Source organism: Methanoregula sp. (genome assembly GCF_041645475.1).
In the GTDB taxonomy this organism is placed as follows: Archaea; Halobacteriota; Methanomicrobia; order Methanomicrobiales; family Methanospirillaceae; genus Methanoregula.
This window is the reverse complement of record NZ_JBAZQA010000006.1, coordinates 57,672-113,080: the sequence shown is the minus strand read 5'-3', so window position 1 is coordinate 113,080 and position 55,409 is coordinate 57,672. Positions and strand designations below refer to the sequence as shown.

Sequence of the window (55,409 nt, the reverse complement as noted above, 5' to 3'; positions counted from 1 at the left end):
TTTTGCCGCACCGGAGTTCCTGCCGGAGCTGCGGGTCCTTGCCCGCCGCCACGAGGTCATCGCGATCCGGGTTGCGGACATACGGGAACAGGAGATTCCGGATGCGGGTCTCATTATGCTCGAAGATCCAGAAACCGGGGAACAAATCCTTGCGGACACTTCGGACACAGCATTCCGTGACCGGTATGCAGCACTGGCAGCAGAGGAGGCCCGTGCCCTTGCCTCAGGTCTCTCCCGGGCTGGCGTTGGAAACGTTTTCCTCCAGACCACAGATTCCTGTGATATCCCCCTCATAACTTTTTTCCGCGCGATGAAGTGGAGGAGGAGATATGGCCGGGTTCTCTGATCCCATCTGGCTTATGGGGCTGTTCCTCATCCCCGTTCTCGCCGCGCTTTACTGGCTCGTGCTCAGGAAGAAGAAGCAGGAAGCACTGGAATTCTCCAATGTTGCCCTCATAAAGTCCGCGCTTGGCACCAGATCTAAATCCGGGCGTGCCCATCTGCTTGTTGCCCTTTCACTTGCGGCCCTGGCCCTGCTCTTCATCGGCCTTGCAGGCCCCCATATCCCGCTCATGCAGGCAAAGGAAGGCGTGAACGTGGTCCTTGCCATAGATGATTCCGGAAGTATGCAGGCAACGGATTACCAGCCCACCCGGCTCGAAGCGGCAAAGCATGCTGCCGACCTGCTGATCAACAGCCTTGAACCGGCCGACAATGCCGGGGTTGTGATCTTCGAGTCCGGTGCAACCACGGCAGCCTACCTGAGCCCCGACAAGGACCGGGTCCGACAGAAACTGGCTGCGGTGATACCAAAGCCCGGGCAGACCTCAATAGGTGATGGCCTGACACTCGCGGTTGACATGGCCCGCTCCATCCCGAACAGGAAGAGTGTGGTCATTCTGCTCTCGGACGGCGTGAACAATGCCGGTACTGTCACCCCGGACGACGCGGTTGCCGCCGCGCAGGCCGCCCATATCCAGGTCTTTACGGTGGGACTGGGATCTGCGCAACCGGTGGTGATCGGGTATGACTGGACGGGTAATCCGCAGTATGCGGATCTCGATGAGGCTGCCCTCCGCTCGCTTGCGGAGAAAGGCGGGGGCCGGTATTTCCGGTCCGTGGATCAGACAACTCTTGCTGAAATCTACCGTGGGCTGAATAAAGAGATCGCCCGGGAAGAGGAGGAGACCCCAGTCGGGGCGTGGTTCATTGCCGGCGCACTGTTCCTTCTTCTCATCGAGTTCTGGGCCCGGTACGGGCGGGGGCGGATCATCCCGTGAGATGGCAGATTGCGGGCATACTTCTGCTCCTCTGTTTCCTTCTCCCGGCAGTCACGGCAGCGGAGATTACCCTCATCTCCGGCCAGCAGGACTACTGGTTCCCAACCAATGCCACCATGGAGATTCCGCTCGCGGTAGAGAACGGGTTTTTGGAGGAGGTACCCGGCACGGTCCTCTTCTCAACCGATGCACGTCTCCAGAAGACCGGTGTCGTCATGATCAATACCCAGAACCGGGTCTTCCCCCATACCCTTCCCGTCGGCCGTTCGTTCCTGAACCTCACGATGACCCCCTCTCCGACCCCTCGGGAATACAAGGTGCATATCTCGTACTATTATACGCTCCCGGCGCCGGTCAATGTGAGCGTGCCGGAGCTCAGGGTCCATATCGTTGCGGACCCGTGCTGTGCAGGAAATATCCCCTCACCGGTATCCAGTACCAGCAGGCCGGAAACCGGGACGATCCCGTCCGCGAGCTCGGTTACGTTTGCGGAACAGGTGGTCGGCACCCGGGAACAGATGGGGGCGGACGGATCGGCCAACACATCCTCATCAAGTGGCCAGCCTCAGGCGGAAACGGAAGCAGCCCGGCAGCAAAACCAGCAGGTGAAGGCCCGGCAGGAGCACGAACAGGCGGACTTTGACCAGCGGCTTGAAAACGACCCGCTCTTCCGTTCCATGAATTCGAGTCTCTCTGCCGACGGATTCACGCTCATTTCCCGTGACACGCAGCCGGCATCCAGTACAAACGGGACGTTCTCGCTGTTATACCGGAGGGGAGCTGAAGATCAGGTGGTAGTACGGGGCGCCATGGAGGGGGGGATGATTCCTTTTGTACAGGAAGTGGCAAATGCCCCGATCACCTCCGATCCTGCACTCTCCACTAACACGAGTTATCAGTCATTCCAGCAGACGCTCGCTGACGGAGGGTACCGGCACAAAGAGACGATTTTCAACCGAACGCCTGACAGCAGTTCGGTAACAGCCGTATCCACCGGCACCGGGGGAGAGATCGCGTATGTGAATGCAACAACGAGAGAGGGATCGGTTACCCGGGTGACAATGGAACACAATGTCAGGTCGTGGCCATTTCCCGTTTATCTCATCCTGGTACTTGTGCTGGGAGTTGCCGGGATCTGGCTTTTCTACCGGAGATACCTGCGTCAGGCGGCTGGTGGACCGGCCATATCATCCACTCCGGAACCTGTTAGTCACCAGGGGGATGTGGAGGGGATCCTAGTGGCCGCAGAGCGGGCTTTTGGATTGCAGCACTATCCAGAGGCATATGGGCTTGCAGCCCGTGCCCTTCGGGTCCACCTGTCGCACGAGTTCGGCGATGGCCGGGAAGCAACGGCAACCGAAATTATTACATTCCTCTCACTCGGGGGTCATGAAACCCGTGCAATTATCCCATTACTCGACCGGTGCAGCGATGTGGCTTATGCAAAGGGTGAGCCTGGGGAAGAGGAATTCTTTTCCCTGGTTTGCAGGATCCGGGAAGTTATCAGATCATAAATGGCTTTTTACTACCAAAGCGCTCTCGCTCATCTCACGATTCACTCAACCGGATCGATCCTCGAACGGTCTTATTCCCGGGATGATGACTTCAGGACGATGCTCGTGGAGATTGAATCGTGGCAACCGGCCATCAATTGTTCCGGATGAGAACGCCGGATTGTCCAGCCGGTGACGTAATGAAACGGGCAATCCCCGCCCGGATCCGCGGTTCAGCGGGAAGAGCGGGTGAATTACCGGACCCCGCAGGAATTAAGGGATGCACATCCACTCCCAAACCCTTTATCCCGCCGACGCCAATCTACCGTTTACCACATGGATTGACCCCCCCATGGATCTACAGCTTCCCCACCACGGCATATCATGGAAGATCACGGATATGGGCAGGTCCAGTCGGCATATGGCAGCGTTATGCCGTTATATTTCCTGGAGACAGGGGCGCCTGTTCCGGATCGCTCTTCTCTGTGGTATCGCAATCCTGCTTCTTGCGGCCATGACACACGGGGTTACTGCCAACCAAACCACCCCCAGGACCGCGGCAGAAGATCCCTGTCAGGTCACTCCAGGCGTTTCCTCCACCTCGATCTCGCTGCCTTCTATCGCCCCAAATGACACACCGGGATTTCTCACCCGCCAGTATGTGTTCCCGTTCCAGGATACCACCATCTCAATTCAGGCCAACGTAAGCAACGGTTTATATTTCGGTGCAAAAAACGGGAATAAATTTGCGCTGATACCGGAGGATGTGGCTCCGGAGACCGTAGTACCCGATTATTACCGGGCATTTGTCAATGATCCGGCCCAGGAGACGCTCAACGCGGACCTCACCGGGCAGTTCCGGAAGATAAGAAAGGAACACGAATATTCCGAGGATGAATATCTGGAACTTCTCACCGTATTTGTCCAGAGCTTTCCCTACGACACATCGTCTGGTGCACGTGTGGGTACCCTCTCGCGCTTTCCGGTCGAAACAATCGTTGAACGCACCGGCGACTGCGATGACAAGAGTGTCCTGCTCGCCGGTCTCCTGTCGAGGGAAGGTTACAATGTCTCGCTTCTCCTTTTCATTCCCGAACACCACATGGCAGTTGGTGTGGCAGGGGACGACCTGCAGTACGGGGATACCGGGTATATCTGGATTGAGACCACAGATCTTTCATTCGTAGGAGAGATGCCACAAAAGCTGAACCAGGCGGTAAAATATGTTCCGGCGGGACAGGTGCCAGAAGCAGAGCCGGTAACCAGTGCCCCGGTCGTCATCCGGGTTAATTCGGGCTCAAAGAGATTCACCCATACAAATGAAACCCTGTACATCCTGGCCCAAAAGAGGTTCATCGATACCCGGATCGCATTGCTGAAGGAAGAGATCAATACCCATTCCCGGGATGATCCATCACGATTCAGGAGGCTTCTTGAAGAGTACAGGATCTATGGTGAGATCCATAATACCCTCGTGAAACACCGCTATGACCGGGTCGGGATGTACCACTACCTTCTCTCGCTGCAGCAACCTGCCTGCACCCGGAGTCCGGTGCCCTCTTTGGCCCTATCCAGCAGAGAGATCCCGACCGGCTCCGGTGCCGGCACTTCCTCCCCGAATACCCGGATCGTAGACCCTTCGGAGGATTACCTGCCCGGCCCGATCGGGATCCGGGTGCCCGACAATGTCTGTGGTAAGTATCCGGCAGGAGTTCTTCCCCCGCGTGTTAGCAGGGCACCTGACCCGTGACGGGAAATATCGCGTAGAATTCCCATTGGGTGTTGCTTTAAAGTTTTTGCCGATTATCTACAAGGTTTTGAAACACCGGAAAATTTACTATTCCATCAATTCCTGTTGATTCAATACTTAATTCCCCGTTGCAATAATACATCCCACATTCGTGATAATTTCCCGAATGATCGGAAAAACATTCGGGCTTTGGCCAATAACCACAAAAAAGATGCAATCCGGCAATCCCTGTCGCGGGTAATTACGGCATGCAATCAGGCACAGGAGTGCTGCTCCGGCAGGAGAGGTATTTCCTCACAATATTTTTTGAGGTATACCAGTGTTCTTTCTGAAAGAGCGTACCGTGCAAAACGACCTTCCTTATGGTGGCTCATGAGGCCGGCATCGATAAGCCGCTTCATATGCCAGGTGACGGTTGGGCCGGATACCCCAAGTATCTGTTCGAAATCCCGACGGGACATAAGCGGATTCCTCGCCAGGGTGAGAAGGATCCGCCGCTCCGTTTCCTGCCGCAGGTATTTGAGAACTTCTCTCTCTCCTGGGGTGTACCGGTCGGAATTCTCAAAGTAACTGGTAATTCCAGGGGACTCTAGCAGGACAATCTTCCCCGAGATCCGCATGAGCGTAATATGATAGGTGAGCGCCCCCCGGGAGAGACCGATTTCCTGAAGGAGCTCGACAAAACTTATCCCCGGCTGTAACAGAATAGTAGTGTACAGGGTATTCCTGATTGAACTTGCAAGGATATTCCTTCTCCCAATCCTCCTGAAGCCCAAACAGGCGAGAAGTTTTAACGTAAAGAAGATTTCTACCGGAAAGACAAAGGAGGGTGAGAGGGCAAGAGCCCCTATGATCACCATCTCGCGGAGGTTGAGGTCCAAGAAATTAATGGGGACTACATCCGGAGCGGCGGTACCTACAGATCCAAACGCCGGTTCAACGATGTACTCGTGGGAAAATGCGGCTGCCGGTGTTCCAAGTGCTACGAGGATAAACACAAAAAGTGCACAGGAAGCAGGGACGCTTTTCATTATACCGGCATTATTTTTTATTCTTTATTCATCAGTCTTGTGGTTCAGAGTGTTCGCCCGGATCCACGAAAGGTTCTCGAGATTGCCATAAGAAATTTCTTTCCTGCTGTGAACCTGAAATTTCCAGAGGCCGGGTATCAGGGTCTCCGGGTCGGTGATTTTCAGATCAATCCTGCCATCGATCATTCCGTCCGATGCATCATAGAAGGGACCGAGGCTCTTATCCGGAGTAATAATCGTAACGGAGAGCGGGTCGGCCGGGTCCCCACTGTAAAGCGAGACTATGATAAATGGTGTGCCAAGGGCGACATATTTTGAGAACAGAGCGTTTTTTTCCTCCGGCCCGGTCCCGTCCCCTACCGGAAACGCGGCGGTCAGGTTCACTGGGTGATACTCAGGAAGATTTCCCACGACCGGTGCAACAGGATACCGGTCTGTGATATGGATACCACCGAAAACCCCGAAAGCCACACCAAGAATTACACAGGTACAAAGCAGCAGGGCGATCCACAGCACCTTCATACCATCAGCTGCTCCCGGGCATCATATCAGGGTTGCCTTTTATCTCCACCCGACCGGAAGCGTCTTTGATGCGGGGAGATGTTGTTCTGAATGCAAGTCTGATTTCACCCATTACAAGTACCTGACACGGTAACAATCTGGGCTGAAGAAGTGCAGTGTTCCGGCTCGCGTGGTTCTGGAAACAATAACGTCCGGGCTGTGATACAGTCCCGGTCTCTTCCTGTTTTTAATACCGGTTAAAAAAAATGCTGACAGGGATCCGGGATTCGGGGGTTATCCCTCTTTGCGCAGGTAATCGGCGGGGAGGCTTATCTCGAACCGTGCACCGTGCCCGGGTTCTCCGGTCTCCCGGATACTCATGCCGGAGAAGAGCAGGATCTCCCGCGCCAGGAAGAGCCCCCAGCCGGTCCCTTTGCCAAAACCGCGTTCAAAGATCTTAGTCTTGTCGCCAGCCGGGATACCTGCTCCATTATCCTCGAAGATTAAACGGGATCCCTCATGACCATCCTCGAAGAAGATCCGGATAAGGGTTGCCTTAACCCCGTGGCGTCGGGAATTTTCAAAGATATTCGTTATCACTTTGATAAACTGGGGGTCGGCAAAGAGCGTGGCCTTGCCGGTCTCATCCTCGATTTTGATGGCTTCCAGGTTGATCTCGTCGCTTGCCTGGCGGATGAGCTGCCGGAGCGAGAGCCAGGTCTTTGAGGCGGCCCCGATATTCTGGTAATCCTTGGCGAAATGGAACTGCCGACGGATCTTGTCGACAGCCTGCCGTTCCCGTTCGAGATAGGTCCGAAGCTTGGGGTCTTCAATCATCATCCCGAGCAGCTCGTTGTACCCGACAATTGCCGTGAGCTGGTTGAGGACATCGTGCCGCGTGATGCTGCCCACCAGCTGGAGTTTCTTCTCTGCAAATGCAAGCGCTGCCCGGAGCTCGTCCGGCGTCATATCCGGATAGAGCACCGGCTCCCCTTCAGGGGCGCCACCCTTGTCAGATTCCGCATCCGGTTCCTTTTCCCGAAATAACATCAGAACTCCCTAACGGCCTTGGCAATGAGCCACTCGTAAAGCACTTTGAACTATGTCCGGCCCGGCACATTATTGTTGCCGTTGCCACCTGCACCAGTCGCGGCCTGAACCGCGGGATGAACAGCAGATTTCAATAGGAGCGCAGTAAACCTCATCTCATGCAGGCCCGGACCCTGACCTTCTCAAAAAACGTCTTTCTCCCGCTCACCACCGTCTGCCACAACCGCTGCGGTTACTGCTGCTTCCGTACGCCCGTGCAGGATGGCTGTCTCATGGCGCAGGAAGAGGTTGAACGAACGCTTCGGCAGGGTGCGGCACTCGGATGTACCGAGGCGCTCTTCACGTTCGGCGAGCGGCCGGAGAACGAAGCCGGTTTTCCGGACCTTATCAGGTCAATGGGATATGCCACTATCCTCGATTACTGCGAGGCCATGTGCAGGAAGAGCATCGCGTTCGGCATCCTCCCCCACACCAACGCCGGCATCCTGACCTACGACGAGATGGACCGGCTCCGGCACGTGAACGCGAGCATGGGGCTGATGCTCGAAACCACCGCGGAGATTCCGGCCCATGCCACCTCCACAGGAAAAGCTCCTGACGTCCGCCTCGCCATGATGGAGGATGCAGGGAAACTGAAGATTCCGTTCACCACGGGTCTTCTTCTCGGGATTGGCGAGACCATGGCGGACCGGGAGGACTCGCTCTTTGCCATCCGGGATCTTCACAAACGCTACGGGCACATCCAGGAAGTGATCATCCAGAACTTCTGCCCGAAGCCCGGCACCCCGCTTGCCGGAAGCCCGGTGCCGACAACCGACGAGATCTGCGCTACCATCGGCATGGCGCGGGACATTCTTCCAAAGGAGGTAGCAATCCAGATCCCCCCGAACCTGATCGATGCGTCCCTCCTGATACCCTGCGGGGTCGACGACCTCGGGGGGATATCGCCCCTCACGATCGATTACGTGAACCCGGAACACCCGTGGCCCGCGCTCGAGGAACTCCATGGGATAGCCGGCAATGCCGTGCTCCGCGAACGGCTCTGCATCTATCCAAGGTACATAGAGCGGGGCTGGTACCCTCCGGCCTTGCAACCTCTAATAAACCGGCTCGAACAAAGACTTAGTGAAGGGAGCAGATCGTGAAGCAGAAAAAACTTCTCTATGCCGGTAAAGCCAAGTCGGTATACCGGACGGACGAAAAGGGAAAACTGATCGTTGAATTCCGGGACGACATCACCGCATTCGACGGCGGCAAGAAGGATACCCTCAAGAACAAGGGCAGTTATAATGCAGAGGTTTCAGCGTTCTTCTTTGAGTACCTGGCAAAGAACGGGGTCAAGACCCATTTCCTCGGGATGATCGATGAGCGCCATATGGCAGTCCGCGAACTGGAGATGATCCCGCTCGAAGTGATTGTCCGGAACATAGCGGCCGGTTCCATTGTCCGGAATTACCCGTTCAAAGAGGGCATGAAACTCGACCCGCCGGTCATTGTGATCGATTACAAGGACGATTCACGGCACGACCCGATGCTCAACGATGACCTGATCATTGCCCTCAAGCTTGCAACCCCGCAGGATCTGAAAAAGATCAAGAAAGTTGCGCTTCTCGTGAACGCGCTTCTCGTAAAAATCCTTGCAAGGCAGGGAATTACCCTTGTGGACTTCAAGATCGAGTTCGGTAAACAGGGAAAGACCATTTATCTCGGCGATGAGGTCAGCATGGACTCAATGCGCCTCTGGGATAAGAAGACAGGTGAGTCGCTCGACAAGGACGTGTACCGGTTTGAGAAGGGCGACGTCATGGAAACGTACAACCGGGTTGTTCAGCGTATCACGAAGAAGGCCAAGAAGCCGTGAGGCGGGCAAGCAAAAAGACTAATGTCTCATATCGTGATAGTATCTGACAACACCAAACCGGCGGGGTACCATGACTGAAGATATTCAAGCGGAAGAAGATATGCTCAAGTGGGCGAAGGCCTATGCACACAAGCACAGCTGGTCGCTCAATACCGATGAGAAACAACTCCGGACCGTAATCAAGGGACTTGTGCGCAACAAAATAAAATTCGGGCATCCCTACTGCCCCTGCCGGATCCGGAGCGGCGATGAGGAGAAGGACATGGCAATTGAATGCCCCTGTATCTACCATAAGGAAGAGGTAGCAAAGATGGGACACTGCCACTGCAACCTCTATTACAAGGAATAAACCTCTTTTTTCCGTGCGAAAAGTAAGCCGCTGATACTCCTGACCGTATGAAACGCGACTGCACCACATCCTGCCCAGGCCCGGATTTATTGCAGGGTCTCCCACCGGTGTGCGGAGACAATCCCCGGGTGCTGATCCTTGGGAGCTTCCCGAGTGTCCTCTCCCTGACAGGTACAATGTATTACGGGAACCCGCAGAACCAGTTCTGGCGGATCATGGATAGCCTCTTCTCGATAGACCCGACGCTCCCGTACCCGCAGCGCATCGACCGGATCACACGGCACCGTATCGCGCTCTGGGACGTGATCGGCTCCTGCTCGCGCCCGGGAAGTGCGGACTCGCAAATCCGGAATCCCGTCTTCAATGACATCAAAGGTTTCCTTGCCACCCGTCCCGGCATAACGCTCGTGGCACTCAACGGGAGTACCGCAGCCCGGTACTTCCGTCAGGGTTACAGGCACCTGGAGATAGATACGATTGTCCTGCCGTCAACGAGTCCGGCACATGCACGGGCCAGTTTTGAAGAAAAACGGGAAAAATGGAAGATCGTAAAAGAGTGCGTGCGATAAGCCCGCACAATACGGTTTTACCGGTCCATCCGGAACCGGAGGAAGATGACGTGGTAGATCGCATAGAACCCGACGAGCACAGCGGCCGTATAACCTGCTATTGCAATCCATATGATCTGTTCGGGCAGTTGATTGGGCTGGGCGCTGATAACCATGGACGATCCCACGACAAGGGCCGCAACAACAAGGGCCATCATGAGCTTGTCGCTCGCTTTGTCAAGCGCCATCTGGAGTTTCTGGATATCGTTCTCAACGATCTCGAGCTTGAAGGTCCCGGTCGAGAGCCGCCGCAGCATCAGGTTGAGGTTGCGGGGCATGTCGAAGAGGGCATCCGCAGCTTCCAGGAGTGTCATCGAGGCCCGTTTGAGATAGGCTGCGGAAAAGTTGTTGGTATCGGCCAGTTTTGAGAGGTAGGGGGTGACTTCCTTGCCAAAATTGAACTTGGGATCGAGCCTTACACCGACATCCAGGACCATCATGAAGACCTTTAACAGGAGCATCAGGTTCATCGGCACCTTGAGCCGGTAACGGCGCATTGTTTCGGTGAGTTCGCTGACAACCACGCCGAAATTGAGATGGGATACACCATCGTCATCGCCCCCGCCTCCGGAAAAGTCGTGCATCATGAGGTAAAGGTCATCCCGCATGGGTTCCCGGTCTTCTTCGGCAATCACGATCCCAAAGCCCTCAAGCGACCGGAGCATCAGTTCGATATCGTCATTGACGAGTGCGAAGAGGAGATTGATGAAGAGCTGCCGCTTCTCCGGGCGCAGGATCCCGACAATCCCGAAGTCCAGGAAAACGATGTCGCCGGCCTTGGAAACGAACAGGTTGCCCGGATGCGGATCGCCGTGGAAGAACCCGTCCTCGAAGATCATCTTCAGGTAGGCATGGAATCCCCGGACCCCGATATCGTGGGGAACGTACCCCATCTCGGCGATAGCCTCCGCGTTGTCGATCCGGACACCCTCGATAAACTCCATCACGATGACGTGCGGGGTGGTGAACTCCCAGTAAATTTTCGGGAAATGAATGCCGGGCACATCATGGAAGTTGCGGGCCATCCGGTCCATGTTGCGGGCTTCCCTTGTGAAGTCCAGTTCCTTAACGATCTGGTGGGCAAAATCGTCCACCATCCCGGTCGGGTTGTAGACCCGGGTCTCGGGAAAGACCGTCTCGATCCTTTCTGCCATGGACTGGAGGATCCCGATATCCGTCTCGATGAGTTCGGGGATCCCCGGACGCTGGACCTTGACGGCGACCATGGTCCCGTCCTTGAGAAACGCCCGGTGGACCTGGCCTATCGATGCCGATGCCACCGGGGTCTCTTCAATTTCGCAGAAATGATCATCAACATCGGGGATATTATCTTCGAGGATGGTCCGTACCTCGGAGAACGGGATTGGTTTCGCATGGTCCTGGAGCTTTTTGAGCTGCTCGATCATCTCGGGCGGCAGAAGCTCGGTCCTCGTACTCATGATCTGACCGAACTTCACAAACGTTGGTCCCAGATCCTCGAGTGCCAGCCGTATCCGTTCATAGACCGTGGAGGAGTCAGGAGTTTTACCGGAGGTGGGCAGCCGGAACCCGGCTTTTCCCGGGAACATCTTCTCAAGACCGATACTGAATCCGTAATTACCCAGCACATCGATGATCTGTGCATACCGCCTGATCCGGGTGACCATGGATACACGTTGGCTTTTGGGATACTTAAGGCGTGCTTTTCAAAAGAAACGTACTACCCGTCCACGTGCAGGTGACTTCCAGGATACCCGATCGGATCAGGGAACAATGCTGCCCGGGTCATCCGATAGATCTACCCGGAGATCGAGCGGACGGGCAGAGACCACGGTGAGGTTTGTCTGCATATCAGGGGCCGGTTGTTGGGAGCAGCAGCTGAACGTTACGGTCGTATCCAGCCATGACCCGGGACAGCGCTCACCCGGGCTTGCAACAAAACCCCCCGCATCAGCGCAGGTTTCCACGCTGTACCGGCTCCCCGGCAGGGTTGTGATCACCGCAGGTGGGGGGGTGGGGACAGGGGTCGTCGCCGGGGCAAGAGTCCGCAGGGTCTTCACAGTGGATATCGTGATCGAAGGAGTGACTTTCGCGGGGGTGATAGTCTTTACCGGGGTCGGCACCAGAGGGCTTCCGGGTGCCGGCACCGACGCGCAGCCGGCGATGACCAGCATCAGGGACAGGAGAATTGCCAGGACCAGAAAACCGCCACCTATCGTCCGTTTCATCAGACCTCCCCCATCTGACCTGCAGTATTGTCAAGAGCAACTGCCATTGCGCCAAGCGCCCCGGAAAGATCGGGGGGCAGGTTTGCGCTGGAGGCGATATCCCGATATGCCTGGGCAAGATCAGAAAAATCCTTCTTTATGACCGGCAGGTTCTTCTTTGCGGACTCAAGCCGGCCGGCGTTGAGCAGGAGCCGGGTTGCCTTGATATCCTCTTTCAGCTGCGAGAGAGACGGTTCCGCAGCACCGATATCCAGGATCACGATCATAGTATCGGTGTTGAGCGAGTCCGCTTTCCCGACAGCCCGGTCCGCCTGTTCCAGCAGGAAACGGATGCGGGCATCGTCGGGCACCTGGTGCCGGGTTTCTTCGACGCTGCTGACGTAATCCATGGAGAGAGAGAGGATCAGGTCGCTTGCTGCATTCACCCGGTCCTCACTCCGGGATTCGAGCGCAGCCTTGAGATCGGGCCTGCCTGCCACGGTCACATCACGTGCCCGCTGGGCCTTTGTGGTGTCGTATCCTTTAGTTTTTAAGGTGGTGAGTTCAGCCTGGGCTTCCTCTGCCCAGGTATCGAAGTCACTCAGCTGGCCCGTTGTCCGCGTGCTCCAGTAGAGGTTCTTCTTCTCTGCAATGTACGGATTATTCGAGGTTGCCTTGAGGATCTGGCTGTTTTGTTCGGCCCACGAACCCTGCCCTGCAACCATCTGGGCCTGGCTCTCGTTCCGGAACAGGCGGGTGATCTGCTGGAGATCCGCAATGATGCTGTCGATGTCGGCATCGGTCCTGGCCGCAGGAATCCTGGCTTCCACACCCCGGAAAGCCGCAAGGAGATCGGACATATACGCAGTATCGGTATAATAACGGGTGCTCACATACGTCAGGGCCGCGTTCATCTCCACATCCTTTTCAAGCGCCACCCATGCAAGGTGCGCCTGCCGCACGGCAATATGGTGATCAGCAGGAGCGGTGTCCCCCGGGGCAGCAATGACGGGGATCATCAGGCACCCCGCAAGAAGGAGAAGGGCAACTATGCCCCGGATCAACGCTTTGCCCATTTCCTGTTACCTCAGTCTGTTCCCGTTATACCAACACGGGAGACGGACCCGCGTCAGATTACTCGTAATCTGCATTAAATTTCAATTAATATCAAGATTTGCAGGTTTCCCTGGTTTTGGAGGCCTGAACCGGGAGATTTCAGGGTTTTCTGAAGACCACGATGCGGTTGGTGTTGGTCCCGGCCGCCATATTCCCGACACCCCAGATATTCGAGGTTTTGGTGAACGTCTGCTGGTTGATGAGAACGCATTCGCAGGCAAATCCCGCGGCAATCCCGAGCGGGACTACGTGCTCTTCAAGCCGGATCGTCCTGTTCCGCACTTCGCCTACTTCGAATGCAACGAATCCTCCCGAAACAGTAATGCGAAAGAGTTCGGCAAATACCCGGCCCATCACTTCACACCACCGCTCAACGGTGCGGGCCATGGTGATCCGTTTCCCGATCGCGCCCGCATCCAGGCCGTTGAACCAGCACCGGAGCCAGTTGTCCTCGCGGTACTGCACGATATCGAGGAAGGGGGGCGACGTGACGGTCAGGTTGACCGTTTCATCGGGAATGGCCGGGGTATTCTGTGCATCTCCCGTAAGGAGGAGGGCGGATTTGCCGGCATTGTTCAGGTAATCGGTATCCTTTGCGGACAGAGAACGAAGGAGGCTTTTCGTTTTGGTAAGGAGGATCCTGCGGGTATCGCGGTATTCAGGAGTCTGCATCCGCTTCTCGTTGATCTTTTTCTGACTTTCCTGGGAGACTGCCTGGTTGGGGGGAAGGGTATAGACAGAGAAGAATCCCTTCGAGTGCCCGGTCAGGCGGTTGGTTGCCACCATGGCAATCCAGCGATCAATGGAATCGTCACGGCAGGATGCTTTTTGTTCAAGCAGGTAGTGGCGCAGGGCCACGATCTCCCGCTCGGTATCCGGGTGATAAAACATGGAGAGATCGATCTCCGCACGGGTGCTCCCGTCAGGAACCGTGGCGAGGCGTTCCTCGACTTCGGAGAGGCCGGGCGGGGAAAAACGGGCCTCGGTCATCACCCGGGAGAGGGGATTTGCATCGTTGGCGATGACGTTACGCCCAAGGAGGGCAGCCTCGACAGCCGTTGTCCCGCGGCCGTTGAACGGGTCATACACCACATCCCCCGGCCGGGTCAGGAGGCTGATAAAGAAGCGGGGGAGCTGGGGTTTGAAACAGGCGCGGTACGAGATCTCGTGGATTGACGAAGCCTGCCGCTGCCGGGAGGTCCAGAATTCGTTGGTATAGCGTGTTACCCGTTCCGGCCCGATTGCCACCTCATCCATTATCGTAGAGCATCCGGACATGCTGCAAAACCCGGCAAGGGCTCGGGCAAAGTCATCGCTCCGGGAAGGGGCAGGGCCGGTCACGGTATCAGAGGATAGGTTGGCGAGGGAAGGGTATAAGCGTGTGCGGAGAGGAGGGCCTGATAATCCTGACCGATAACCTGACGTCCTTTCGGGTTTACATGCACATACTGAGGTGAGACACGATGACAGGGAACGAAGAGGCCGGTCCTGGCCGGAAGGGTGCCGGGCAGGAGTTCATGGAGAGAACAAAATACCGGTATATAGGAAAGAGCGACCAGCAGCGGGGCGTGCCCCAGCCCCCGCTCGAACTGCCGGCGGATCCTGCCCGTCCCATAATCGATCTCCCCCGACCGGATTCTCCCGGTATCCCCCTGGTTGACCTCCGGGAGGCCATGGAGCAGCGGACCAGCATCCGCTCCTATGCCCATGAATCGCTTGCCCTTGAAGAACTCGGGTTCCTGCTCTGGTGCACACAGGGCGTGAAGACGATCCACGGGAACCTCGCCACCCTCCGCACGGTCCCGTCCGCGGGGGCACGGCATGCCTTCGAGACATACATCCTCGCAAACGATGTCGATGGACTCGAACCGGGTCTGTACCGGTACCTCGCCCTCTCTCACCGGCTCCAGCTTATAGAAACCGATCCCACGCTCGCACTCAGGATGACCGCCGCCTGTTTCGACCAGCAGTTCCTGCTCCGGAGCGGGGCGGTCTTCCTCTGGACCGCTGTACCGTACCGCATGACCTGGCGTTACGGGGAGCGGGGATACCGTGACCTTCACCTCGATGCCGGCCATGTCTGCCAGAATCTCTATCTCGCAGCAGAAGCGGTGGGCTGCGGGGTCTGCGCAATAGCGGCATTCGATGACGATGCCATGAACGAGCTGCTCGGAATCAACGGGAAAGCCCAGTTCCTGATCTACCTTGCCACGGTGGGGAAACGGGATTAAAAAAAGAGCACCGAAAGGCCGGCCCGTTACGAGGTGTGGGCGCCGACGGTATCGAAGGCTATAGGGTACCGCACCATACCGCTTATCCCATCGAGCGCCCCGTGCTCCAGGGGCAGGGCCATAAAAGCCTCATCCGGGCAGGGAAACGGGGCGGTGATTCCCCGCTCGCTGGCCGGGGCAAACCCGAACCGGGGATAATAGCCCGGGTGACCTACGACAATCACGATACGATGCCCGAGCCTCTGGCACTCCTTGAGCCCCTCTTCGATGAGAGCGCCCCCGATACCCATGCACTGGTAATCCTGGTGCACGGCAAGGGGAGCAAGGGCCACAGCCGAGGTCTCGGTCTCACCGGAGACGATAGTTATGGGGGGGAAGAGGATATGCCCGATGATCCGGTCGTCGTGAACCGCAACAAGGGAGAGGAGGGGATCGAAATCCCCATCATCCCGGAGAGCGTTCACGAGCCGTGCTTCGCCATCCTGTGCGAACGCCTGCGCCTGCACGTTAAAAATGGCAGGGATATCGGCAGGAAGTTCAGACCGGATAAAATAGGAATCCATCCTGTTCTATTCGCTGGCTGGACTGATAAGGGGATGTATGGTCCCAGATGGCAACGGGACCCTTCCGGGAGGGAGAGGGCCCGGATGTCGTGGGAATGCATGCTTTTTGAACACGCGGTCAAAGAGTGTGCCAGACGGACACGTGAATGAGACCTCTTTTTTATCCGGACGATCCAAATAACGATCAACCATGAATCCGGATATCTCATCAGACCCGGGCCGGCTCCGGATGGACGACATCCATGCCATGCTCAAAAAGACCTACTGGAGCACGGGCATAACAAAAGAGGAGATTGCATCAGGCATCAAAAACTCGGCGCTCGTGATAGGGGCGTATGCAGAAGACGGGCGGCAGGTCGGGTTCTGCCGCGTCATCTCCGACAAGACGCGTTTTGCCTATCTCCTGGATGTAATCGTTGCAGAGGACTGCCGGCGCAGAGGAATCGGGCAGGCCATGGTACGGTACGCGATCTCGCACCCGGATCTCAGGCACGTGTACCAGTGGCTGCTCAAAACCAGCGATGCCCACGGGGTGTACGCGAAGTGCGGGTTTTTACCCTGTGATGAGCCGGAACTCTGGATGGGTCGTATGCTGGGGCGGCCGGATCGAACGGTGTTCGAGGAGTAGCAAAACCGACTCCTGTTCACAAAGACAAGTTATATCCTCAGCAGCCGCTCGTTCTCCCGGAGCCACTTCCGCCTCCGCTCGTAGTCCGGCATGATCTCACGCACCCGGTCCCAGAACTGCCGGGAATGATTGTGATGGGCAAGGTGGACCAGTTCGTGGACAACAACGTAATCCACGATCTCCATCGGCGCCTGCACAAGACACCAGCTGAAACTGATCCCGCCTTTTGACGTGCAGGATCCCCAGCGTCCGCGGGCATTGGAGATCCGGATGGATGCCGGCGTGTAGCCGGTCGTCATCGAGAACCACATGCACCGGGACCGGATCTCCTTTTCGGCTTCCAGGACATACCAGCGTTGAATCCATCCGGCTATCTCCGGCTCAAGGGTGCAAGAGACGCACAGCCGGTCCGTGCGTTCGATGGCAGCCCTGCCGTCGTCAACAATATGCAGGGGGTATGCCCTCCCGAGAAAGTAAAAGATCTCGCCTTCCTCGTACCGGTGAACGGTTGCCTGAGGCCGCCCTTTCATCTCGGCAAGCTTCTTCCGGATCCAGCCCTCCTTTTCCTGGATCACTGCATTGATCACCTCAGACGGCGCCCGGAGAGGGGCCCTGACGATCAGCCGGGCTGACGGGGTTATGATGAGCGCAATCGAACGGCGTCGCGAGCGGATTATTTTTTCAATGGGAATATCGTCCATGGGGCAACGGCTCTTACAGTATATTCAGCGGACAGGGAAAAAAGGTAAAGGAACGGGCAGTGTTCAGGCCCGCATCCCGCTCTGGATATCCTCCCGCGAGACCTGGTATGCCGGAACATACCCCGCTACGATGGATACTGCAAAGAGGATGACCGAGTTCATCACCAGATCCATGGTGGTTATGTACAGCGAAGCGGACCAGTCAACGGTCACGACAGGATTGTATTCCATGTATACATTGAGCAGGAGGGTTAAGATCACCCCGAGCGCAATACCCATGAGAGAAAGGAGGATAACCTGGAACCCGTAGGCATGCATGATCACTTCCCTGTCCACCCCGATGGCCTTCAGGACGCCTATCTGCTTGCGGCTGTTGATGGTCTTGATGGTGATGACGATGAAGAGCACGACCGTCGTAATAACGATGCTCACAAATAATGAGACCATGTTCAGGATGGCATAGCTCTTCAGGATCTTCCCCATGTTCTTATCCAGGACATCGGTGGAGGTCTGGACACGGTCAGCAACGCCGTACTGCAGCAGCTCGTTTTTGACGAACTTCGGAGAGTACCCGGGCTTGGCCTTGACCGTTATGAAATCCGCATAATCCAGGGTCTTTCCTTCCACCTTCTCCATGTCGGTCCAGGTGACATAGGCAGCAGCGTCGGCCTCCCACCAGCCGGTATAATAGATCCCTTTGACCCGGTAATCCCTGGTGTACCCGTTCCCGTACTCTATCGTTATCGAGTCCCCCACCCGCACGCCCCCAAGCGAGGGCTGGAACTCGTCCTCTTCCTTTATTGTAGCATCACCGGCAACAGGCTTTGCGAGAATGATCTCGCCGACATCGTCATTCCCCAGGTAACTGCCGGCAGTCATCTTTGTATACAGGGGAGAGACGAGCTTCTCGTCATTGGGTTTGATGGCCCGGATGGTGGTGCCGAGCACCCGTTTGTGATACATGAGCGTTGCCCCCTTGGAGAAATGGGGGGTGGCGCGCTCCACACCGGGCATGCCGTTGATGAGATCGAGCGTTGTGTCGAGATCCCCGACATACTGGTTTCCGGTCTTGGGGTCGACAAGGACATCGGATACCTCGTAATCCACGATCTGTTTTGTGATGCTCTGGCCGATCCCGTTGAGGAGGGAGGGCAGGAAGATCATGTTGGTGAAGCACATAGCTATGATAAGAACCGTCAGGATCGCGCTCGATCTGCTCCCCCGCTGCAGCGAGCGCAGGGCCAGCAGGAACGCAGTTTTCAGCTCTCTCTTTCCCATGAACTACTCCTCACCCATTCCATGCAGTGCATTCATTTCCCGTGACCGTTTATCTCATCGCTGATGACCTTTCCGTCGCCGAGCTTGACGATACGGTGGAAATACTCCTGGTGCCAGGGTTCGTGGGAGACCATCACAATGGTCTGTTTCATCTCCTCGTTGATCTCCCTGAAGAGATCCAGCACCATCCGGGAGTTCTCGGAGTCCAGGTTGGCGCACGGTTCATCGGCAAACAGGATATCGGGCTTGTTCACCATGGCCCTTGCAATCGAGACCCGCTGCTGCTGTCCACCCGAGAGTTCCCTGGGCAGGTGATCCCGGCGATCGAAGAGACCGATCTTTTTCAGGATATCGTGGCTGTCATCGAGTATCTTCTGGTCGTCCCTGTCTTTCCGGAGCATCGCGGGCAGTGAGACGTTCTCCATGACGGTGAGGTCAGGTACCAGGGCATAGTCCTGGAAGACATACCCGAACTTGTAAAGCCGGAACATGGTCTTCTCGTAATCCGTGAGGTTGCACAGATCCGTACCCTCGATGACGATCCTCCCGGTGGTAGGGTCGTCGAGGAGGCCGAGCAGGTGCAGAAGCGTGGTCTTGCCGCTCCCGCTTGCCCCCATAATCCCTAAAAATTCCCCCTTGATAATATCGATAGTCACGCCGTCCAGGGCCTTAACTTCAACATCGCCCATCCGGTAAATTCTCCGTAATTCTGATATCTCGATCATTTCAGGACCTCATTGAGCTCTGGATATCCTCGCGCGAGACCTGGTACGCCGGAACATACCCTGCAACAACGGACGCTGCAAAGAGGATCAGGGAGTTGGTGACCAGATCCATGGGAGTCAGGTAGAGTGAGGCCGACCAGTCGGGTGTGACGATCGGGTTGGCCTGCATGTATGCAGCCAGGAGCATCGTTAATGCGAGGCCAAGGATGATACCCAGGATGGACAGGATGATCACCTGGAACCCGTAGTTGTGCATGATCACTTCCTTGTCCACGCCGATGGCCTTCAGGATCCCGATCTGGCGGCGGCTGCTTAGGGTCTTGATCGTGATGATGATAAAGAGCACGACCGTCGTGATGACGATGCTCACAATCATGGAGACCATGTTCATGATCGCAAAACTCTGCATGATCCGGCCCATGGACTTGTCAAGGAGATCGCGCGTTGTCTGGACTTTCTGCGATACGCCGTATTCTAAAAGTTCGTTCTTTACAAACTTATCAGAATACCCGGGCTTGGTCTTGACCATGATGGAATCTGCATAGGTGAGTGGCTTTCCTTCTGCAAGTGCCATGTCGGTTCTTGTCACGTACACGGCACTGTCGGCAGTCGGCCAGCCGGTATAGTAGATCCCTTTGACCCGGTACTCCTTCGTGTACCCGTTCCCGTACTCGATTGTTATCGAGTCCCCCACCCGCACGCCCCCGAGCGAGGGCTGGAACTCGTCCTCCCTCCGGATCGTGGGGTCGCCGGCAACCGGTTTGCCGATGATCACTTCGCCAACGTCGCTGTCACCCAGGTAACTGCCGGCGATCATCTTGGTGTACAGGGGGGAGATGGATTTCTCGTCATTCGGTGAGATGGATCTCACGGTAGCCCCGAGTACACGCTGGCGGTATTTGAGGGTCGCTCCCCTGGAGAAATGGGAGGTGGCCCGTTCAACGCCGGGCATGCCGTTGATGAGCGAGAGCGTGGCATCTACGTCGTTCACGTACCGATCGCCGGATTTGGGGCTGACGAGCACGTTCCCGATCTCATAGTCAATGACCTGCTGGCTGACGCTCTGCGCGATCCCGTTGAAGAGGGCGGGGAGGAAGATCATGTTGGTGAAGCACATCCCGATGATGAGCACGGTTAAGATCACGCTGGACCGGCTCCCCCGCTGGAGGGAGCGCAGGGCCAGCAGGAACGCAACTTTCAGCTCTTTCTTTCCCATGGGAACTTTCCGTCACCCTTGTATTTCGGGAGGTACCAGTAGCGGTAGGCCAAAAACCCAAGGATGACAAGGACAATGAGGCCGAAGATCAGGCTGCCGGAGGTGTCAGTCGGCGGTACCCGGAGGGTCATCTGCTGGTTCAGGACATGGACACCCATATCGTCGGTATAGGTCACCGTCAGGTTATAGGGGTGGGTTCCTGCCGGGGCTCCTTCAAGAAGGAAGATGGCGGGCGCGTCATTACCGGGTTTGATCTTCCCGATGAACGATTCCTTCTTTCCTTCAGCGGGAAGGTCGACCTTTGCCGAGACCTGTTTGGCTTCACCGGTGCCGGTATTCTCTATCCGGATGGTGAGATCGAACGGTGTATTCTCAGTGAGTCTCGGGGGACTTGTGTCAACCGAGACAAAACCAATCTCCGCTTTTCCCTTGAAGAGGATGTCGATGCTCGAAGTCTGGGTTTTCTGGGTACCGTCGATTGCATTGTAACTGATGGTAACCGGGACCTTGACGAGGCCGGCGGTCATCTTCTTGTCGGAGAGCAGGATCATATCGATGGTCTTGTTCTTGCCGGCTGACAGGGTACCGAGATGGTAAATATCGGTATTTTTCGGGGCAACCATGGTGGTGCTGATATTCTCGATCTTCAGGACAACGTCCTCCGAGAGCATATCGCCGGAATTCAGGACCGTTACCTGGACGGGAATTTCGTCGCCGGGGTTCTGGCTTCCGGTCAGCGTGCTGTCAAGGATAATGATCGCTTTTTTCTGGATCCCAAGCGCGGTGTTGACATTCACCGGGATGGGGTATTTGACGCTCTTTCCGCCGGCGGTGTCAATCCAGACTTCAGGATAGTATAACCCGTTTTTCGAGGGGGCCTGGATCGAGAATGTGAACTGCATGGACTGGCCCGGGCCGAGAGCCCCGACACGGTCGAAATTACCGGATACTACCATGAGCCCGTTGCCTTCCAGCCTCACGTTGTCGAGATTGACATTGATATCCGTGGTCTTGACGGTTGCATAGCTGTCAGTTCCGATAAATCCTGATTTTTCACTGACCTGGGCACTTGATGCGGTATTTTTCACCGTGATGGTGATGGTACCCGGGCTGTCCGGCATGAGGACCGAGGGGTTTACTTTGTAGTCAGTGATCGTTACGGTCGGGGCACTCTCCCCACTGACAGGGGGAATTGTCGCGACAAAGAGTGCAGACAGGATTATCACTATAATGAGTGTTTTCAGATTCATGGAACTTCTCCGGGCATGGATCACACAGCCTCGACCAGGATGCTGCCAACGCCTTGTTTTACTCTGATAGTATTTAAGGGGAGTGCCGGGGTGTAGCCGGCGGTAGTAAAGGAGTCATTCTCCCGTATGAGACCGGAGCCGGTCAGATCGCCGACCCCGCGGGAGATCTCGATGCGGGTGTTGCTGTACCTGGGTACGAGGAGGGTTACGTCCCCGACACCATTTACGATCTCCGCATCGAACCGGCTGCCGTGGTAACTGCCCAGGTCTATCCTGATATCCCCGGCTCCATTGTTGACCGAGAGGGTGGTCAGGTTGAGCGTTCCGAGGTTCAGCCGGCTGTCTCCCGCCCCGACATTGACATCGAGGTCGAGAGGGATCGTGTCATCCAGGCGGATCTCCCAGTGATTCGGGGAGTCCACGGCAAACCATTCCTTTGCCGTGTGCCCTTTTTCCGTAATGGCTACATGGAGGCTGGAACCATTCAGGTTCCGGGTAATGTCCGGCTGCCATTCGGGGGCTTTCGAGAAGACCGTGGCTTCCATGAAAGCACCGGCAGGTGCCCCTCCCAGGAGGTCCAGCTTCCCGGCACCAAGGGTCACCGTCACATCACCCCGTCCGGCTCCATCGGACATGATAACCGTGGAACCGGGTGCGTGAATTCCGCTGTTCCGGAACAGGGAGAAAGGCTCACCAGCGGCCGGAGGAAATCCTCCCGAGAGAGCAAGGATCAAAAACCCAAGGGCAAACGAGACTATGGTAATGGCAACGAGCCACATCACCAGCCGGGCAGGGTTGATCTTCGACCACGCAAGGAAACGCTGACCCCGGGTCAGGTAGACATCCCCGGTCACCTCCGGTTTCATGAAATATCCTCCGCGCCCTTGATCACACCAATGTTCCATGTGAGATACCGGATCCCGAGGTGGTAGAAGAACCGCGCAAGGTAGAACGCAGCAACAATGAGCAGGATACCAAACGAGGTTATTCCAATCGAAAAGAACGCCCCCGCAAGCGGCGACTGCCAGATGGCAAAGGACGGGATTCCCAGGATCTGGAGGAGCGAGAAGATAAAGGCTGCAGGCCCGAAGACGGCAAACGCCACGCCCAGGAGAAATATGACCGCAAGCAGGACAACGAGAAAGATGAACGGGACCAGGACAAAGACCAGGTTAAAAAGGCCAAGACCAAGCGTTGCTATGACCGCGTGGAATATATTGCGGCAGGAACGGGTTTTTTCTGCTTTTTTAACCAGGTGGGTTGCCTTGACTTCCCGGGCAACATCCTCGGGGGATCCGAGCGATCTGCAGAGGTCCTCCTCCGTGCGCCCGCTGGCTTTCCCGATACGGAAATGTTCGGAATAATCGGAGAGGAGATCCTCGAGATCTTCCCGGGGAAGTACTCCTTCAAGCCGGTTTCGGAGAATCCGGATATATTCCTGTTCAGTTTGAGTCATCCTTTCCTTCCAGGAGCGCATTTACGGAAGCCGCAAACCGCATCCATTCGTCTTTCTGATCCTGTTCTTCTTTCCTTCCACGTTCCGTGAGCCGGTAATATTTCCTGGGGGGACCCTCGGCAGACTCCTGGAGGTAGGTGGTGACATACCCCTCATCCTTGAGGCGTTTCAGGAGCGGATAGATCGTCCCTTCCGAGATATCGATCCTTTTCGAGATCTCACCTACCAGTTCGTACCCATAGCAGTCCTTGTGTGCAAGAACTGAAAGAACGCAGATCTCAAGTACGCCTTTTTTAAACTGTATATTCATGGGATCTTCCTGAATTTTCAAGAATATGCCCGCCTCCCGCCCCGCAGGGACTGGTATGGGAAATGATTTCCGGCATACAGGTTTCAGAGGGGTTTTGTTCTTCCCGGAAGCGGGAGAGCCGGCGGGTTGGCCGGTGGGGCATATCGTGTTAAGTGTTTAACACAGTATCTTGCATTGCAAGGTACTTACTATTGTTGAGAATGCCACCTATATATTTCAATCGTTTTCAGGATTTGTTTCGTGGGGGAGGGAAGACACCACCTGCTTGAACCCCGGTTCAGGATGGGAAAACCTGCGTATCAGGTGCGAAAAAAAGAGCTATTATTCGCCAGCATCAGGCCAGCGAACATCTGCCGGATTCTCTTGTTGGAATAATGGAAACAGTACTGCCCGGTATCACCGTCTCGAGAGATTTTGTTAAGGAATCGATGAAATCCTGGACCTCGCCCATGGTCTGGTCCCGGTCGAACCCGAGGAAGATCTCGATATAGATCACGGTCCCGGATCTGCGCGAGCGGACGCCGTGGAATTCATGATACTTGTCGAACGAGGTGGCCAGTTCCCGGAGGATGACTATCTGGAGTTCTTCCTCAAGCGTCTTGTCGAACAGGTCCGGAAGGGAGGAAGAGATCTCCCGGTATCCCGCGAGCAGCAAAAAGCCGATGATGATGAACGAGACTATCGGGTCGATATACTCCGCCCAGGTGTACTCAACGAAGACCACCGACATCACCAGCGCAAGAAGGACCAGCAGGTCAGAGAAGGTCTTGGCCCGCCGGAGCCGCCACTGGGCTTCCATGATGGGCGAAGGATCCTTCTTTGCCCGGTGGTAGTTCTTCCACCAGTGATACGAGTCTGCGATACTGGCGAGCATCATCAGGGGGATACCGATCAATGCGGCGTCCATATTGAAATGTTCAGGTACGAGGAGCCTGTGGGCGGTAAACCACAGGAGGATAACGAGGGATATGAACATCACGCCGCCCGTGATGATCCGGGTCAGCGACTCGAATTTCCCCATCCCGTAATCGTAAGTGAACTTCCCGCCCGCGGTCACCCGGCGGATGACAATGAGGGCAAAGGTGGTGGCCAGGATCTCGTTTGCGCCCTTGATGACATCGGCGAGCAGGGTGGCAGACCCGGAGAGGAGGACGGCAATTGTCTCCGGGATCAGGATGAGGATATCTATGATGAGACCGGTAAATACCAGCTTCTGCCGGGATTCTTCGGCTTCGCCCCCTCCGCTCGTGATCTCCTCATCAGACATGTATGCAGATACTGTTGGACGGGAAGGGTTAAAAAAACTTGAGGGAAACGGTTCTGCCTGAACAGGATACACCGGAAAATCATCCGGTGAGTCATTCCTGAATAAGGGAGTCTCCCCCTTTGGGGTCACCTGGCCACCTTATCGGGACCCCGCTTCCCGGGTCGGGTGAGGAACATCCTCTGTTAAGGGATAGTCACTCATAAAGAGAATAACAACATTCACAACACAAGGAGAAAAGGCAGTTACCCACACAAACAATCAGAACGTGGGGGGAAACAGGGATTAAAAAAAGAGGGATGCAGCTGACCTTTTTTTCAACCAGGGTCTGCCGGAAAATTTTTCATCAGGGTTTGATTGATCCGGAATTGTTTTTCAATCGCGATCGTGATCGCGATGATTTTTTTTCAATCAAACCTTGCTTGAAAATTAAAAATCAAAGGCTGCTAAAAAAATTTTATCAGGGTTTGATGATCGAAAGTTAAGTACCCGTACAACAGTTCAAACGAGCCGTTCACGACGGAGGCCCGATCACAGGCTTGGTTTTTCAATCACGGTGTGGTTGAAATTTTTTCATCAGGGTCTGCTGAAAATTTTTCAATCAGGGTTTGATGGAAAAATAAAATTCAGGGTTTGATTGATCCGGAATCGTTTTTCAAACGCGATCGTGATCGCGATGATTTTTTTTCAATCAAACCTTGCTTGAAAATAAAAAAACAAAGTCTGCTGAAAAAAATTTCATCAAGGTTTGATGATCGAAAGTTAACTACTTGTGTTCTCGTGAATCTGAACCCTTCACGACGGAAATCCGATCACAGAAACGGTTTTTCAATCAAAGGCCGGTTGAAATTTTTTCATCTGGGTCTGCTGAAATTTTTTCAATCAGGGTTTGATGGAAAAATAAAATTCAGGGTTTGATTGATCCGGAATTATTTTTCAAACGCGATCGTGATCGCGATGATTTTTTTTCAATCAAACCTTGTTTGAAAATAAAAAAACAAAGTCTGCTGAAAAAAATTTCATCAAGGTTTGATGATCGAAAGTTAACTACTTGTGTTCTCGTGCATCTGAACCCTTCACGACGGAAATCCGATCACAGAAACGGTTTTTCAATCAAAGGCCGGTTGAAATTTTTTCATCTGGGTCTGCTGAAATTTTTTCAATCAGGGTTTGATGGAAAAATAAAAATCAGGATCTGATTGATCCGGATCGATTTTTCAAATGCAATCATGATCGCGATAAAAAAATCCGGCAGGATTTGATTAAAAAAAAGGTTCGTAAGCCAGTTCACTTGTGCGTGAAATATGCCTTCACACCAGAAGCATCAACCGTATCGATCTTCACAAAGCCAACCCGCTCGAACTGGACAACCTTCCCCGCTTCAGAGCGTACCGCAGGTTCGCAGGCTCCTTTCATGACCCCTTCCTGCGTGAGGAGAGTACAGGGCACGGTTGCCTGGGCCGGGAGCCACTGGATGATGTGGGCCTTTGCCGCCCGGGCATCTGCAAGCGAGTCCCCCCCATACGAGAACGAGGGAGTCTCGCCATCCCACGTTATCTTCACGTTGAAGAGATCCTTGAGCCGGAGCATCGGGGTACCGGGCACGAGTTCGCTCTTCGGGAGGAGGACCGTTCCGGTGAACTCCAGTGTCCTGGTGCCACGGGCCGCATCGCCAGGGTGGAGCAGGGCATGGGCAGTGTGGTTCGGTGCGCCATCGATCTTAGCCTCTACCGGGTCGGGCACGAAGAAGTAGCGGTTCGCGGTCGGGTCAACGATCTTCTTGTTCTCCGCGTAGAGGTTGTCCCACGAGAACGAGATGTCGGTGTCGCCGATACCGATTGCAAGCATCGCATTCTTGACGGCCTCGGGAGAGATACCCCGCCGGGCTAGGGCACGCAGGGTGCCGAGATGGATATCGTCCCAGCCGGTATAGGTCCCTTCGTTGATCCCGGCCCGCATCTGGGATGTGGAGAGAACAACGCCCTCGATGCCCATCCGGCCGTAGTGCCGGTACACCGGGACCTTCCAGCCGAAGTGGTCGTAAATATAGCGCTGGCGGCGGGTGTTGGCGATGTGATCCTTGCCCCGGATCACGTGCGTAACGCCGAGCAGGTGGTCATCCGCAACCACAGAGAAGTTCATCAGCGGGTAGACGTGGGCCTTCACCTTCGGGTGCGGGGGGGAGTCAAGAATCCGGAACGCCGGGAAGTCCCGCATGGCCGGGTCCGGGTTATTGAGATCGGTCTTGATCCGGACCGATACCTCACCCTCCTTGAAGGTGTGATCGAGCATCCTCTGCCAGAGTTCGAGATTCTTCTCAACCGTCTGGTCGCGGCAGGGGCAGGCAGTCTTCTTCTGCTTGAGCTCCTTGAAGTGCTCATTGTCGCAGGTGCAGACATACGCCCCGCCCCGCTCGATGAGCTGGCGGCAGAGATCGTAATAGATCGGGAGGCGCTCGCTCTGGGTCACCGTCTCGGTGATCCCCAGGCCAAGCCATCGGATATCCTCTTTTACGGTCTCGTAGGCTTCCGGGTCAACCCGTTTCGGGTCGGTGTCCTCGATCCGGAGGATGTACCGGCCGCCACACTGCTTCACATACGCATCGTTGAGAGCCGACGCCCGGGCATGGCCGATATGGAGCGGGCCCGAAGGGTTCGGGGCAAACCGCATGACAACGCCATGTTCCGAGCCTTCGAGATCGGGAAGGACTTTCTTGTGCTCGTGCTTCTCCGAGAGCGCCGCGAACATCTCCGGGGCCTTTTTCTGGAGGGTCGTCACCCGGTCTTCCGGGGAAAGCGCAGCAACATCGGCAATTGCTTCTTTTGCAAGCCCCGAAACTTCCTTTGCCCGGCTCCGGAGTTCCGGGTGGGCGCCCATGACCATACCGATCACGGCCCCGGCCTGCGGCACCCCGCCATGCTTCACGGCATTCTGGAGCGCACATAAAAAGAGGAGCTCTTTTGGGTCTTCCCCTGCCATCCTAATAGCTCCGGGTAACAAAGTATTCGCCGACGTCCATGAGCAGCTGGCGTTCTTTTGAGGGGGCGAGGACCGAGAGGTGCCTGTTGCTGTCAGCAACAAGGTCACTGGCGATCTTTTTCACTTCATCAATCACGCCGGAATCGGTCAGTTCCTTAATGGCTGCATTAATATCGGCCGGGGAAAGTTCGCGCCGGTATTTCGAGAGGTCGAGACCTTTTTCCCGGGCCTTGATCATGATGAGGGTCTGTTTGCCCTCGCGGAGATCGGAAGCCTGGTCCTTCCCGCTCTTCTCCGAGGGGGTTAAGAGATCGATGAGATCGTCCTGGATCTGGAACGCGATACCGGTGTTGAGCCCGAACTGGTAGAGCGCCTTTACCTGCACGGCAGTACCTCCGGCAAGGACGGCGCCTATCCCGGCTGCCGCAGCATACAGGACACCGGTCTTCTTCCTGACCATCTCCATGTACTCGTACTGGTCAACATCATTGCGGTGCTCGAACGACATATCCATATGCTGCCCTTCGCAGATATCGGCGCAGGCCTTGGCAAGCAGGGATATGGCGCGGACTTTTGCGTCATCCTTTGCGCTGACCGTGCAGATATGCTCGAATGCCCGGGCATAGAGGACGTCACCGGCAAGGATACCGGTGGGCATGTCCCACTTGACATGTACAGTCGGCACGCCGCGGCGCAGGTTGTCACCGTCCATGATATCGTCATGGATGAGCGTGAAGGTGTGCGTCACTTCAAGAGCCAGGGCCGCCGGCAGGAGTTCATCCGAACTCCCGGGCTTCACCGCATCTGCGGCAAGCATCACGACCGCGGGGCGGAGACGTTTGCCACCGGCAGCAAGCAGGTGGGCAGAGGCCTTGTTCAGTTCACCGGCTTTGTCAACGAAGTGCCGGTCGATCATGCGATCGATCGTCTTTGCAACTGATTCCAGGTACTGGGGAAGATCCGACATTGGTTTTCCTCGCTTAATTTATCTTGATCCGCTGGCCGTTCCTCAGCTGGTGAACCGTCGAAGGGGCGGTGTAGCCCAGGTCACCGGCAAACTGCGTGTATTCTGCGGTCATGGTTAGGCTCCCGTGCGCCGGGATAACGTGCTGCGGCTGCAGGAGCTGAAGGAACTCATAGTGGTCCTCCCGGTATGCGTGGCCGCTGACATGGAGGTCCTCGAAGATCCGGGCCCCGACCAGCTTCAGCCGCGCCTCAACCATGTAGCGCTGGCCGTAGTTCATCGGGTTCGGGATGACATTTGCCGAGAAGACAACCTTGTCCCCCGGTGTGAGCTGGTACGGGGTATCGCCGAGTGCCATGCGGGTGAGGATGGAGCCCGGTTCGCCCTGGTGGCCGGTGACAATCGGCAGGAACTGGTCTTTTCCGGCCTTCATCATCCGGCGCAGGGTCCGGTCAACCGTCCGCCGGTTCCCGAAAACGCTCGTGGTCTCAGGGAACGAGACGAGTTTCATCTGCTCGGCAGTAACCGCGTACTTCTCCATGGACCGGCCCAGGAGTACCGGTTTTCTCCCGATCTCGTGGGCGCATTCGGCAATGGTCTTGACCCGCGAGATATGGGACGAGAACGTGGAGACAATGAGGGCATTCTTGTCATCCTCGTAGCTCGTGAGGGTGTCGCGGACAAGGTCACGGGCGATCCTCTCGCTCGGGCAACGACCCTTCCTGCCGATGTTGGTACATTCAACGATCAGGGCGAGCACACCTTCCTTTCCGATCTGGCGGAGCCGGGCAAAATCCGGGGGTTCGCCAATGATCGGGGTCCGGTCGAGCTTGAAATCAAGCGCATACACGATGGCCCCGTGCGGCGTGTGCAGCACCGGCGTCACCGTATCGATGATAGAGTGCTGGGTGCGGACAAACTCGAGGACAAGGTTCTGGGAGAGCGTGTACCGCTGCCCGGACTTGAGGGCAAAGAGCTTGTTGTTCACCCCGAACTTCTGTTCACCGGAGATCTGCTGCCGGATCAGTTCGGTGGTGTACGGGGTTGAGATGATCGGCGCATTGTAGCGGTGCGCAAGCTTCGGAATCGCCCCGATATGGTCGAGGTGGCCGTGCGAGCAGACAATCGCTTTGACCGATCCTTCGAGCGAGTTCAGCACCGTATCATCGGGTATCGCCTTGATCTTGATGAGATCAAGGGAGTGCATATTCTCTATATCCGCGTCCTCGTGGATCATCACCTGGTCGAGGCGGAGCCCCATGTCAAATATGACAATTTCCTTTCCGCAGCGGACGGCGGTCATATTCCGCCCGACCTCGTCGTATCCGCCCACTGCAATAATTTCTATATCCATTTCGTATCTCCTTGATTGTGTGGTTGTTAACCCGGTATGAAAAATTCTTAAAGGGCCGTTACTGGTACCGCGGTACCCGTATGGGATTGTCCTTCCCTACCATCTGCCGTGTCCGTCCCAGAATATACAGAGGTGCGGATTTCAGGTCAGCAATCCGTGCAGAGCCGGTCAGGAACATGGTTGTTACGAGTTCCTGCTGGATCGTATCTATGGCAGCAAAGAGCGATTCGTCGTTCTCCATGGCAGGCTTAAGGAGGGGAAGCGCCATCCCGCAGAGGTCTGCCCCGAGGGAAAGACCTTTGGCCACGTCCCCGCCGCTCCGGATACCGCCCGAGGCTATCACCGGGCCACCGGTTGCGAGAACTTCGGCAAGGCTGACTGCGGTAGGAATACCCCATTCGGAGAACGTCTCCCCCAGCGTCTTGAGCCGACGGTCGGCGGAACGGTTCTCTGCTGCCCGCACGCTCTCAACTGCTGCCCAGGACGTCCCGCCCCAGCCACCGATATCGATGGCACGGGCACCGGCGCCCCAGCATTTCTTTGCGGTAGCTGCGGATATCCCGCACCCGGTCTCCTTGACAATGACCGGGGTTTTGAACTCCCTGCAGAGGTCTGCAAGCGCGGCAAAGCACCCGACGGCATTGTGATCGCCCTCGGGCTGGATCGCTTCCTGCAGGAAGTTGAGGTGGATCGCAAGCGCATCGGCCCCGATCATCTCGACTGCCTTCTCTGCCCACTCGATCCCGTGGTCGCGGAGCTGGACAACCCCCAGGTTGCCAACGATGAACGCGTGGGGCGCCTCGTCCCGGACAACCGAGAAGGTGTCGGCAAGGGCCGGGTTCTCGAGCGCTGCCCGCTCGGAACCGACCCCGATACCGAGGCCATAGCGCTCCGCTGCCCGGGCAAGCCGGGCGTTCACGTCTTTTGTTCCCGGGTGGCCTCCGGTCATGGCTGAAATGAAGAGAGGCGACCGGAACGTGTGGTTCAGGAACCGGGCCGAGGTATCAATCGAGCCCATGTCGCATTCCGGCAGGGCGTTGTGCACGAACCGGATGTCCGAAAAGCCGGTTTCTCCGCTCTCTACGGCCTCTTCCGCGCAGATGCGCAGGTGGTCGAGTTTGCGCGAAGATGTAAACCGTTTCTTGTCACTCATTTTTTTCGCCTCTCACATGAGTCCCGCCATGGTCATTCCCGTTGAGGAAATCACGCGTCCGCGAGACATGAAATATATCAGACCCGATACCCGCATCCGCAAGTTCGAGCAGCTCGTTTAACTTTCCGCTCATTCCACCGGTGACATCGGTATGTTTAGAGTTACCGATCTGGATCTCCGGCATAGTACCCCGTGTTATCTTCGGTACTACGCAGGTTCCATCCAGCACTCCCGGTACATCGGTGGCAAGCCCCACGCAGGGTATGTGCAGGGCGAGCGCTAAATAGCGCACGAGCTGGTCACCGGAGACGATACAGGCTCCCCGGGTCAGATCCATCACCACGTCGCCGTGGATCACAGGAACCATCCCAAGTGCGAGCATCTTCTCAAGGTGGCGGTGCTCAAAGGAAACGAGCCTCCCGTTGTCGGCAACCGCGGTGTGGAACGGGTGGACGCCTACAGCGGCTACGCCCGCATCCCGGAGCGCCCGGACAACTTCATCGTTGAGACCGCTGACAACGCGGTGGGTTACCCAGATCCCGTCTGTCTGACCTGAAGATGCGCCCTTATCGAGATGGTAACGCTTTGCCTCAGGGTGGCCGCAGGAACCTGCACCGTGGATGACCACGATCCCGCTGGTGCGCGACTGTGCAATGGCTGCCGCAATCGTTGCAAGGCTCTCCCGGTTCACGGTGCAGTCGGCACTCTTGTCGGTGATGACACTCCCGCCGAGCTTGAGGATCATGCGTTCAGACATTTTTCTCCTTGCGGACACCTTCGGTATCAATACCGGTGACGAGGGCCCGGGCCTCACTCGCCTCGATAGCCCCGGCAACCCGGTGCTTGAGCTGCTTGGGGCAGAGGGCAACCATACATCCCCCTCCACCGGCTCCCGTGATCTTTGCCCCGAACGCACCGGCGGAGCGGGCAGCAAGGATGAGCCGCGAGAGCTGCGGGTGGCCGACACCGAGCACTTCCAGGAGGGAATTGTTCATGTTCATGTACCGACCCAGTTCCCGGGGGTTGCCCAGGTGGTGGATGGCGCTCAGGCTCACCCCTTCGATGGCGTCCAGGACAGGATCGATGATCTCGGGATGCTTCTTCTTGAGCTCTGCAACCTGCTCAACCATCTTCGATGTGCTGTGGGAAACGAGCGAATCCCCGATAACGAGGTGCATGTTCTGGGGGGGAAGGCGTCGCCGTGACCCGCCGCTGATGAAAACGATTCCCCCGTAGGTGGAGACCGTTGTATCGGTCGGGCTCGCCCGCCCTTTCTGCACGGTCTTCTCGATCTCAAACGCCATGTTCGCTATATCTTCCCGGGTCTTATGGAGGGAGAACTCATCGTTGATAGCCGAGAGCGTGGCAACCGTCACCGCAGCTGACGAGCCAAGCCCGGAGGAGCTCGGGATCTGCGAGTTGATGTACACGCTGCCCATGACCCCCAGGGTTTCGAAACACCCGTCGATATAGGGGGATTTTGCCCGCTGGGGACGTTTGGTGTTCCGGACGGTCACGTACACCCGGGGTTTTATAGCCATTGCTATACCGGGCTTTCCGTATACTACTGCATGCTCACCGAACAAAAATACCTTGCCCGGCGCACTCCACGTTGCCAACCTACATCACCGCAATGGCCGCGTACCCTACGACTTGCTTATGGTCTCCGGTTATATCCCCGCTCGTTGCATACCGGATGAGTTTTGCCGTTGTTGCCCCGAGACTGCCACAGGCAGTCACCATTGCCGCTATCGGGCCGTACCCGCAGGCTGTGACCCGCCGCTCCTCAATCCGCCGGTAAAACTCCCGGGTATCAAGGGTTAATAGCGGTTCAATGGCATACAGGTCATCCGTCTTAGCCTGCATTTCAGGAACGTAATGCGAGAAATCACTGGATGCCACGATCCTGACATCCCGTTTTGTTGCCCGTATTGCTGCAATGATCTTCTCACCTAACCTTCTCGCACTGGAATAGTCCTGCTGCCCCATCATGACAGGAGCTATGCGGGCCCGGGGGAAGCGGTACTTTATGAACGGCACCTGCACTTCAAGGGAGTGCTCGTCCTTGTGGGAAAACTCGTCGGTCTCAATATCGAGGGCACGGACAAATTCCGTGTCCGTATCAACCACGCCGAGCGGGGTTTCCCACGGGATCTCGGAGACACAGCTTAAGTATCCCCGGTGGGAGGGGCCGATTATCACAAACGTACCGGAAAAACCCGGGTCGACAGACCCAAACGCGTGGGCTGCAACCTGACCAGAATAGACATACCCCGCATGGGGAGATACGATCCCAACCGGATTACCTTCCGGTCGGCTTTGGCGGAAAAACGTCTCGAGCAGCTGCTCAAGGTGCGACGGATCCCGCGGGTAAAACATGCCGGCTACTGCGCATGTACGCATCTTCATCGGATCAACCCTCTGGTCGTCCCATTATATCTAACGATCGATCACCAAAAAGGAGAGAACCGAATTAGAATTCGGTCTCGAAATCCTCGTGGGTGAGTGCCGTTGAGATGCCGCGGAGCCGGAGCATCTCGCGCGTCAAGAGGAAGTAGATCATCGAGAGAGCCTTGCGCCCCTTGTTGTTGGTCGGGATGACCAGGTCCACGAACTTGGTCATGTTGTTGGTGTCGCAGAGCGCAACAACCGGCACGCCGCACTGGACGGCCTCGTTGATGACCTGGGCGTCGCCAATCGGGTCAGTGACTACAATGACCTGGGGCTCGATATAGCCTTCAAGGACAGGGTTGGTCAGGAGTCCCGGGATGAACCGGCCGGTTGCAGACATTGCACCGATGGTGTCAGCGAATTTCTTGGCCGGGTACTGCCCGTACTGGCGGGAAGTAACAACGAGGATGTTCGGGGCCTCGAACTGGTTCAAGAACTTTGCAACGGTCTTGATCCGGGCATCGGTCTCGCGGATATCGAGGATGTAGAGCCCATCGCCGCGGACGCGGTAGATGAACTTCTTCATGTCCTCGCTCTTCTGCTGGGTTCCGATGTGGACACCGGCTGCAAGGTATTCCTCGACGGGGATGAGCGGCTCTTTTAATTCAATTTCCATTTCATTTGCTGCGGTCATATCTGTTCCTCTATACGAATGAGTTCGTTCAGTTTAGCAATGCGTTCTCCGCCCACGATACCGCATTTCAGGAAAACGCACGAGAATGCGGTAGCAAGGTGAGCAATGGTTGTATCGGTTGTTTCACCGGACCGGTGGCTCATCACCGTGTCCAGACCATGGGTGTGGGCAAGCCGGACCGCTTCGAACGTATCAGTGAGCGTTCCGACCTGGTTGGGTTTGATGAGGACGCAGTTAGCTGCGTCCATCTCGATGCCCTGCTGGATGCGGTCGACCTGCGTGACGAAGATATCGTCACCGCAGACGAGGCAGCGGTCACCGATCTGGCTGTTGAGTTCGGCGAATGCGTCGAAATCGTCCTCATGGAGGGGATCTTCCACGTAGACCAGGCCGTATTTATCGACAAGTTCTGCGATATACGCAATCTGGTCTTCGGTGGAACGTACTTTGGAACGGTACTTGTAGTTCGTCCCGTCCCACATCTGGCTTGCTGCAACGTCAAGACCCATGTCGACTTCCACGTTCATCTCGTCGGCGACAAGTCCGGTCGCCTCGGCAATGAGCTCAAATGCGAGGGCATCGTCAATCTGCGGTGCCCACGCACCCTCATCACCCTTGCCGCAGGATTTCCCGTGTTTCTTCAACAGGTCCCTGACGTGATGGTGGACGGCTGCGTTTGCGAAGACTGCTTCTTCGGTATCTGTTGCTCCGCCCGGAACAACAAGGAACTCCTGGATCTCGGTTGCGTTTGCCGCATGGGCACCGCCGCCAATCACGTTCCCGAGCGGGAGCGGGAGCTCCTTTGCAAAGGCCCCGCCAAGGTAGCGGAAGAGCGGGATGTCCATGGACGAGGCCGCAGCTTTTGCGTTTGCCAGGGAGAGTGCAACAGAAATGTTGGCACCAATCTCTGCAAAGTTGGCAGTCCCGTCAATATCCCGGAGCTGCTCGTCGAACCCTTCCTGGTCAGCTGCGTCCATCCCGATAAGGGCGGGGATGACGTTCGTAAAGGCGTTCTCGATAGCCTCCCGTGGCGGCCTGACCTTCGCCTCAAGGGACCCGGTACTGGCACCGCTCGGGGCTGCCGACCGCCCGAAACCGCTCGAAGTATACACGTCGGCCTCAACGGTGGGGTTGCCCCGGCTGTCCAGAATGGTCCTAAGCTCGATAACCTCAATGGTCGTCATGCTCTTGCTTCACTTCCTCTTTACGGTAATGGGGATGGTGTTGTTGTTGAATTCCTCGATCGCAATCTCCAGCGGATCGATCCGTGTCGTGGTGATAAGTAACGGAGCACCCATTGATATCTGCAGAGCCCTTGCTCCAATGATCCTGGCCCGTTCATACCGGGTATATGTCTGCGTCTGCATGTTCGTCCTCAAAATGTGTCTGTAATCTGTTTAAATGGGGTCGCTGAGATTCGAACTCAGGTCACTGCGTCCCGAACGCAATAGGATGGTCCAGGCTACCCTACGACCCCTCGCTCATACTGTCAGTCTTGGTTACTGGTACGGGTTGAGCTCATCTATGATCTCTTTGTGTGTCAGGAGCATACGCCTGCAGCAGTACCGGGAAATATTAAGATCGTCGAGGATCTTTCTGGGATCCTCGCCTTTCTCCCGCCTCTGCCTGAACTCTTCCCATGCTGTGGAGATCGGTTTTCCACAGGTGAAACATCGAACGGGTATCAAGATTATTAACCTCTCATCATATCTTCTGGTTTAACGATAAGACTTTTGGAACTTTGCACGTGCACCGGAGCCGTGCGGCTTCTTGGCTTCTTTCTGACGCGAGTCGTTGACGAGCAGCGTCCGGTCATAGGCCAGGTAGATGTCCTTCATCGCAGGGTCGTTGTGCCACTTGATGATGCCGCGGGCGAGCGCGGTCCGGACTGCCTCTGCCTGCCCCATGACACCGCCACCGGCGACATCGATGATGACATCGATACCGTCGACTGCGGTCGGAACAAGGAGAATCGGCTCGGAGATCTTCATCCGGGTGGTGTCGGAACCATACACTTCGAGGGGTACCGAGTTGACCCGGATAACGCCTTTGCCTGCCTTGAGGGTTGCACGCGCGATTGCCGTCTTGCGTTTTCCGCTTGTGTTGATGATCTTTACCATGTTTCCGGCCTCCTTAGAACTTTGCTCCGAGGAACGTGCACACTGCTGCAAGCGTGACATGGTTCGGGTTGTTCAGACGGTTCATGTGTGCCTCTTCGAGCACTTCCATCTCTTTTCCCACGAACTCTGTCGGCACGCCGACGTAGCACTTGATATTCTTCATAGCCTGCACGCCGCGGGGGCGTTTGTAGGGGAGCATGCCGCGGATGGTCCGCTTCATGAGGTGGTCCGGCCGGCGGGGTACGAATGGCCCCCAGCGGTCGCCGGATGCGCCGCGCTCCCTCTTGTGCTTGTAGTTGCCGAGCACGCGGGCACGGCTGCCGGAGATGATTGCCTTTTCTGCATTGACAATGGCAATCTCTTCGCCGGCAAGGCCGCGCTGTGCGACAAGGCTTGCAAGGCGCCCGAGAAGCAGTCCGTCACCGTTGATTACTGTAACCATGTCTTGTTCACCTCAGGATCCGGACACCGCTGCCTTTCGGGTTGTCCGCTATGAGCTGCTCGATCGTCATGCACTGCCCTTTTGCGTCCTTGATCTTGCTCGTTGCCGAGGCTGAGAAGTTCAGTGCCGCAACTTTTACGGACTGTTCCAGCATGCCGCTGCCCAATACCTTGCCCGGGACAATGATAGTCTCGCCATTCTGGGCGTACCGGTTGATCTTGGACAGGTTGACCTCGGCATAGTTCCGGTTCGGGGTCTCAAGCCTGCTTGCAATCTCGCGCCAGATCTTGGCCTCATTCTCCCGTGACTTGTTCTTCAAGAGCAAAATGAGGTTGGTAAGACGGGGGTTCGTCTTCTCTACAATTCTCGTCATTTCTTTTCATCCCCTGATAATTCGCCTAGCTGTTTTGCCAGCTCGTCTGCCTGCTCCTTAATATACAGAAGCGCACGGTTCATGATCTCTTTGGCCGGCAGGGACCCGTCGCTCTCGACCACGAAGATAAAGCGGTCTTTTTCAGCGGTGATCCTGATTGCCGGTTCGTCCCCGATACCGCTTGCAAGGCAGGCCCGTTCACAGAGCTTGCACATGGAGCAGTCGGGGAGTTTTCCAGAGATTACTCCGACTTTCTTGCCCTTCACTTCGAGAACGTCGCGGGGGCATTCATCAACACACATTCCGCAGGCGTCGCAGGCGTCGCTGATGGATACAACCGGATGGTTCTTGTATCCGCATACGAGCGTGGGCTGCCACTTGGAGTGAACCCTCCCTGTATTGAGGGTTGCACGGGCCTCGATGACGAGTTTCTGCCCTTTCGTGAGTTTCACGATAGGGATGTTGTCGAACACCGGTGCGGCCTTGGGATCCTGCGGGATCAGGTCGCTTGACATGACTGTCTTTGGGCCTTCTACACTGAGGGTGTAGGTAGCCGTGCAGGCCGGGCATCCCGCCCCGCCGCATGAACATGCCGCCTGGGTTGAGTAGGTTGAGAGGTCGGTCGTTAAGGGAATGAGTCCGAGCCGGTGAGCCAGCATCTCGTCGAAGAGTGCGCTTGTATTGTCATAGATGCGCACATCTTCGATGGCGAGAGTTGGGACTTCACCGATCATTGCCCGCCTGACGGCGTTGGCAAATGCAGGGCTCGCTCCCGAGAGGGTGAATCGTGCGAGGGAGTCGTCCAGACTGGCGAATGTGATCTCCATCACACTCTCCTTCCACGTCTGCCGCCTTTTGCCCGGCAGGAGTCGTGCGGAATTGGCGTGACATCTTCGATTCGTCCGATGCGCATGCCGGCACGGGCGAGCGCACGGATGGCTGCCTGGGCACCGGGCCCGGGGCTGCGCTGCTTGCCCTGGCCGGGTGCACGTACCTTGACGTGAACGCCGACAATACCCTTCTCACGGGCATTCTGGGCTACGTTGCTTGCCATCTGCATGGCTGCGTAGGGGGAGCTCTCGTTCCTGTCCTGCTTGACAACCATGCCACCGCTCGACTTGGTCACGGTCTCTGCACCGGAGAGGTCCGTGACGGTGATGATGGTGTTGTTGAAGGAGGCAAAGATGTGAGCAATACCCCATTTTTCCTTATCACTTGCTGCCATGGTACGTTACCTCCCCCCGGCTCTGCCATACCCCTGGGGGCGGGCAAATGCGGAGGTCTTTGGCGTGCTTGCGGGTTTTGCAATCCGCTCTTTCTCGGCATGCGAGTCAGAGACAAACGGAGATGTACCGAAGTACGTGATCTCGGTCTCTTCCTTGCGGGTTACGCGGTACCCGGGGATATTGGTGCGCCTGCCGGCAATCGCGATGTGGCCGTGGGTGATGAGCTGCCGGGCCTGTTTCGGCGAACGGGCAAGTCCCTTGCGGTAGACAAGGGTCTGGAGCCGGCGTTCGAGCTGGGCCTGGACCTTGAGCGACAGGACATCTTCGATGTCTGCGTCTGCCCCGAGAAGGCCTGCACGCTGGAGGTGGCTGATGAGCTCATCTTTCTTGGACTCATACAGGTCCTTGTCAGCGGCGCTCGATGCGAGGACGAGCAGGTTGCGGGCACCCTTGCGGTATTTACGCAGGTATGCCTGGGCTTTCCAGACTTCGCGCTTGTTCCGGAGACCGTATTCGATGACGAGACGGGTCTCGGACTCGATACGGGTCTTCTCGAACGGGCGCTTGGGCGTCTGGTAAGACTTGTGGTTTTTGCCTGGGTATCCCATGGTTAGCTCCCTCCGGCTGACTTCCTCTTGACACCGACGGTCGTGCCGGTTCTGCCGGTAGACTTGGTGCGCTGTCCGCGGACTTTCTGGCCGGTCTCATGCCGGATGCCCTTGTAGCAGCGGATCTTTCTCATGAGGTTGACATCTTCATCCTTGGTGAGGGCCACATCGCCGCCAAACAGGTGTCTGGTTTCGCCGGTGTAGACGTCCTTGGGACGGTTTGCCATCCACGATGGGATCTTGGTGATATATTGTTCAACAGCGACACGGAGCCGGTTAACCGACTCTTCGTCAAGGCGACCGAGCAAGACATACTCGTCTACGTTCGCCATACGGGAAATGATCGTGGAGGTATGCCTACCGACACCGGTAATGCCGGTCAGGGCCACTCTCACGGACTTGGTACCATCGAGATCGGTGGTGCCAACCCTAACGAAATACTTGATATCTTCTTCCTGAGCCATCCAATCCCCTCGTTGTGTGAGATTTTCTCTTGAAGCGCTGAGGGAGGGATTTGAACCCTCGAGTCCCAGGGGGACACAGGTTTAGCAAACCTGCGCCATACCAGGCTTGGCTACCTCAACAGAGGAATCTCGCATCTTACTACAGACACTCGCAGCTGAATAGTCGCTGCTCCATGAATGGTGCTTTACTATATGGGCATGGTCGGGTAATAAGCGTTGTGGGCACCCGGTCCCTGCTCGTGAATTTCTGACAGGAATCTGATGGATCCTGATTCACACTATTACATATGACGGGATGAGTGAAAGGAGTTTCTCTAAGATACTAAGAAGTATTTTCATTTGCCAGGCCGGTCCCCTCGCGGGACATCCGGGACGATGCTCAACCCGATATATTGTACTCTAAGAAAGAGAACTCGTAAATCACATGTTCTAATTACAGACTATGTGATTCCTGGCAAATTCCCTCCATTTCAAAAAGAGGGGAGGGCCCACCTCATTCTCGGGTAATACACCCGGTTCGGCACTGCAAAAATCAGGATTTCCCATGGAATCAACTACGGTTGGATTACACATTTGGGATTTCCGAAGATGAGAGGGCGGCCGGAAAAATCCGATCACTGGGGGGGTACTCCCCCACTCACACGCTGAGTGGCAGGGGGGATAGACCCCCTCCGGAAAAATATCGGGTGGGGGGATCATCCCCTACCCCCCCTCCTCATTTGTGAGTAGCACACTCGGTTCTGCACTAAAAATACCATAACTTCGCCTGGAATGAACGACGGATAACGGCTTCAGTTAGCATTTCCAAAAATGAGTGGGCTGCGGGAAATATCCGATCAAAGGGAGGGGGTGGACCCCCCGCTCACATTCCACATGGCGGGGGGTAGGCCTCCTCCGGAAAAATATCGGGTGGGGGGGTAACCCCCCACCCCCCCCACACTCGCGCTTCTGTATACCGGTTGTGTTACGAGATCTTGGCCGGGGAGTTCGGCTTTTGCGGGTTTGATGGAGTGACGGTGTTGGTGCTAAAGAGGGATTCGCCGGCTGTGCCAAGTCAGGACTCTGGGTTATCCACCGGAGCCTTGCAGAAAACAGCGCTTCCGGCAGTAAGACCTATACGCTCGCGAATGGTGGAACACTTACCCTGAAATAAGGATGAGAAAAAGGAGGAATGCCTACCCAAGCTCGAAGGTAGTAACACCGAAGATCTCGTCCAGCGGGAGCGGGACCGGTTCCGGCCGGGTGTAGAGCCTGGCCGTGTAAAAGACCGGGACCATCTTCCGGTCCTGCACGAGCCCGACCGCACCCGTGTTCGGGACAGGGATATCGAGGAAGAACGGTTCACCGGGGATGTCAGCTACAAGGCCATCCAGAAGGAGCTCCGCGGTGGCCCGGTCCCGCGCAAAGAGCGGGCCTATTTTATGGCCGGTCCGGCAGACCCTCCGGACACCATACCCAAGGATCTTCCCCCCATTATCCAGCTTTGCAAGCCCGATGTGTCCTTCCTGATGAATCCAGCAGCGGAGGAACTCCTCCCGTCGGGAGGGGAAGTGGGCGGCATCATAGTCTGCCAGATCGCTGAACGAAACATCCCGGACCGGGACAAGGCCGCTAGGCATAGTTCCCCCACCGAGACCCTCATACCGGGCATTATTGTAGTGCAGGAAGAGACCGCCCTTCTTCTCGTACTTCTCCACCATAGCAACTACCCCGTCAAAACCGATGACGCGGGTCCCGGCATGGGCCATTGCGTGCCCGGCCAGCTGCATACCGATCCCGTGATCCCGGTACGCAGGATCGACCATATAGAAGCCCCCAAAGGAGAAACGGTCATCGTAGTTGACCACCGCCGCCGTTCCCACGACCTTCCCGTCAACCTCGGCACAAAAGAAACCCTTTGGGTCGACAGGATAGAAACAGGCAGCATCCGAAAGGCCGGGATTCCAGCCTTCCCGCGCAGCCCAGTCCACAGCAATCCCTACTTCATCCCGGCTCATCTGCCGGAACCGGACATTCCCTGTATTCATGATAACCAGACAGGATATAGGCAGGACTGCTACATACACGTGGCGGTGAAGCAGCGCTGAGGGAGTAATCGCGCTTCCACCGGAAGAACCGGGATTCGAGGCCAAAAAAGGAGAGGTGGATCCTGGTTCGTTCAGAGAGCGTTCACGAGCGACCTGCGCGTGACAACCCCGAAGAGCTTGCCGTTGTCCATCACCGGCAGGGAGCTGATGTTCTTCTTGAGCATCAGTGCCACAACATCCGCAGCCTGGGCGGTCCGCTCTACGGAGATGAGGGGTGAGCTCATGATATCCCGGACGATCAGGTTCCGGATCTGGTGGTCCTGGTGGTTATCCGTTACCGCTTCCCGGAACTTCCGGAGCGCGATTGCCACATCGGTCTCTGTCACGATACCCAGGTACTTGTCCTGGTCAGATACCACGAAGCGGGCGATCTTGTCATCCAGCATCCGGCGCCTCAGGTGCACGATCCGTTCGCTCGCATCGATCGTTATCACTTTTTCAATGGCTCCGGCAATCCCGTCCTCAAGAGGGTACTTCTTCAACAGGTCGCCTGCTGCCACCTGCCCGATGAGTTTGTGATCCGCATCGTAAACAACCACCATCTTGTAGTGCTGGAGCAGGGGGATGAGGACGTTGACGCTCTCATCCGGGTATACACTCGTGAACTCCGCGTCAACCACACTTGCCACGTGGATGGCAGCCGGGGCTATGCCTGAGTTCTGCTTACTCCCCAGTTTCTCGGCTATTGCCTGGCGGGAGACCGTACCTACAACCGTATTGTTATTCATCGCAATGAGGGGGTCGATACCTTCAGCAAGCATCTTATCGAGGGCTTCAGTGATCTTTGCTGATTTTGCGATCGTCGTTGGCTTTGCCATTATATCTTTTATAACAACTTCTTTTGTCATTTCGCCACTTCCTTTATGATATCATCGCGTTTTACAATCCCGGAAATTGTGCCGTTATCCATGACAACAAGGCTGTTGACATGGTGTCTTCCCATCATTGCGATCACTTCCTGGAGACCCGTTCCTGCAGGCACGGTGATGACGGGACTCGTCATCACGTCCCCGGCAGTGACCGCTGCGACCGAGAGCTGGCCCCGGTCGCGTCTCCCCTGTGCCGTATCATGTCTCGCTATGGTTACATCTCTTCCCACCACACCGGAAATCCTGGGTTCGTCTTCATAGAACGCAAGGTTTGTCTCGGTGATGATGCCGACAGGTTCTCCGTCCTCATCGCACACGAGCACCTTGTCATTGCGCTCCTTCATCACGCTTACCACATGGTTCAGCGAATGGTACCGGGTGACTACCGGTACATCCTCCATCACGTCCCGGGCGGTACTCCTGAGTTCCCGGACAAGGACGGATTTCATCAGATCGGTCTTGGTCACGATCCCGGCAACGCGCCCCTCCTCAACAACCGGGACGCTGCTGATCGCTCTTTCAACAAAGAGCCGGGCAATCGTCCGGACCGGCACGTCGGGGGCAACCGTAACAGGGTTTTGCGTTGCAAGCAGACCCACCGGTATCCGGTCAAGCGGCCGGCGCCGCCAGGCAGGTTCGCCCTGCCGCAGCCGGTACGCGATATCCTTCTTCGTGAGGATCCCTGCAAGGGTCTCCCCATCCATGACCGGCAGGCGCGAGATCCGGTGCCTTACCATCAGGTTTCTCGCGTGGGCTATGGTCGCGTCCGGAAAGACGGTGTGAACCGGGGAGGTCATTACATCACGGGCATACATGGTCTTCACCCCTTTGCAAATGCCCTGACGAGGTCGAACTCGGTGACGAGCCCGATCGGGCGGGAGTCCTCGATCACCGGGAGCGCCCCGATGTTCTTCTCCAGCATCTCGCGGGCAACCTCGTTGATGCTCTTTTCAGGGGTTGTCGTATAGAGCTCTCCTGCGATCAGGGTCCGGACCGGCAGTTCGGTGACTTCCGCCACGTTTCCCGTGGTGAGCCGGGCGAACACTTCCCGGCTCCCGAGATACCGCATGATGTCCGTTGCCGCGATGATGCCATAGAGGACATCATCGCTGACCACCGGAAGCCTCCGCAGCTTGTATTTCGTCATGTCCCGGGTAACGGATGCAATCGGGCAGTCAGGGCCGGTCACCCGCAGCGGGGAGCTCATCACGTCCTCGGCCCGGAGCGTGCTGTGTTCCGCTGCAAGCACCCTCATGACATCGCGTTCCGTTACGATCCCCATAAGGACGTCATCGGCGTCAACGATGGGCAGGCCGCCAATCTTCTTTTTGACAATGACGTCAACCGCATCACGGATCCGGGCATCTCTTTGCAGGGTTGCTATCTGCTGGGTCATGATCGTGCGGACGGGCTCGTTGAGCGCAGCAATGAGGTTGCCCCCATGCCGGACCTGAACGAGCCGGAACTTGTCCCCTCCACCCATGAGATTGATGATATCGCCCGATGTGACGATCCCGATTACCCGTCCCGTGCCGGCATCGGTCACGGGAAGCCTGCGGAACCCGCACTTCGTCATCTGCTCCACTGCCGCAAGGATACTCTGCGTCGGCGGTACAGAGATGACGTCGCGGGTGGCGATCGCCATGATCTCACCTTCCTGTTCCACGATATGGGATTTGAACTCCACCGGGCCCCGGTCGAGTTTTCCCTGCATCTTGAGGAGCCTGTCGCCCTGCTTGATGCCCCGGCCATTCTGGTGCATGCATCACCCTCCTTTGGTTTACTGACCAGCTGTTCTGTTTTCCAACAGGTTTTCCCGGCTTGTGGGGAGGTCCCCGTCGATCCCTCTACCCGGCTTATGCGAGCGCGGCAAGAATATCGTGCCGGTTGATGACCCCGACAAGATGATCCCCGTCCATCACCGGCAGGAGGCTGACATCGTGCTTCACGAGCAGCTCTGCCGCGGTACTGACGGGGTCGTCGGGCGTTATCGTGAACACCTCTTTTGACATCACATCCTCGATAGGTATCCGGGCATTGCGGGCAATCTCCGACCGGACATGCCGTGAACTGATCAGGTCACGCCGCGAAACAATGCCAACGAGCCGTTTCTTCTTCATGACCGGGAACGCGGAATACCCGCTCTCCATGATCATCGAGTAGATCCGCTGGAGTTCATCCTGGGGATCTGCCGTTACCACCCGGCCCGACATCCTGTCGGCAACCGAGCCGTGCAGCTCGTTCCGCGAGATGATGACCGGGAAGAGATCCGCGATGAGCAGCCCTCCGGCCAGTTTCGGCCTGGGGCTGACCACTGCAGCGCTATCCGTACGGAACTCCCGCATCATCTTTGCCACCTGCTCAATGGAATCCGCCGGGTCTGCCATCGGGGCATCCCGGATGAATCCCTGGACAGTCACATTCGATTTCGTCGAGGTTTCCCTCAGGCCGTCCGTGATATCGATGTATCCGAGCAGATTTTTCTTTGCATCCACAACATAGATTTCACGGAACCGGTCATCTCTCAAGATCTGCCGTGCCTTGGTTATCTGGTCGCTTGATTTCAGCACAGGGATCTCGATGATGAAATCCTGTGCCGTCCTCATGTGATATTGTCCTCCTCGCGGCAGCGGGGGCAGAGCAGGACACTGTCCACCCGCTTAAGATCATCAGACATCTGGCTGCAGCGGCTGCATATGCCCTGTTCAACGATCTCTTCCCGGTTGATCTCGATGAGATCGGTTAAGAGTTCGTTGAGCTCATTGGAGACGGTCAGGAGATCCCGCACGGTCACGATGCCGATAACCTTCTTGTGATCGTCGACAACGGGGAGCCTCCTGACCTTATGAGTCACCATCATGTGGGCAGCATCGCCTACTGTCTTCTCCGCACTCACCGTAATGAGTGGCGTGCTCATGATTTCGTTCACATGCACTGTGCTTGGCTTGAGATCCTTTGCAACAACCTTGCAGTTGATGTCCTGTTCAGTCACGATACCTACCGGCAGGTTGTGCTGGAGAACGATGCAGCTTCCTACATCGTCATGGCACATCGATGCGGCAGCTTTTGCAACCGTGGCACCTGAACTGATCGTTGTCGGGTTGTGCCGCATCACCTCTTTCAAGGGAACGCGGGTCTCGAAGCGGATTGCGTTGGATGTCTGTTTCATGAGTCACCTCCAGGGTGTGCTTGATTCTGATGATTACAATTAGCATACTAACTCATCCCCCTATAAATACAATTTGGCGCAGGCAACTATCATGCATGAGAGTAATATCCGGATGAGCAGGGAAGCACTCACCGGCGAGACGCGACAGGTTTTCCTACGAGAAACATAATAAACAGCGTATTCTATACATTACTAACAAATTATGGTGAATTCTTTGTACCTGAATACAAGACGTAACCAGCGGGGTGTACCGTGAAAATATTTTACCAGACGTTTGGTACAGCAAAGAAAAAATTCTCAAACTTCCTCAACCGCTTTTTCAAGAAGAAGCGGACCCGGATCGGTATTTACGGTCCGCCCAATGCTGGAAAGACCACACTAGCAAACCGCATTGCCCGGGACTGGACCGGGGATGCGGTCGGCCCGGTGAGCGAGATCCCCCACGAGACCCGCAGGGCACGGAAGAAGGAGGATGTGATCATCTCCGGGGCAAACGGCAATACGATCACGATGGATATCGTGGATACGCCGGGTGTCACCACCAAGATCGATTACCACGAGTTCCTCGAATTCGGGATGGAGAAGGATGAGGCGATCATCCGTGCGCGGGAAGCAACCGAGGGTGTTGCGGAAGCAATGCACTGGCTTCGGGAGGATATCGATGGTGTTGTCTACATGCTGGACTCCTCGCTCGATCCCTTCATGCAGGTCAACATCATGATGATCGGGATCATCGAGAGTCGGAACCTGCCGGTTATCATCGTGGCCAACAAGATCGATCTCCCGGACGCTGCGCCGGCACGGATCCGCAGTGCTTTTCCCCAGCACCCGGTTGTTGCCATATCGGGACTTGAGGGCAGGAATGTTGAAGATCTCTACGAGATGATGCTCGAATACTTCGGGTGAACACTATGCCGCACAAGTGTACGAAATGCGGGCGGGAATACAAGGACGGATCCACCGAGATCCTGAAAGGGTGTGCCAGTTGCGGCGGCAAGAAGTTCCTCTACGTCAAGGAAGGGGAGACCAACAAGGATGTGCTCGAAGAGAAGACCATCGAGGAGATCGCTGAGGAGTCGCACGAGGAAGTCCTCGAAATAGTTGAGCCCAGGACCAAGAAAGAAGTGGAGATGTATGACCGGGTGGAGACGATAAGGATAGTCTCGCCCGGATCATACGAGCTGAACCTCGAGAAGATGGCAAAGGGCGACGAGCGGATCGTAAGTGTAGGTAAGGAAGGCAGCTACATCATCGATCTCATGTCCATGGCAAAGGAACAGCCCAAAAAGAGATCGGGCAAAGAACAGAAGAAATAATTTTTCCATTTTTTTAGGGCCAGACCGGATACGATCCGGGAATCCCGTACGCAAGCCCATCCGGAAACCCGGATGGAAAACGTGATATCAGCGTGTTACGAGTTCGTCCCGTATCCCATCGTAAGGTGCAGGCAGGCCAAGCCGGCGGAAAAACGCGTCGGTGAAGATGACGCTGTTGACGATCGCCCATTCCGCACACCCGTGACCTAAACACTGATCCGGAAAGAACGGCAGGTTTCCAGCCGAGAAGGGGTTGATTGCAAACTTTTTTCTGAGGATCTTTCCGAACCGATCGCTGGTAGTTCCCTCGCTGACACCGGGGGACCGGATCTCATGGAGAACCACCCATTCCCGCTTGTAATGCATAAGATGGTTGCGGATCTCGATCAGCTGCCGGACATTGGCGAAGGCCTGGTCCCCATCATCGAACGGGGGCACTTGGACGATTTCTAGGATCTTCTGGTACTTGTTCACCATCGGGGCGCGGTCGAAGTTCTTCTCATTGCGCCAGCCTTCGGATATCGTGTGAAGAAGGGCCTCATGCTCTGCATCGGCAAAGAAATAGGCGTCATCAGAGGCATCGGCATAAAGCTCGTTGATGGTGGATTCAAGGAACGCAACGCTGGATAGGACAGAATTGAGTACGAACGCCTCGTGCCGGAGCAGGAGTTCCGGACCCGGGTCGGATTCACCGGGACCGGCCTGCCCTGCATATTCCTTCTCGATCCCGTACGCAAGCCGGCAGAGTACGGCTGCCGACAGGATATACCGGACCGAGAAGCAGTCCCGGAACCGAATCTGCGATTCCTCGCCCTCCATCTCAAGGGGAATCTTGTCCATGAGCAGTATTCCGTTTTTTCCGGGAGGGGATAAAGGATAGGGAACCGGACACGGAGATCTCTTTCATTACCGGTAGCGTCATGGTCAGGTTTGTTCTCTTGCGGGAGAATCCGCACGCGGGAGCGATATCACGTCGATGTCCGGCAGGTGCCGGCGAACCTGTTCAATGTCGGTATACCGGGTCAGCGTATCCACGACAAACGGGAGCGGCTCGTCCCAGATCTCGGGAAACTCCGCCTCGCCTGGGGCCCGTGCGATATAGGGCAGGGCCTCGACCGGAGGGGTAAACTGTGTATCGTGCCCGGGCTTGATCCCCCGGGCATCGGCCCGGTACCACCCGAAGTCTTTCAGGTACACGGCATTAAGCCCGTGCAGGAAGAACGGCTGGCCGTACTCTCCTGAGACGAGACGCTGGTAGCAGAGGCCGGCGGGGATACCGTTTGCCCGGAGGAGAGCGGCGAAGAGGTGGCTCTTGGCAAAGCAGAAGCCGGTCTTATGCCGGAGCACCTCCGAAGCGTTCAGGGTGACCGGGTTCATCCGGTGGTCCCAGCTGTGGAAGATCTCGTCGCGGACAAAAAGAAAACACCGGAGGGCGATCTCCGCATCGCCCTTGCACCCGTTCGCAAGCTCGCGGGCTTTTGCGGATACTGCCGGATGGTGCCAGTCGATGATTTCAGATGATGCCAGGTAGCGTGCCAGATACTTCGGTTCCATGGGATAACCTGCATTAGTGCTTGGTTTTTTTCTCGCTTACAGGTTCCGGTTGCGCTTCCCCCGCACGGATCGGGCAGCCCTGCCCGACGGTGTCACCTCGCCCGGATACCCATCGGAGCATCGGGACGAGATACCCCCGGAGTTCCCAGCCGTCAGGGGTCAGGGAGTATTTCACGGACGGGGGTGACGTGGCGAGGATCGTCCGTTTCACAAGGCCTACCATCTCCAGGTTCTTTAGCGTGTCCGAGAGGGGCTTGGGAGAGATGCTGCCAAGCTCCCGCTTGAGTTCATTGAAACCCTTGTCACCCTCGTTCCCGAGGATAGCGATTACCAGGAGCGCCCACTTCTTTGCCACAACATCGAGGATGCCGGTGAGCGGACAGAGACAGAGATCATTGTGCCCGACATGCAGTTCCTTCATCAATACTACCTACCTGTCCGGTTACGTTTTTGTTTATCGGGTATTAAAAAAATACTACCTACACAACACATACCAAACGAGGATCCAACAATGGACGAGCACCACCACGAACATAACAAGAAACGATCCTTACGCTGGGCCATCGGCCTGACCGCACTGATCTGCCTGGCGGAAATCATGGGCGGAATTCTCTCAGGCTCCCTCTCGCTCCTTGGCGATGCGGCCCACATGCTCCAGGATGCAGTTGCCCTTCTCCTCTCCCTTGGTGCGATCATCATCGCGGAGCGGTTGCCAACCCCGACCCGGACCTTCGGGTATCACAGGGTGGAGATCGCTGCGGCAGTGGCAAACGGCTTTCTCCTTATCATTGTCAGTATCGTGATTGTCCTGGAGGCCCTTGCCCGCTTCTCCCATCCGAATAATGTGAACAGCACGATCATGCTCGGTGTAGCGGCCGTAGGCCTTGTCGCAAATCTCATCGCGGCCCGGATGCTCCACGGGAGCCATGACCTGAACGTGAGAAGTGCCTTCCTCCACGTCCTCGGCGACACCCTCTCGTCCGTTGCCGTGATCGTTGCGGCAGTCTGGATTGCCCTGACCGGGCAGACTTGGGTCGATCCGGTACTCGGTATCCTGATAGCCGTGATCATCACCATATCCTCGTTCTCGATCCTGCGGGAAGCATTCGGGATCCTCCTCCAGTTCTCTCCCCGGGGGATCGATATCAATGATGTGATCCGTGACATGGAATCCGTCCCTGGGGTCGATAGTGTACACAATGTCCATTTCTGGACGCTCTGCCCGAACATCAACGTGCTCGATGCCCACATTTACTCCTGCGATACGGACGTCCGGCACATCGACGAGATGAGAGCGGAGATCAGGAGGCATTTGGAGAAATACCAGATCGGACATTCAACCCTTGAATTCGAGTGCGAGAAATGCGAGGACTGCCGAGTTCACCAGGAATTGCGGGACTAAAAACCGTTGATACAACCGTTAACTCACAGGATTACAATCCCCTTAAAAGATGGCAGGATGCGAGTTCGTCAACCTTAAAAATAAATATGGTTGACGATAACATTTCAAAGGCCATTACGGGGAAAACCAGCCCGGGCCCGGAAGAACAGGAATGGATGAACCACAGAAGATCCCGCAGTGCATGAGCACCCAGCACCCGGACAACGTGCATGTACCGTTTTTTGCAGAAACATCCGAACTTGGCGGCGAGGATGAGGTCAGGGAAGCATATTACGTGTACTCGCATCTTGCCTGCACCGAACAGATGTGGGACTGCGAAGGCAAGGAAGTGGACAACTTCGTGGTAAAAAAACTATTAACCACGTACCCGTCGTTTTTTACGGACCATAAACTGGGAGGTGATATCTTCCTCACCCTCCGCGTACCAAACCCGCAGGTGGAAAGAGCAGAGGCCAAGATCCTGCTTGAGACGCTTGAGAGCATTCCGCGATCCTTTGACATCGCCCGGCTCTTCTACAGGGAGGACGTGGCGCCTATCTTCGAGGTGATCCTGCCGATGACCGCCTCACACACCGCTATCGACAATATCTACCAGTATTACTCGGACTTCGTGATAGGGAAACAGTACAAGCGGCTCGGTGGACGAGACACCACGATTGCCGACTGGATCGGGACGTTCTCACCCCGGCACATCAACGTAATCCCGCTCTTCGAGGACCGGGAGAGCATGGAGCAGGCCCACGTCACGGTTGGCCGGTATCTTCAGGACAAGCACCTGGAGTATCAGAGGGTCTTTCTCGCCCGGTCCGATCCTGCCATGAACTATGGGATTGTCAGCGCAGTACTGCTCAACAAGATTGCACTTGCGAACCTCGGAGCCCTCGGAGAGGCAACCGGGATCCCGCTCTACCCGATCATCGGTGTCGGCTCAGCCCCGTTCCGGGGCAACCTGCGGCCCGATACCGTTGACCGGGTCAGCGCCGAGTACCCGTCGGCCCATACCTTCACGATCCAGTCGGCCTTCAAGTATGATTACCCCCTCGACGTAGTCAGGGAAGCTGTGAGGAAACTGGAGACACGGGAGGTATCTGAAGCCCCGGTCTTCGACCAGGACCGGTGCCGGGAGATCATCGACAAGTATGTCCGGGCATATATCCGGGATCTCATGCCGCTCTCGGATATCATCAACCGCGTAGCCACCCATGTCCCGAGCCGTCGCAAGCGCAAACTGCATATCGGGCTCTTTGGGTATTCCCGCAGCACGGGAGGCATGACCCTCCCCCGGGCGATCACGTTCACGGCAGCACTGTACTCGATCGGCGTGCCGCCCGAGCTGCTCGGGCTTTCCGCACTTGACGCGGACGATCTCTCGTTCGTGCGCAGCCTGTACGTGAACTTCGACCGCGACCTTGCCGATGCAGCACGGTACATGAATCCCGGGTCGCCATATCTGGGAGAGGAGGTCAGGAATGCCGCCGACCGGGTTATCGGTTGCACTCCTGACGGGGAACACCGGGAGATCACCGATGGAATCCTGTCATCCCTCAAAGAGAACCGGGCAAAGGATATCCAGCCGGATATCCTCAGGGCTGCCTGTATCCGGAAGTTCCTCGGGTAAAACCCGGGAATTATCTTCCCCTGTTGCGCGTTCCCCATATACACGGTTATGATCAGCCGGGGTAAACGAACGGATACGGGGAAAACGGCAGGCCCGTGCAATTGTTGCGTTGACAACATTTATTCCCCGCAACGGTGATTATGAGTAGTTCTCATGAATTCACCCATTTCGGACGACATCCCATTCGGGGCAATCGTATCCATCATCAACCGGGGGAAGTTCATCTTTCTCAACGACCGGCTCAGGAGGCTGGATCTCTCCGCCGGCCAGTTCCCGGTCCTGATGCTTCTTTACAAGGAGCAGAATATCACGCAGGAAACGCTTGTACGCCATTACCATCTCGACAAGGGCACCATTGCACGGGCAGTCAAGAAACTCGAGGCTGCCGGGTATATCCGGCGGATAGTTGATCCCACCAACCGCCGGGCAGTCCGCCTCTTCCTCACGGAAAAAGGAGAGCAGGTTATACCGTACCTGAAGGAAATTCACACCGAATGGAACGAACAGGTTTTTACCGGCCTGTCCGCAGGGGAGATAGATACGATACGGAATCTGATGCACCGGATCGGACAGAACAGCTGCCGGGCCTGGCACAATACCGGAGGGATGAGCCATGGAAACGACTGATACACCCGACAGGGCACCGGAAGCCCCGGTAGAGAAAGAAACGAACGCTGGCATAGCGCTCCTGATGGGTGACCCGAAAAAAGCGATTGTGAAACTGTCGGGGCCCATGATCGTTGCGATGTTCCTGATGTCCACCTACAACATCGTCAACGCCATCTGGGTGGCAGGTCTTGGCTCGGACGCCCTTGCGGCAGTCGGGTTTATCACCCCGCTCTTCATGATCCTCATCGGGATCGGGAGCGGCCTCGGGGCCGGTGTGGCATCCGTCATCTCCCGACGGATCGGGGCAAAGGACAAGAAGGGGGCTGACAATGCCGCAGTCCATGCCCTGCTCATCACCCTCATCATATCGCTTATTTGCACCGTTCCCTTAATCCTCCTCATCGGCCCGATCGTGAACCTCTTCGGGGCAGGTGCAACAGCCGGGCTCGCCATCGAGTACGGCCAGGTGGTCTTCCTCGGGATGGTCCTTATCCTCTTCACGAACATCGGCTATGCGATCCTCCGGGCGGAAGGGGATGCCAAGCGGGCCATGTACGTCATGGCGGTCTCCTCGGTCCTGAACATGATCCTCGATCCGCTGCTCATATACACGGCAGGCATGGGCATTGCCGGGGCGGCGTGGGGGATGATCATCTCCCTGGTCGTAGTCTCGATCGTGCTCCTCTACTGGTTTGTTGTCAAGCGGGACACCTATGTCACGATATCCTTCTCCGCGTTCTCGTGGGATAAGAAGACCCTCAGGGATATCCTCGGGGTAGGCCTTCCGGCCAGCACCGAGTTCCTCCTCATGGCAATCCTCGCGATCTTCATCAACAGCCTGCTGGTAGCAACGGCAGGAACTGATGCGGTAGCCGTGTATACAGCCGGGTGGCGGGTCGTCTTCTTTGCCGTCATCCCCCTTATCGCCATCGGCACCTCGGTCATCTCTGTGGCCGGGGCGGCCTATGGTGCAAGGAACTATGCGAGGATCCGGACTACCCATGTATTCTCGATCACCCTCGGGATAGCGATCTCCCTCGTGATCAGCGCCCTCACCTTCATCTTCGCCAGACAGATTGCAGTCATCTTTACGTACTCGGCTGACAGTGCCCACCTTGCACCGGAGATAGCAGCTTTCCTTGCCACCATGTGTTTCATCTACCCGTTCATCCCCCCGGGCATCATGTCGGGCTCGATCTTCCAGGCAACCGGCAAGGGAATGACATCCCTGGCCGTCACGGTTCTGCGGAACCTGGTCTTCATCGCCCTTTTTACCTACCTGTTCGGGATCGTTTTAGGGTTTGGCGAGCACGGGATCTGGTGGGGAATCGTTGCCGGGGATATCATAGGCGGGACGGTCGCCTATCTCTGGGCACGGGCCTACATCTCGGCGCTGATCAAAAACCAGTGACCGCCCCGCCCAATCCGTTTTTTCTTCTCTGTTGATCCCACCCGGGTTACAGCAGGTGCTTCGCCGCATAAGTTTTCTGATATTGAGCAATCACGCGCAGATTTCACTAAAAATATAAATACAGGAATCAGGCATGAGACACTATATACGGTCCCGGAAAAACCCGAGGCATTATGAATCTCCGGAAAAAGCTCCTGCTGGGTATTGGACTCGCACTCATCATCACGTATACACTTGTTGCTCTTTTCTCGTACCAGGCAATGGACGCAAGTTACCTTGTCCTTGAGAGGCACGAGGTCATAAAAGCAGCAGGGACAAGCGACAATGCAATGGAAACGGACCTGAAAAATGCCTACGCTGTTGCCCGCGACTATTCTGCCTGGACCGATACCGTCCGGTTTGCAGAGGGGAGGAACCCGGGGTGGGTAGACCAGAACATGGACGGGGACTTCTTCACCCGTTTCAATGTGGACACAATCCTCGTTTTCAATCGTTCCGGCGAACTCATATTTGCCCGTGAGAACCCGGATCACCCGTCACAGGCTGGAGGCATCCCCCCATTAGAGATTCAGAAAATCCAGGATCTCAATACCGCCCGGAACATCCTATCTTCATCGGAGGGATCTTTTGAGATCCTTGACAGTCCCGCAGGCCCCGTTATTCTTGCATCGCACCCGATTCTCACCGATGACTTCGTGGGCCCCGTTGCCGGAAGCCTGCACATCATACGCAGGATCGATGCGAAGTACTTAGACGACCTCTCTCTCCGTACGGGTAACAGAGTAGCCCTGATTCACACATCCTCCTTATCCGGTACAGCCTCACTCACCGGGTCCCTTGCCGGTATTACCCGGACACAGCCGGTTGCCGTGATCCCGGAGAATGGAGACCGGATCTCGGGGTATTCCTATCCATCAGGGCTTGACAGTCCCGGAAGTTATTACCTGAAAGTCACGATTCCCCGCGATATTTACAGGACCGGGCAGGCAAATACCACCACATTCCTGCTGAGCCTTCTTGGTGCCTGGGTCTGCATCACCCTGTTCATCCTGCTCTTTGTTGACCGGGTAATCCTCTCGCGGCTCAATACCATCATCGGGACAATCCGGCACAGGAAGGCCAGCGGGAACAATAATGGGGGTTTGGAGGGCAGGGACGAACTGGCACAGCTTGCCTTTGCAATCGATCCCATCTTTGCCGAGCTGGCCGAATCACGGATCCAGCTTCAGGAGAGCGAGGAGCGGTACCGGATGCTGGCCGAATCTGCTCATGATCTCATATTTACCATCGACTCAACAGGCAGGATAACCTACGTGAACACCCGGGTGGCAGAGGTATTCGGGCAGACAAAGGAAGAGATCGTCAACAGGCCCTGCACAACACTCTTCCCGGGGGAGAGCGGCAGCAAAATGAGGGAGAATATCGCCCGGGTTCTTTCATCCGGTGAAACGGAGGCCGGGGAGTATTCACTCCCGCTGCCCGGGGGCGAACGCTGGCAGGACACGATCCTCATCCCGTACAAAGATAATGGGGGCAGGGTGACGGGAGTGCTTGGGATCTCCCGCGATATCACGTTACGAAAGCAGGCTGAACAGGCCCTGGTGATGGCCAATAAAAAACTCAACCTGCTCTCCATTACAACCCGGCATGATATCCTCACGCAGCTCACGGCGCTCCGGACCTACATCGAGCTCTCACGCGAGCAGGTGAAGGATGAAACCGTCCTGGATTTCATCGAGAACGCAGAGAATATTGCAAA

General features: G+C 56.3%; 62 protein-coding genes and 2 tRNA genes (2 of these 64 cut by a window edge). 18 read left to right on the top strand and 46 right to left on the bottom strand.

Translation table 11 applies throughout. The annotated features are described in order from the left end of the window. The 5 genes from WC598_RS07175 to WC598_RS07155 form a co-directional block, all read left to right on the top strand. Positions 1 to 346: the end of a DUF58 domain-containing protein gene (locus WC598_RS07175; protein ID WP_372960796.1), read on the top strand. 548 nt of this gene lie to the left of the window's left edge; only the last 346 of its 894 coding nucleotides appear in the window; the start codon falls outside the window, past its left edge; the stop codon is at positions 344 to 346. Continuing rightward, positions 330 to 1,280: a VWA domain-containing protein gene (locus WC598_RS07170; RefSeq protein ID WP_372960795.1), complete on the top strand. Its 951-nt coding sequence runs from the start codon at positions 330 to 332 to the stop codon at positions 1,278 to 1,280. The genes WC598_RS07175 and WC598_RS07170 overlap by 17 nt, the downstream gene beginning before the upstream one ends. Further along, the gene (locus WC598_RS07165) at positions 1,277 to 2,794 is read left to right on the top strand and encodes a hypothetical protein (RefSeq protein WP_372960794.1); all 1,518 of its coding nucleotides are present in this window, start codon (positions 1,277 to 1,279) and stop codon (positions 2,792 to 2,794) included. Before WC598_RS07170 ends, WC598_RS07165 begins: the two co-directional genes overlap by 4 nt. Next, positions 2,795 to 2,944 (top strand): hypothetical protein, encoded by a 150-nt coding sequence (locus WC598_RS07160; protein ID WP_372960793.1) that lies wholly within the window; start codon positions 2,795 to 2,797, stop codon positions 2,942 to 2,944. Between the two features lie 181 nt (positions 2,945 to 3,125). Further along, complete coding sequence (locus WC598_RS07155; protein WP_372960792.1) at positions 3,126 to 4,523, top strand: hypothetical protein; 1,398 nt, start codon at positions 3,126 to 3,128, stop codon at positions 4,521 to 4,523. Between the two features lie 254 nt (positions 4,524 to 4,777). Here the strand turns inward: WC598_RS07155 and WC598_RS07150 are convergent, their stop codons facing one another. The 3 genes from WC598_RS07150 to WC598_RS07140 form a co-directional block, all read right to left on the bottom strand. After that, complete coding sequence (locus WC598_RS07150) at positions 4,778 to 5,554, bottom strand: winged helix-turn-helix transcriptional regulator (RefSeq protein ID WP_372960791.1); 777 nt, start codon at positions 5,552 to 5,554, stop codon at positions 4,778 to 4,780. Between the two features lie 24 nt (positions 5,555 to 5,578). Then, positions 5,579 to 6,076 carry a hypothetical protein gene (locus WC598_RS07145; protein ID WP_372960790.1) on the bottom strand — a complete coding sequence of 166 codons (498 nt, stop codon included), beginning with the start codon at positions 6,074 to 6,076 and terminating at the stop codon, positions 5,579 to 5,581. 273 nt (positions 6,077 to 6,349) lie between these two features. Further along, a complete protein-coding gene (locus WC598_RS07140; protein WP_372960789.1) occupies positions 6,350 to 7,105 on the bottom strand; it encodes a sensor histidine kinase in 756 nt (251 codons plus the stop codon). 158 nt (positions 7,106 to 7,263) lie between these two features. On the opposite strand from WC598_RS07140, the gene cofG reads away from it, so the two are divergent. The 4 genes from cofG to WC598_RS07120 all read left to right on the top strand — a co-directional run bounded on the left by cofG (position 7,264) and on the right by WC598_RS07120 (position 9,884). Next, positions 7,264 to 8,250 carry a 7,8-didemethyl-8-hydroxy-5-deazariboflavin synthase CofG gene (gene cofG / locus WC598_RS07135; protein WP_372960788.1) on the top strand — a complete coding sequence of 329 codons (987 nt, stop codon included), beginning with the start codon at positions 7,264 to 7,266 and terminating at the stop codon, positions 8,248 to 8,250. Beyond that, complete coding sequence (purC, locus tag WC598_RS07130) at positions 8,247 to 8,966, top strand: phosphoribosylaminoimidazolesuccinocarboxamide synthase (protein ID WP_372960787.1); 720 nt, start codon at positions 8,247 to 8,249, stop codon at positions 8,964 to 8,966. Before cofG ends, purC begins: the two co-directional genes overlap by 4 nt. A 70-nt stretch (positions 8,967 to 9,036) precedes the next feature. After that, positions 9,037 to 9,315, top strand: a complete 279-nt coding sequence (locus WC598_RS07125) for a ferredoxin-thioredoxin reductase catalytic domain-containing protein (RefSeq protein WP_372960786.1) — start codon at positions 9,037 to 9,039, stop codon at positions 9,313 to 9,315. Positions 9,316 to 9,362: 47 nt separating this feature from the next. After that, on the top strand, positions 9,363 to 9,884 hold the full coding sequence (locus tag WC598_RS07120; RefSeq protein ID WP_372960785.1) for a DNA-deoxyinosine glycosylase: 522 nt from the start codon (positions 9,363 to 9,365) through the stop codon (positions 9,882 to 9,884). Between the two features lie 17 nt (positions 9,885 to 9,901). Here WC598_RS07120 and WC598_RS07115 read toward each other — a convergent pair whose 3' ends face one another. From WC598_RS07115 to WC598_RS07100, 4 genes are all read right to left on the bottom strand, one after another. Continuing rightward, positions 9,902 to 11,569, bottom strand: coding sequence for an ABC1 kinase family protein (locus tag WC598_RS07115; protein ID WP_372960784.1), 1,668 nt, complete (start codon positions 11,567 to 11,569; stop codon positions 9,902 to 9,904). A gap of 96 nt (positions 11,570 to 11,665) precedes the next feature. Continuing rightward, entirely contained in the window at positions 11,666 to 12,130 is a 465-nt protein-coding gene (locus tag WC598_RS07110; protein ID WP_372960783.1) for a hypothetical protein, read from the bottom strand. Then, on the bottom strand, positions 12,130 to 13,185 hold the full coding sequence (locus tag WC598_RS07105) for a hypothetical protein (protein ID WP_372960782.1): 1,056 nt from the start codon (positions 13,183 to 13,185) through the stop codon (positions 12,130 to 12,132). The genes WC598_RS07110 and WC598_RS07105 overlap by 1 nt, the downstream gene beginning before the upstream one ends. A 139-nt stretch (positions 13,186 to 13,324) precedes the next feature. Continuing rightward, entirely contained in the window at positions 13,325 to 14,503 is a 1,179-nt protein-coding gene (locus WC598_RS07100) for a DNA methyltransferase (RefSeq protein ID WP_372960781.1), read from the bottom strand. A gap of 185 nt (positions 14,504 to 14,688) precedes the next feature. On the opposite strand from WC598_RS07100, the gene WC598_RS07095 reads away from it, so the two are divergent. Next, positions 14,689 to 15,456 carry a SagB/ThcOx family dehydrogenase gene (locus tag WC598_RS07095; RefSeq protein ID WP_372960780.1) on the top strand — a complete coding sequence of 256 codons (768 nt, stop codon included), beginning with the start codon at positions 14,689 to 14,691 and terminating at the stop codon, positions 15,454 to 15,456. Between the two features lie 26 nt (positions 15,457 to 15,482). Here WC598_RS07095 and WC598_RS07090 read toward each other — a convergent pair whose 3' ends face one another. Continuing rightward, entirely contained in the window at positions 15,483 to 16,019 is a 537-nt protein-coding gene (locus WC598_RS07090; protein WP_372960779.1) for a GNAT family N-acetyltransferase, read from the bottom strand. A 190-nt stretch (positions 16,020 to 16,209) separates the two neighbouring features. Here WC598_RS07090 and WC598_RS07085 point away from each other — a divergent pair, with 190 nt between their 5' ends. After that, a complete protein-coding gene (locus tag WC598_RS07085; protein ID WP_372960778.1) occupies positions 16,210 to 16,647 on the top strand; it encodes a GNAT family N-acetyltransferase in 438 nt (145 codons plus the stop codon). Positions 16,648 to 16,676: 29 nt separating this feature from the next. Here WC598_RS07085 and WC598_RS07080 read toward each other — a convergent pair whose 3' ends face one another. The 35 genes from WC598_RS07080 to WC598_RS06910 form a co-directional block, all read right to left on the bottom strand. Continuing rightward, positions 16,677 to 17,348 (bottom strand): M48 family metallopeptidase, encoded by a 672-nt coding sequence (locus WC598_RS07080; RefSeq protein WP_372960777.1) that lies wholly within the window; start codon positions 17,346 to 17,348, stop codon positions 16,677 to 16,679. Between the two features lie 63 nt (positions 17,349 to 17,411). After that, complete coding sequence (locus WC598_RS07075) at positions 17,412 to 18,626, bottom strand: ABC transporter permease (RefSeq protein ID WP_372960776.1); 1,215 nt, start codon at positions 18,624 to 18,626, stop codon at positions 17,412 to 17,414. 32 nt (positions 18,627 to 18,658) lie between these two features. Continuing rightward, a complete protein-coding gene (locus WC598_RS07070) occupies positions 18,659 to 19,351 on the bottom strand; it encodes an ABC transporter ATP-binding protein (RefSeq protein WP_372960775.1) in 693 nt (230 codons plus the stop codon). 1 nt (position 19,352) lies between these two features. Then, positions 19,353 to 20,567, bottom strand: coding sequence for an ABC transporter permease (locus WC598_RS07065; RefSeq protein ID WP_372960774.1), 1,215 nt, complete (start codon positions 20,565 to 20,567; stop codon positions 19,353 to 19,355). Next, the gene (locus tag WC598_RS07060) at positions 20,549 to 21,817 is read right to left on the bottom strand and encodes a COG1361 S-layer family protein (RefSeq protein ID WP_372960773.1); all 1,269 of its coding nucleotides are present in this window, start codon (positions 21,815 to 21,817) and stop codon (positions 20,549 to 20,551) included. Before WC598_RS07060 ends, WC598_RS07065 begins: the two co-directional genes overlap by 19 nt. Positions 21,818 to 21,837: 20 nt before the next feature. Further along, a complete protein-coding gene (locus WC598_RS07055) occupies positions 21,838 to 22,683 on the bottom strand; it encodes a toast rack family protein (RefSeq protein WP_372960772.1) in 846 nt (281 codons plus the stop codon). Next, complete coding sequence (locus WC598_RS07050; RefSeq protein WP_372960771.1) at positions 22,680 to 23,273, bottom strand: hypothetical protein; 594 nt, start codon at positions 23,271 to 23,273, stop codon at positions 22,680 to 22,682. The genes WC598_RS07055 and WC598_RS07050 overlap by 4 nt, the downstream gene beginning before the upstream one ends. Continuing rightward, on the bottom strand, positions 23,260 to 23,583 hold the full coding sequence (locus WC598_RS07045; protein WP_372960770.1) for a PadR family transcriptional regulator: 324 nt from the start codon (positions 23,581 to 23,583) through the stop codon (positions 23,260 to 23,262). Before WC598_RS07045 ends, WC598_RS07050 begins: the two co-directional genes overlap by 14 nt. A 334-nt stretch (positions 23,584 to 23,917) precedes the next feature. Then, entirely contained in the window at positions 23,918 to 24,850 is a 933-nt protein-coding gene (locus WC598_RS07040; protein WP_372960769.1) for a cation diffusion facilitator family transporter, read from the bottom strand. 1,284 nt (positions 24,851 to 26,134) lie between these two features. Next, positions 26,135 to 27,826: a glutamate--tRNA ligase gene (locus tag WC598_RS07035; RefSeq protein WP_372960768.1), complete on the bottom strand. Its 1,692-nt coding sequence runs from the start codon at positions 27,824 to 27,826 to the stop codon at positions 26,135 to 26,137. Position 27,827: 1 nt separating this feature from the next. Continuing rightward, a complete protein-coding gene (locus WC598_RS07030; protein WP_372960767.1) occupies positions 27,828 to 28,793 on the bottom strand; it encodes a polyprenyl synthetase family protein in 966 nt (321 codons plus the stop codon). 13 nt (positions 28,794 to 28,806) lie between these two features. After that, positions 28,807 to 30,144 (bottom strand): RNase J family beta-CASP ribonuclease, encoded by a 1,338-nt coding sequence (locus tag WC598_RS07025; protein ID WP_372960766.1) that lies wholly within the window; start codon positions 30,142 to 30,144, stop codon positions 28,807 to 28,809. A gap of 58 nt (positions 30,145 to 30,202) precedes the next feature. Next, a complete protein-coding gene (gene fni, locus WC598_RS07020) occupies positions 30,203 to 31,297 on the bottom strand; it encodes a type 2 isopentenyl-diphosphate Delta-isomerase (protein WP_372960765.1) in 1,095 nt (364 codons plus the stop codon). Next, a complete protein-coding gene (locus tag WC598_RS07015; protein ID WP_372960764.1) occupies positions 31,290 to 32,054 on the bottom strand; it encodes an isopentenyl phosphate kinase in 765 nt (254 codons plus the stop codon). Before WC598_RS07015 ends, fni begins: the two co-directional genes overlap by 8 nt. Further along, positions 32,047 to 32,916: a mevalonate kinase gene (mvk, locus tag WC598_RS07010; RefSeq protein ID WP_372960763.1), complete on the bottom strand. Its 870-nt coding sequence runs from the start codon at positions 32,914 to 32,916 to the stop codon at positions 32,047 to 32,049. Before mvk ends, WC598_RS07015 begins: the two co-directional genes overlap by 8 nt. A gap of 1 nt (position 32,917) precedes the next feature. Further along, positions 32,918 to 33,706, bottom strand: coding sequence for an MEMO1 family protein (locus WC598_RS07005; RefSeq protein ID WP_372960762.1), 789 nt, complete (start codon positions 33,704 to 33,706; stop codon positions 32,918 to 32,920). Positions 33,707 to 33,770: 64 nt separating this feature from the next. Beyond that, positions 33,771 to 34,382, bottom strand: a complete 612-nt coding sequence (gene rpsB / locus WC598_RS07000) for a 30S ribosomal protein S2 (protein WP_372960761.1) — start codon at positions 34,380 to 34,382, stop codon at positions 33,771 to 33,773. Then, a complete protein-coding gene (gene eno, locus WC598_RS06995) occupies positions 34,379 to 35,566 on the bottom strand; it encodes a phosphopyruvate hydratase (RefSeq protein WP_372960760.1) in 1,188 nt (395 codons plus the stop codon). The genes rpsB and eno overlap by 4 nt, the downstream gene beginning before the upstream one ends. A 9-nt stretch (positions 35,567 to 35,575) precedes the next feature. Beyond that, positions 35,576 to 35,749 (bottom strand): DNA-directed RNA polymerase subunit K, encoded by a 174-nt coding sequence (locus WC598_RS06990; protein ID WP_319377366.1) that lies wholly within the window; start codon positions 35,747 to 35,749, stop codon positions 35,576 to 35,578. A gap of 35 nt (positions 35,750 to 35,784) precedes the next feature. Next, positions 35,785 to 35,859: transfer RNA gene (locus WC598_RS06985), tRNA-Pro, on the bottom strand. A gap of 22 nt (positions 35,860 to 35,881) precedes the next feature. Then, on the bottom strand, positions 35,882 to 36,070 hold the full coding sequence (locus WC598_RS06980; protein ID WP_372960759.1) for a DNA-directed RNA polymerase subunit N: 189 nt from the start codon (positions 36,068 to 36,070) through the stop codon (positions 35,882 to 35,884). Between the two features lie 30 nt (positions 36,071 to 36,100). Then, on the bottom strand, positions 36,101 to 36,502 hold the full coding sequence (locus tag WC598_RS06975) for a 30S ribosomal protein S9 (protein ID WP_372960758.1): 402 nt from the start codon (positions 36,500 to 36,502) through the stop codon (positions 36,101 to 36,103). Between the two features lie 13 nt (positions 36,503 to 36,515). Next, entirely contained in the window at positions 36,516 to 36,944 is a 429-nt protein-coding gene (locus tag WC598_RS06970; protein ID WP_372960757.1) for a 50S ribosomal protein L13, read from the bottom strand. A 7-nt stretch (positions 36,945 to 36,951) separates the two neighbouring features. Further along, positions 36,952 to 37,317: a 50S ribosomal protein L18e gene (locus tag WC598_RS06965; protein ID WP_372960756.1), complete on the bottom strand. Its 366-nt coding sequence runs from the start codon at positions 37,315 to 37,317 to the stop codon at positions 36,952 to 36,954. Continuing rightward, on the bottom strand, positions 37,314 to 38,144 hold the full coding sequence (locus tag WC598_RS06960; protein WP_372960755.1) for a DNA-directed RNA polymerase subunit D: 831 nt from the start codon (positions 38,142 to 38,144) through the stop codon (positions 37,314 to 37,316). Before WC598_RS06960 ends, WC598_RS06965 begins: the two co-directional genes overlap by 4 nt. Beyond that, complete coding sequence (locus WC598_RS06955; protein WP_372960754.1) at positions 38,144 to 38,542, bottom strand: 30S ribosomal protein S11; 399 nt, start codon at positions 38,540 to 38,542, stop codon at positions 38,144 to 38,146. Before WC598_RS06955 ends, WC598_RS06960 begins: the two co-directional genes overlap by 1 nt. A 6-nt stretch (positions 38,543 to 38,548) precedes the next feature. Continuing rightward, positions 38,549 to 39,151: a 30S ribosomal protein S4 gene (locus WC598_RS06950; protein WP_372960753.1), complete on the bottom strand. Its 603-nt coding sequence runs from the start codon at positions 39,149 to 39,151 to the stop codon at positions 38,549 to 38,551. 2 nt (positions 39,152 to 39,153) lie between these two features. Next, positions 39,154 to 39,615: a 30S ribosomal protein S13 gene (locus WC598_RS06945; protein ID WP_372960752.1), complete on the bottom strand. Its 462-nt coding sequence runs from the start codon at positions 39,613 to 39,615 to the stop codon at positions 39,154 to 39,156. A gap of 35 nt (positions 39,616 to 39,650) precedes the next feature. Beyond that, positions 39,651 to 39,735: transfer RNA gene (locus tag WC598_RS06940), tRNA-Ser, on the bottom strand. A gap of 1,055 nt (positions 39,736 to 40,790) precedes the next feature. Then, on the bottom strand, positions 40,791 to 41,642 hold the full coding sequence (locus WC598_RS06935; RefSeq protein WP_372960751.1) for a GNAT family N-acetyltransferase: 852 nt from the start codon (positions 41,640 to 41,642) through the stop codon (positions 40,791 to 40,793). Positions 41,643 to 41,773: 131 nt separating this feature from the next. Further along, entirely contained in the window at positions 41,774 to 42,550 is a 777-nt protein-coding gene (locus WC598_RS06930; RefSeq protein WP_372960750.1) for a CBS domain-containing protein, read from the bottom strand. Beyond that, entirely contained in the window at positions 42,547 to 43,386 is an 840-nt protein-coding gene (locus WC598_RS06925) for a CBS domain-containing protein (RefSeq protein ID WP_372960749.1), read from the bottom strand. The genes WC598_RS06930 and WC598_RS06925 overlap by 4 nt, the downstream gene beginning before the upstream one ends. A gap of 5 nt (positions 43,387 to 43,391) precedes the next feature. Beyond that, positions 43,392 to 44,333: a CBS domain-containing protein gene (locus tag WC598_RS06920; RefSeq protein ID WP_372960748.1), complete on the bottom strand. Its 942-nt coding sequence runs from the start codon at positions 44,331 to 44,333 to the stop codon at positions 43,392 to 43,394. 94 nt (positions 44,334 to 44,427) lie between these two features. Beyond that, positions 44,428 to 45,177, bottom strand: coding sequence for a CBS domain-containing protein (locus WC598_RS06915; protein WP_372960747.1), 750 nt, complete (start codon positions 45,175 to 45,177; stop codon positions 44,428 to 44,430). Beyond that, positions 45,174 to 45,740, bottom strand: coding sequence for a cyclic nucleotide-binding/CBS domain-containing protein (locus WC598_RS06910; RefSeq protein WP_372960746.1), 567 nt, complete (start codon positions 45,738 to 45,740; stop codon positions 45,174 to 45,176). The genes WC598_RS06915 and WC598_RS06910 overlap by 4 nt, the downstream gene beginning before the upstream one ends. 252 nt (positions 45,741 to 45,992) lie before the next feature. Between WC598_RS06910 and WC598_RS06905 the strand changes: the two genes are divergently transcribed. Next, positions 45,993 to 46,646, top strand: coding sequence for an Era-like GTP-binding protein (locus tag WC598_RS06905; protein ID WP_372960745.1), 654 nt, complete (start codon positions 45,993 to 45,995; stop codon positions 46,644 to 46,646). Positions 46,647 to 46,651: 5 nt separating this feature from the next. Beyond that, positions 46,652 to 47,056 carry a Zn-ribbon domain-containing protein gene (locus WC598_RS06900; RefSeq protein ID WP_372960744.1) on the top strand — a complete coding sequence of 135 codons (405 nt, stop codon included), beginning with the start codon at positions 46,652 to 46,654 and terminating at the stop codon, positions 47,054 to 47,056. An 87-nt stretch (positions 47,057 to 47,143) separates the two neighbouring features. Here WC598_RS06900 and WC598_RS06895 read toward each other — a convergent pair whose 3' ends face one another. The 3 genes from WC598_RS06895 to WC598_RS06885 all read right to left on the bottom strand — a co-directional run bounded on the left by WC598_RS06895 (position 47,144) and on the right by WC598_RS06885 (position 49,031). After that, the gene (locus WC598_RS06895; protein WP_372960743.1) at positions 47,144 to 47,896 is read right to left on the bottom strand and encodes a hypothetical protein; all 753 of its coding nucleotides are present in this window, start codon (positions 47,894 to 47,896) and stop codon (positions 47,144 to 47,146) included. An 84-nt stretch (positions 47,897 to 47,980) separates the two neighbouring features. Then, the gene (locus WC598_RS06890; RefSeq protein ID WP_372960742.1) at positions 47,981 to 48,610 is read right to left on the bottom strand and encodes a transglutaminase family protein; all 630 of its coding nucleotides are present in this window, start codon (positions 48,608 to 48,610) and stop codon (positions 47,981 to 47,983) included. A 13-nt stretch (positions 48,611 to 48,623) separates the two neighbouring features. Beyond that, positions 48,624 to 49,031, bottom strand: coding sequence for a winged helix-turn-helix transcriptional regulator (locus tag WC598_RS06885; protein ID WP_372960741.1), 408 nt, complete (start codon positions 49,029 to 49,031; stop codon positions 48,624 to 48,626). Between the two features lie 90 nt (positions 49,032 to 49,121). Here WC598_RS06885 and WC598_RS06880 point away from each other — a divergent pair, with 90 nt between their 5' ends. From WC598_RS06880 to WC598_RS06860, 5 genes are all read left to right on the top strand, one after another. Continuing rightward, complete coding sequence (locus WC598_RS06880; protein ID WP_372960740.1) at positions 49,122 to 50,012, top strand: cation diffusion facilitator family transporter; 891 nt, start codon at positions 49,122 to 49,124, stop codon at positions 50,010 to 50,012. Between the two features lie 151 nt (positions 50,013 to 50,163). Then, entirely contained in the window at positions 50,164 to 51,630 is a 1,467-nt protein-coding gene (gene ppcA, locus WC598_RS06875; protein WP_372960739.1) for a phosphoenolpyruvate carboxylase, read from the top strand. Between the two features lie 153 nt (positions 51,631 to 51,783). Next, a complete protein-coding gene (locus WC598_RS06870; RefSeq protein WP_372960738.1) occupies positions 51,784 to 52,257 on the top strand; it encodes a MarR family winged helix-turn-helix transcriptional regulator in 474 nt (157 codons plus the stop codon). Then, positions 52,244 to 53,650 (top strand): MATE family efflux transporter, encoded by a 1,407-nt coding sequence (locus WC598_RS06865; protein WP_372960737.1) that lies wholly within the window; start codon positions 52,244 to 52,246, stop codon positions 53,648 to 53,650. Before WC598_RS06870 ends, WC598_RS06865 begins: the two co-directional genes overlap by 14 nt. A gap of 173 nt (positions 53,651 to 53,823) precedes the next feature. Then, positions 53,824 to 55,409, top strand: the 5' portion of a protein-coding gene (locus tag WC598_RS06860; RefSeq protein WP_372960736.1) for a CHASE4 domain-containing protein. 535 nt of this gene lie beyond the right edge of the window; only the first 1,586 of its 2,121 coding nucleotides appear in the window; the start codon lies at positions 53,824 to 53,826; its stop codon lies off the right edge, out of view.

Bases quoted from the DNA above. Each gene is read 5' to 3' on its own strand.
- WC598_RS06920 (WP_372960748.1), bottom strand. From the start codon at position 44,333: ATGCACCAGAATGGCCGGGGCATCAAGCAGGGCGACAGGCTCCTCAAG.
- WC598_RS07120 (WP_372960785.1), top strand. From the start codon at position 9,363: ATGAAACGCGACTGCACCACATCCTGCCCAGGCCCGGATTTATTGCAG.
- WC598_RS06900 (WP_372960744.1), top strand. From the start codon at position 46,652: ATGCCGCACAAGTGTACGAAATGCGGGCGGGAATACAAGGACGGATCC.
- WC598_RS06930 (WP_372960750.1), bottom strand. From the start codon at position 42,550: ATGACAAAAGAAGTTGTTATAAAAGATATAATGGCAAAGCCAACGACG.
- WC598_RS07155 (WP_372960792.1), top strand. From the start codon at position 3,126: ATGGATCTACAGCTTCCCCACCACGGCATATCATGGAAGATCACGGAT.
- WC598_RS06975 (WP_372960758.1), bottom strand. From the start codon at position 36,502: ATGGTAAAGATCATCAACACAAGCGGAAAACGCAAGACGGCAATCGCG.
- WC598_RS06955 (WP_372960754.1), bottom strand. From the start codon at position 38,542: ATGGCAGCAAGTGATAAGGAAAAATGGGGTATTGCTCACATCTTTGCC.
- WC598_RS07110 (WP_372960783.1), bottom strand. From the start codon at position 12,130: ATGAAACGGACGATAGGTGGCGGTTTTCTGGTCCTGGCAATTCTCCTG.
- WC598_RS07170 (WP_372960795.1), top strand. From the start codon at position 330: ATGGCCGGGTTCTCTGATCCCATCTGGCTTATGGGGCTGTTCCTCATC.
- WC598_RS06895 (WP_372960743.1), bottom strand. From the start codon at position 47,896: ATGGACAAGATTCCCCTTGAGATGGAGGGCGAGGAATCGCAGATTCGG.
- WC598_RS06890 (WP_372960742.1), bottom strand. From the start codon at position 48,610: ATGGAACCGAAGTATCTGGCACGCTACCTGGCATCATCTGAAATCATC.
- WC598_RS07150 (WP_372960791.1), bottom strand. From the start codon at position 5,554: ATGAAAAGCGTCCCTGCTTCCTGTGCACTTTTTGTGTTTATCCTCGTA.
- WC598_RS06870 (WP_372960738.1), top strand. From the start codon at position 51,784: ATGAATTCACCCATTTCGGACGACATCCCATTCGGGGCAATCGTATCC.
- WC598_RS07075 (WP_372960776.1), bottom strand. From the start codon at position 18,626: ATGGGAAAGAGAGAGCTGAAAACTGCGTTCCTGCTGGCCCTGCGCTCG.
- WC598_RS06910 (WP_372960746.1), bottom strand. From the start codon at position 45,740: ATGAAACAGACATCCAACGCAATCCGCTTCGAGACCCGCGTTCCCTTG.
- fni (WP_372960765.1), bottom strand. From the start codon at position 31,297: ATGAGTGACAAGAAACGGTTTACATCTTCGCGCAAACTCGACCACCTG.
- WC598_RS07055 (WP_372960772.1), bottom strand. From the start codon at position 22,683: ATGAAACCGGAGGTGACCGGGGATGTCTACCTGACCCGGGGTCAGCGT.
- WC598_RS07115 (WP_372960784.1), bottom strand. From the start codon at position 11,569: ATGGTCACCCGGATCAGGCGGTATGCACAGATCATCGATGTGCTGGGT.
- WC598_RS06925 (WP_372960749.1), bottom strand. From the start codon at position 43,386: ATGTATGCCCGTGATGTAATGACCTCCCCGGTTCACACCGTCTTTCCG.
- WC598_RS07080 (WP_372960777.1), bottom strand. From the start codon at position 17,348: ATGGACGATATTCCCATTGAAAAAATAATCCGCTCGCGACGCCGTTCG.
- WC598_RS07035 (WP_372960768.1), bottom strand. From the start codon at position 27,826: ATGGCAGGGGAAGACCCAAAAGAGCTCCTCTTTTTATGTGCGCTCCAG.
- WC598_RS06960 (WP_372960755.1), bottom strand. From the start codon at position 38,144: ATGGAGATCACATTCGCCAGTCTGGACGACTCCCTCGCACGATTCACC.
- rpsB (WP_372960761.1), bottom strand. From the start codon at position 34,382: ATGACCGCAGCAAATGAAATGGAAATTGAATTAAAAGAGCCGCTCATC.
- cofG (WP_372960788.1), top strand. From the start codon at position 7,264: ATGCAGGCCCGGACCCTGACCTTCTCAAAAAACGTCTTTCTCCCGCTC.
- WC598_RS07105 (WP_372960782.1), bottom strand. From the start codon at position 13,185: ATGGGCAAAGCGTTGATCCGGGGCATAGTTGCCCTTCTCCTTCTTGCG.
- WC598_RS07160 (WP_372960793.1), top strand. From the start codon at position 2,795: ATGGCTTTTTACTACCAAAGCGCTCTCGCTCATCTCACGATTCACTCA.
- WC598_RS07045 (WP_372960770.1), bottom strand. From the start codon at position 23,583: ATGAATATACAGTTTAAAAAAGGCGTACTTGAGATCTGCGTTCTTTCA.
- WC598_RS07090 (WP_372960779.1), bottom strand. From the start codon at position 16,019: ATGGATTCCTATTTTATCCGGTCTGAACTTCCTGCCGATATCCCTGCC.
- WC598_RS06965 (WP_372960756.1), bottom strand. From the start codon at position 37,317: ATGACGAGAATTGTAGAGAAGACGAACCCCCGTCTTACCAACCTCATT.
- WC598_RS06885 (WP_372960741.1), bottom strand. From the start codon at position 49,031: ATGAAGGAACTGCATGTCGGGCACAATGATCTCTGTCTCTGTCCGCTC.
- WC598_RS07095 (WP_372960780.1), top strand. From the start codon at position 14,689: ATGACAGGGAACGAAGAGGCCGGTCCTGGCCGGAAGGGTGCCGGGCAG.
- WC598_RS06865 (WP_372960737.1), top strand. From the start codon at position 52,244: ATGGAAACGACTGATACACCCGACAGGGCACCGGAAGCCCCGGTAGAG.
- ppcA (WP_372960739.1), top strand. From the start codon at position 50,164: ATGGATGAACCACAGAAGATCCCGCAGTGCATGAGCACCCAGCACCCG.
- WC598_RS06935 (WP_372960751.1), bottom strand. From the start codon at position 41,642: ATGAATACAGGGAATGTCCGGTTCCGGCAGATGAGCCGGGATGAAGTA.
- WC598_RS06990 (WP_319377366.1), bottom strand. From the start codon at position 35,749: ATGCAGACGCAGACATATACCCGGTATGAACGGGCCAGGATCATTGGA.
- WC598_RS07015 (WP_372960764.1), bottom strand. From the start codon at position 32,054: ATGTCTGAACGCATGATCCTCAAGCTCGGCGGGAGTGTCATCACCGAC.
- WC598_RS07060 (WP_372960773.1), bottom strand. From the start codon at position 21,817: ATGAATCTGAAAACACTCATTATAGTGATAATCCTGTCTGCACTCTTT.
- WC598_RS06915 (WP_372960747.1), bottom strand. From the start codon at position 45,177: ATGAGGACGGCACAGGATTTCATCATCGAGATCCCTGTGCTGAAATCA.
- eno (WP_372960760.1), bottom strand. From the start codon at position 35,566: ATGACGACCATTGAGGTTATCGAGCTTAGGACCATTCTGGACAGCCGG.
- WC598_RS07100 (WP_372960781.1), bottom strand. From the start codon at position 14,503: ATGTCCGGATGCTCTACGATAATGGATGAGGTGGCAATCGGGCCGGAA.
- WC598_RS07125 (WP_372960786.1), top strand. From the start codon at position 9,037: ATGACTGAAGATATTCAAGCGGAAGAAGATATGCTCAAGTGGGCGAAG.
- WC598_RS07030 (WP_372960767.1), bottom strand. From the start codon at position 28,793: ATGTCGGATCTTCCCCAGTACCTGGAATCAGTTGCAAAGACGATCGAT.
- WC598_RS07005 (WP_372960762.1), bottom strand. From the start codon at position 33,706: ATGAAGATGCGTACATGCGCAGTAGCCGGCATGTTTTACCCGCGGGAT.
- WC598_RS06950 (WP_372960753.1), bottom strand. From the start codon at position 39,151: ATGGGATACCCAGGCAAAAACCACAAGTCTTACCAGACGCCCAAGCGC.
- WC598_RS07025 (WP_372960766.1), bottom strand. From the start codon at position 30,144: ATGGATATAGAAATTATTGCAGTGGGCGGATACGACGAGGTCGGGCGG.
- WC598_RS07085 (WP_372960778.1), top strand. From the start codon at position 16,210: ATGAATCCGGATATCTCATCAGACCCGGGCCGGCTCCGGATGGACGAC.
- WC598_RS06880 (WP_372960740.1), top strand. From the start codon at position 49,122: ATGGACGAGCACCACCACGAACATAACAAGAAACGATCCTTACGCTGG.
- WC598_RS07070 (WP_372960775.1), bottom strand. From the start codon at position 19,351: ATGATCGAGATATCAGAATTACGGAGAATTTACCGGATGGGCGATGTT.
- WC598_RS07140 (WP_372960789.1), bottom strand. From the start codon at position 7,105: ATGTTATTTCGGGAAAAGGAACCGGATGCGGAATCTGACAAGGGTGGC.
- WC598_RS07145 (WP_372960790.1), bottom strand. From the start codon at position 6,076: ATGAAGGTGCTGTGGATCGCCCTGCTGCTTTGTACCTGTGTAATTCTT.
- WC598_RS06970 (WP_372960757.1), bottom strand. From the start codon at position 36,944: ATGGTTACAGTAATCAACGGTGACGGACTGCTTCTCGGGCGCCTTGCA.
- WC598_RS07050 (WP_372960771.1), bottom strand. From the start codon at position 23,273: ATGACTCAAACTGAACAGGAATATATCCGGATTCTCCGAAACCGGCTT.
- WC598_RS06945 (WP_372960752.1), bottom strand. From the start codon at position 39,615: ATGGCTCAGGAAGAAGATATCAAGTATTTCGTTAGGGTTGGCACCACC.
- WC598_RS07040 (WP_372960769.1), bottom strand. From the start codon at position 24,850: ATGTCTGATGAGGAGATCACGAGCGGAGGGGGCGAAGCCGAAGAATCC.
- WC598_RS07065 (WP_372960774.1), bottom strand. From the start codon at position 20,567: ATGGGAAAGAAAGAGCTGAAAGTTGCGTTCCTGCTGGCCCTGCGCTCC.